Raw genomic sequence first — 54,059 nt, forward strand, 5'->3', positions numbered from 1 at the left:
GGATATCACCCGCCCGGCCTGTCCGCACATGTCGTTCGGCAAGGGCACGCATTATTGCCTGGGTGCATCGTTGGCCCGGCAGGAATTGGACATTGCGTTGAACACCTTGCTGCGGCGCTGCCCGGGTCTGCGATTGGCGGTTGATCCAAGTGCTGTGCGCTGGCGTTATGTGCCCAACTTCAGGGGACCGGATGCGTTGCCGGTGTGCTGGTCGGTGGGCTGATTCGGTGGATTGATTCGGTAGTGCTGAGCCTTTGTGGCGAGGATTCGTGGTGCCCCGTGCAAAAAATGGCATGGGTTGAATTCACGAGACGGCTCGCCCGGCAATGCCTCCGGACGAGCCGTGGACTCACGCCAGGCTGGTCTCCAGTGTTTGCACAGGCGCTGAAGCGGTAGTGGATGCCGTGTCGATGGGCATCAGGTCCAACCCATAAAGCACCACGTCCGCGCGCTTGTCAGCGAACCGGGCGATACCCGGGAAACGGCCCCATTGCGTCGCGCCCAATCCCTGCACGCCACGTTTGCTCGCCTCGTTGTGCTCGATGATCCAGGCCACCAACGTTTCGAAACCGTACCGCTTGGCCAACACCACCGCTGCCTGGCCCAGGCGAATGCCGACGCCGCTGCCAATGTGGTCGTTGCGCACGTAGATCGATACTTCGCCGGTCAGCCGGCAGGCCTGGGCGCCCCAGCAGAAGCGGTTGACGATCAACCAGGCGACCACTTCACCGCCACGTTCGAGCACGTAGATCGGATCACCTTCCTTGACGAAGCAATCGACGAAGAAAGTCATTTCCTTCAGGGAAAACGCTCTGAGCACGGGGGAACTGGTGCCGCCCAGAGCGCTTTCGTTGAAGATATCCGTCATCACCGGCAGGTCGTCGGGGGTATAGCGGCGCACGCCGCGTGGCAGGTCGGGTCGGCTGTTCAGACGATTATGGGTCATGGCCGGGCTTCTCCGTAGACGCTGCGCTTGAGTTGTTCACGGGCGCGAAACAGCCGCGAGCGTACGGTGCCGATGGGCACGCCCAGCCGTTCGGCGGCATCGCGGTAGCTGCTCTCGGTGTCCACGGCGGTCCACAGGGTTTCGCGCATGTCCTTGGGCAGCGCGTCCATGGCAGACAGCGTGCGGTCCAGCAGCCGGCGGTTATCGCACAGTTCACTCAGGTCGATGTCTTCGCTGGATTCGTTGAAATCGCTTTCGTCGAACGTGCTCAGTGGCGGTTGCGCGTAGAAGCGGCGGAAGTGATTGCGGATCAGGTTGAGGGCGATGCCGCACAGCCAGGTGTCCGGCTTGGCCAGTCCCTTGAACTTCTCCTGGTTGCGCCAGGCTTCCAGGTAAGTGAGTTGGATGATGTCGTCGGCGTCGTCCTGGTTGAGCACACGCTTTTGCACAAACAGACGGAGCTTACGTTCCTCGCCGAAACTGACGCCCGGCGTGCCTGGGCGTTTCGAGGAGGTTTGCGGGGGCAGCATGAGGTTCAGGCTGTTCATTGATAAATCCCTCTGAGTAGGTTCCATAGCGCCGATCCGTATGTCGGCGTTCCCCCTTCAGCAGGACCTGTGCCAAGCCGCTTTCATAATCTATCTAACTGATATTCAAAGTATTTTTGTTAGTGCTAAAGCTCTATTTGTGCAAGCTCGTGCACGACTTTCAAAGAATTCACTGCATGAAATTGCACCGCACGGACCGTCGAAAATCGGCATGCGGAAGGTGTCGCCGATGAGATCGAAAAAGGCCTGATCGGCCATGGAACCGAATGCGGGATCGGCGCCACCCACTGAGCGTCCGAAACCACGCTCCCGGTTTGTCATGAAAGTAGAAGCCCCGACCAATGCGCACATTGCCGTCAATCTCGCCCAGGCCGTTTCGGCAGTCGCGGGCGTTGGCAGGCCTGTGGAATCGACGCAGGTCGCGCAGTCCAATTCGATGGAGGAGGTCGGCATGACCTTCAGTCATCACGTGGAGCGCAACACCAAGGCGCTGAGCCAGCGGCGCATTCGCAACGCCCGCAGTGAGGTGGGCCGGACACGGGTCGAAACCCGCGAGCAGTTGGAAGAGTGGTACGACCAGCTTGGCCATCCAGGCAAGCAGAGCCTGAGTGCCATGGCGGCCCAGGCCGGTGTGCTGCTGATGGGCGAGCCGGTATTGGAAGAGGTGGTGCAGTCTACCGGCGGCGATCCGGCCCGGACTGACCTGATCCTCCAGCAAACGTTGCTGGACGCCGAGGCGCAAGGTCGTCTTGTCGAGGCCAAGCGCGCCCGCGACTACCTGCAACTGCTGCGCGAGCGTTACGGTGCGCAGATCCAGGCCGGCATGAACATCGCCGAGGCCCTGCGTGCCGCCGGTGGCGATCCTGAATTGCGCCAGGCGGTACGTCGCCTCTATTACGACACCGTGGTGCTCAAGCAATCGTTGCCGACCATGATGCAGGCGTTGCTTGGCCTGTTCGGCGAAACGGCATTCGTGTCCGGGCTGGACATGATGCGCCGCGCGCTGGCCGACGACATCGCCGCCCACGCGCCTTCGCGGCCTACGCCCTTGCTGCGTACGCTGCTGATCGGCCTGGCTGCCTCGACGCAACTGGGCAGCGTGCTGCAAAGCTGTCGCCGTCTGCTGGAGCAACTGGCCTACAGTTGCCCGTCCAGCCAGCTCACCGCCGTCCTGCTGCTGCAACGCATGCTCGGGTTTGTCAGCAGCGGCCTGTCTTCGGCGGAAGTGCGGCGTATCGGTCGCGAACTGGGAGGGGACGAGGAGCATGATCAACTGGTTTCCTTGAACGGCTTGTATCCCTTGCTCAAGCGCTTGCCGTTGGCGCTCTGGCGAGATGCGAAAAGCCGCCAGACCGCGCTGAAGAATCTGCTGGTGCTGCTCGATGAACGTTCCCGTGGCGAGACCCGTGGACAGACCGCCGAACCGGTCATTGGGGCGCGGTCATGATTGCCCTGCTGAACAAGGTCGCCAACGCGGCGGTGCGGCGTATCGAAGTGGCCGGGGCGTTCGTCGTGCTTGGCATCGTGTTCATGCTGATCCTGCCGTTGCCGACCTCAGTCGTCGATGCGCTGATCGCCATCAACATCTGTATTTCCTGCCTGTTGATCGTGCTCTCGCTGTACCTGCCCCGACCGCTGGCGTTTTCCTCGTTTCCAGCGGTGCTGCTGCTGACCACGTTGTTCCGCTTGGCACTGTCGGTGGCGACCACGCGGTTGATCCTGCTCCAGGGCGACGCTGGCCATATCGTCCAGGCGTTCGGCAATTTCGTGGTCGGGGGCAACCTGGCCGTCGGGCTGGTGATCTTCCTCATCCTCACGGTGGTCAACTTCCTGGTGATCACCAAGGGCTCGGAGCGGGTTGCCGAAGTGGCGGCGCGGTTCACCCTGGATGCCTTGCCGGGCAAGCAGATGTCCATCGACAGCGACCTGCGGGCCAACCTGATCGACGTCAGCGAAGCGCGCCGTCGTCGCGAGGAATTGAACAAGGAAAGCCAACTGTTCGGGGCGATGGACGGGGCGATGAAGTTCGTCAAGGGCGACGCCATCGCCGGCCTGGTGATCGTGGTGATCAACCTCATCGGCGGCTTTTCGGTCGGCATGGTCCAGCACGATATGAGCGCGTCCGAGTCGATGCACTTGTATGCCGTGTTGACCATCGGCGACGGCCTCATTGCGCAAATTCCGGCACTGCTGATTTCCCTCACCGCCGGCATGATCATCACCCGCGTATCGCCGGAAGGGCAGCCGGCGGGCAGCAGCGTCGGCAAGGAAATCGCCAAGCAATTGACCGCCGAACCCAAGGCCTGGGTCATCGCTTCGGTGGGCATGCTCGGCTTTGCCGCATTGCCCGGCATGCCGACGCTGGTGTTCATCGTCATCGCCGTGATCACCGGCACCGCGGGCATCGTCCAGCTGTATGGCCGTGCGCGACAGGCGCGGGAGGGCGAGCAGCCTCAAGCCAGCGTCACACCGGAGCAGAATGGCGCCGAGGATTTGCGCAGCTTCGACCCGACCCGTGCCTATCTCTTGCAGTTCTCCAAGTCGATGCAAGGCAACCCGGCCGCCGACGAGGTCATCCAGGCGATCCGCAAGAAACGCAACGCGCTGGTCGCCGGTTTTGGCCTGACCTTGCCGCCGTTCGAGATCGAATACAGCGCGCGCCTGGAAGACGACGAATTCCGCTTCTGCGTGCACGAGGTGCCGATGCTGCGCGCCACGTTTGGTGACCGCGTCGCCGTCGCCCGCGGGCCGCTGCCGTTCGAACCGCAGGATGCCCGGGTCGGCAGCGAAGTACGCGACGAGCATCAATGGCTCTGGCTGGCCCCCGACGACCCGTTGCTGGCGGACGAACGCGTGGAAGCGGTACCGGCGGGAGAGTTGCTGGTGGAGCGCATGAGCCGCGCCATGTTTGCCACCGGGCCGCAGTTCCTCGGCTTGCAAGAGAGCAAGTCGATTCTCAGTTGGCTCGAAGCCGGCCAGCCAGAGCTGGTGCAGGAACTGCAACGAACCATGCCCCTGGCCCGTTTCGCTGCCGTGCTGCAACGCCTGGCGGGCGAGGGCGTGCCGCTGCGGGCGGTGCGGCTGATCGCCGAGTCGTTGATCGAGCACGGCCAGCACGAGCGGGACGTCGGCGCGCTGACCGACTACGCGCGCATCGCCTTGAAGTGGCAAATCTACCACCAGTACCGCGATGAAAACGGCCTGCACGTCTGGCTGCTGACGCCAGAGACCGAAGGGTTGCTGCGCGACGCGCTGCGCCAGACCCAGACCGAAACCTTCTTTGCCCTGGAGAGCGTGCACACCCGCGCCCTGGTCCTGCAACTGCGCGAAGGTTTCCCGCTGCGGGCCAAGCGGACGGCGGTGCTGTTGGTGGCGCAGGACTTGCGCGCGCCGCTGCGGGATCTGTTGCGCGACGAGTTCAACCATGTGCCGGTGCTGGCCTTCAGCGAGTTGCACAGCAATGCCCAGGTCACCGTGCTGGGGCGCTTTGATCTGGAGCAGGAAGCCCTCCAGATCGAGGATGCCGCATGACGTGTTCTTGCGCTTGGCGCGCCAGCCGCGATGCCAGGCGTAGCGATGTGAAACCAGGCGCGTCCGATGGCCTGGCTGTGACAGTGGACGAGGGCCGCCCGTGCCCCGTCGTTCAAGCGGATTGTCGGCGCACTTCGGTCGCGCCTTGAGGAAATTGGCCATGTTCGAGCTACGCGTATTGAGTGGTCTGCACCGGGGGGCGGCATTGCCGCTGGTGGGTGAGCAATGGGTTGTCGGGGCGGCGGAAGACGCCGATCTCGCGCTCTACGACCCAGGCATCTGCGGGCGTCACGCTGCCGTCAGCCTAGTCCAGGGCCAGTGGCTGCTGGCGTCGCTGGAGGGCGTGGTTTGCAACGGACAAGGCCAGCCTTGGGCCGCGACCGAGCCTTTGCCAGGCAATACACCTTTTTCCATCGCCGGCGTCTGGTTGTGCCTGGCCCCGGCCGATCAGCCTTGGCCTGAAGAAGCGGCACTGGATGATGCTGCGCACTTGACGGCGGACCGTGACACCCAAAAAACCGCGGCACGGCCGTCGTGGCCCAAGCGCCTGGGAATCGCTGCGGCGGTGATCACCGTCGCCTCCAGCGCGTGGGCCTTTACCAGCCAACCGGCACCGACGGTAGCGCCCAGTGCGGCGCAGCAGCACAAGCCGGCCAAGGCTGCATTGGACACAGTGGAGGCGGTTCGCCTGGAGCTGGATCGCATGCTCCAGGAGCGCGACCTGGATGCCAATGTCCGGGTCGAGGTCCAGGACGGTCGGCTGGCGCTGGTGGGCGAGCTGCCGCGCCAGCGCCTGGCGGTGGTCGAGCGGCTGATGGAGCGTTTCCACGCTCGCTACGCTACGTCAGTGGAGATCACGGCCAGCGTCAAGGAACGGCTGACGCAACTGCCGTTCCAGATCGCCCAGATCGTCGGCGGCAAGCGTGGTCACGTCGTCACCTCCGATGGTCGCCGGCTGTTCCTCGGCGATCAGATCGACGGTCTGCGACTGACCGCCATCGACAGCGGCAAAGTCACTTTCGAAGGCGAGCAGCGCTACGAGGTGACGTGGTGATGCACACAGCCATCGCCCGATTGGAGACCTGGGAAGCCGGGCAGCGGGCACGCCTGCGCCGATTCGCGCCGGTGATGGTGCGCGGACGGGTGCAGCGGGTCAGCGGGATCTTGTTGCAGTGCCGGCTGCCGGGGGCGCAGATCGGTGACCTCTGCCAGGTCGAGCGTGACGGGCGTGAGCCATTGCTCGCCGAGATCGTCGGCTTCGACCAGCACGACGCCTTGCTCAGCGCCTTGGGTGGCCTGGAGGGTGTTCGCGTAGGTGCGGCGGTGGAGCCGCTGGGCATGCCGCATCGGGTGACCGTCGGCCCGCAGTTGCTGGGGCAGGTGCTGGATGGCTTTGGCCGGCCTTTGCTTGAAGATGGCGTAGGCGCGTTCGCCGGGCCTCAAGTGCCGGAGGCCTCGCAAGTGATCGGCGAAGCCCCGCCGCCGACCGCACGGCCGCGCATCCAGCGACCGTTGATGACTGGCGTACGCGCCATCGACGGCGCGCTGACGCTTGGCGAAGGCCAGCGGGTCGGGCTGTTCGCCGGCGCCGGTTGCGGCAAGACCACGTTGTTGGCGGAGATCGCCCGCAACGTTGAATGTGATGTGATCGTTTTCGGGCTGATCGGCGAGCGCGGGCGCGAGCTGCGGGAATTCCTCGACCATGAACTGGATGATGAACTGCGGGCCCGTGCAGTCCTGGTGTGCGCCACGTCCGACCGTTCCAGCATGGAACGCGCCCGCGCGGCATTCACCGCCACGGCCCTGGCCGAGGGTTTTCGTGCCCGGGGCCAGCGGGTCTTGCTGCTCATCGATTCGCTGACCCGGTTCGCCCGCGCCCAACGGGAAATTGGCCTGGCGGCGGGCGAGCCGTTGGGGCGGGGCGGCTTGCCTCCTTCGGTGTACAGCCTGTTGCCGCGCCTGGTGGAGCGGGCGGGGTTGAGCAATGACGGGGCGATCACCGCGCTCTATACCGTGCTCATCGAGCAGGACTCCATGAACGATCCGGTGGCGGACGAAGTCCGTTCGCTGCTCGACGGCCACATCGTCCTGTCGCGCAAACTCGCCGAGCGCGGTCATTACCCGGCCATCGACGTGCTTGCCAGCCTGTCGCGAACCTTGGCCAATGTGGCCGAGGCCGAGCACCTGCGCGCGGGCATCAATCTGCGCCGCTTGCTGTCGGCCTACGATCAGATCGAGCTGATGCTGCGCCTGGGCGAATACCAGGCCGGCGCCGACCCCTTGACCGACCTGGCGGTGGAGTCGCGCGGTGCCCTGGACGCATTCCTGCGCCAGGACCTGCGCGAGCCCGAGCCGTTTGCGTCGACGCTCGCCCATCTCCAGCAGTTGACCGCTTATGTCCCGGGCTGATCTGGATGCCCTGGCGCCGGTGCGTCGGCACCGCGAAGCGCAAGCCGAACGGGCCTGGCGCCAACAGCGCGACCTGTTGCGCGAGCGCGAAGCAGCGGTCGTCGCCGCGCGGGCGCGCTGGCAGGCCGCGAGCGAGCAGCAGGCGGCACAGCGCGAGGCGTTATACGGCGAGCACCGTGGCCGCGCGCTGAGCGTCTGCGAACTCAACGCCTGGAGCATCGAGGAGCGACGCTTGATCGGCGAGTTGGCCGAGCAAGCGCAGGCCTTGCAGGCGCTCGACGACGAACAGGCGCAACAGGCACGCGACACCGAAGCTGCCCTGGAGCGCCTGCAAGGGCGCAGGCGTGACCTGGAAAAGCTCAGCGCAATGATGGATTACCTGGTGGAGGTCTCCGGTGATGAATGAACGCTCTGTGCACGGTGGACCGTCGCCCCATGGCGCCCCTGCGGCGGCCCCTGTTCGTCACGCGCCGAATGCGTATGAGCAACCGCTTGCCCAAGTGAGCCGGCCCAGTCGCCCAATGGCGCGCGAGCCTTTGCCTGCCACCGGGCGCGACCCCGAGGTGACGGCAGAACGCAGCGACGGCTACTGGTTTCGCCAGTGGGTCGATGCGCCACGGGGCGGCTCCGAGGACGACATGGCGGGCACCGGCTCCCTATCGGGATTGGTGAATCTGGAGGGTGGTGAAGTGGAGGCATTTGTCGATCAGCTCTCGCCACGCCTCCAGGCCACCCTCGACCAGCAACTGGACCTGCTGCTGCACCTTCCTCATCTGGGCCGGATCAGGGTGACTGCCCAGCGGCTGGGCGGGACGTCCGGCTGGGACATCGGCCTGAGCGGCGAAAGCGAAGAGACGCGCGCGCGGCTGTCGAGTCGAACCGGGCGCCTCGAAGAGGCACTGGCCCAAAGCCTGGGCCAACCGGTGGTGGTGCGCGTGACCCACGAAGAAGAGGCGAGCGTGACATGAGCGTACAGGCTTTGGCGCTGCCACCGATGAGCGGCGATGACGCCGTCGCCCGGCAGCGATTGGGAACGGGCGTCAGCTTGTCTTTCGAGGTGGCGGGCGAGACGGGCTTGCTGGAACTGACCCTGGACAGCGGCGCCGTGGGAGGCGGGTCGTGTTTGCTCGAGTGCACCCATGGCGTCTTGGCGCTTGACGAGCCGGGGCCGCTGCTCAGCTTGTTCGGCGAATGTCCGGTGGTCCTGCCGGCCGAGCCTGGGCCGGACGATGCCTGGTTCTGGGCGCTGTTCCAGCAGACCCTGAGCGAGCCGCTGCGCCAGGCGTTCGGTTTTCTCAAGCCAACCACCGGCCCCGCGGTCCGGGGCATTCCCTGCCGGCTCGAAGCACGGCTGGGCGCGGCCCATGCGACGGGTCACCTGGAACTGGCTGGGTCGACCTTGCTGGGATTGCTTCGCGCAGGGCCTTGGCAGCGGCGGACAACACCGGTGGACGATCATTTTGCGCTGCACGTTCCATTGCCGCTGGGGCACCTGGTGCTGGCGGCCGGGCAGGTGTCGGCGTTGCGCCCCGGTGACGTGCTGGTGCCGGAAACCGCCTTGTTCGACCCATCCGGCCAAGGGCAGGTTCGCCTCGGCCGGCACTGCCTGCGGGTCGGGGTGTACAGCCGCTCCGCGCCGTTGCGCCTGACCTTGCTCGCTCTGGAGGAGACCGATATGAGTACCACCGCTGACACCGATATCCTGACCCCCGACTGGGACGATACCGCCCGCTACGAACCCGACGCCGAGGTGCCCACAGCAGCGGATTTCGCGGCGCCCGACGATGCCGATGCTCAAACCGCAGAAGCACCGATGCACGGGCCTGCCGCCACAGGCGAGCGCTTCGGCGACTTGCCCCTGGCGCTGACGATACGCTGCGGTCACTTGAGCCTGACCCTGGGCGAACTGCGCAACCTGGCGCCCGGCGCGGTGCTCCAGGTCCAGGGCGTGGCACCGGGTGCGGCGACGTTGTTCCATGGTGAACGGGCCTTGGCCCAGGGTGAACTGGTGGACGTCGAGGGTCGGCTCGGCCTGCAAGTCACTCGCGTGGATGTGGCTGGATGAGCTTCCAGGGGGTCGACCCCTTTCTGCTGGCGCTGTTCATCGGCGGGATCTCATTGGTTCCGCTGCTGCTGATCATCTGCAGCGCCTTTCTCAAGATCGCCATCGTGCTGACCATCACCCGCAACGCCATCGGCGTGCAGCAGGTGCCGCCGAACATGGCGCTCTACGCCATCGCCCTGGCCGCGACGCTGTTCATCATGGCGCCGGTCGGTCACAACATCGCCGAGCAACTGAAGGAGCAGCCGCTGGATTTCAGCAGCACCGAGGCGCTGCAGGGCTCGGCCTTGAACGCGGTCAAGCCGTTGCAAGCGTTCATGTCGCGCAATACCAACCCGGACATCCTCACCCATCTGCTGGAAAACACCCAGCGGATGTGGCCCAAGGAGCGCGCCGAGCAAGCCAGTCGCGATGACCTGATGCTGCTCATCCCGGCCTTCATGCTGTCGGAGCTCGAAGCGGGTTTCCAGATGGGGTTCCTGATCTACATCCCGTTCATCGTCATTGACCTGATTGTGTCCAACCTGCTGCTGGCGCTCGGCATGCAGATGGTCGCGCCGATGACCATCTCGTTGCCGCTCAAGCTGCTGATCTTCGTGCTCGTGCAGGGTTGGACGCAGTTGCTCGACAGCCTTTTCTATTCCTACCTTTGAGGGCCTGCGATGGACGCGCTGACATTGTTCAAGGAAGGCATGCTGTTGGTGGTGCTGCTGTCCGCGCCGCCCTTGATCGTCGCGGTGATCGTTGGCGTGCTGACCTCCCTGGTGCAGGCGTTGATGCAGATCCAGGACCAGACCTTGCCGTTCGGGATCAAGCTGGTGGCGGTGGGACTGACCTTGCTGGTCACCGGTCGCTGGATTGGCGGCGAGCTGCTGGGGCTGTTGCGCCGGGCATTTGAAATGATGGCCAGCACCTGATGACGGCCCAGGCGTTCGTCCCGTATTTCGACTTGCTGCTGTCGATCGCCCTCGGCATGGCGCGCATTTATCCGGTGGCGTACCTGGTCCCGGTGTTCTGCTTCCAGCATCTGCGAGGCTTGCCGCGCCATGCCGTGGTGTTCGCCCTGGGCATGCTGCCCGCGCCGGGTATTCGCCAGGCGTTGATCGACGCACAGGCCGACTGGCTGACCCTCGGCGGGCTGATGTTCAAGGAGGTGCTGCTGGGCTTGCTCCTGGGTGTGCTGCTGGCGATGCCGTTCTGGCTCTACGAATCGGTAGGGGCCTTGCTCGACAACCAGCGCGGCGCGCTCATCGGCGGGCAATTGAATCCGGCCCTCGGCACGGATACGACGCCCTTGGGCCATCTGTTCAAGGAAATGACCATCCTGTTGCTGGTCGCCACCTTGGGCATCGGCACGCTGACCCAGGTGATCTGGGACAGCTACCTGGTGTGGTCGCCCACGGTCTGGTTCCCGTTGCCCGGCGCGGATGGCTTTGGGGTGTTTCTCGGGCTGCTCGGCGAAATGTTCATGCACATGATGCTCTACGCCGCGCCCTTCATCGGCTTGCTGTTGCTGGTGGAGTTCGCCCTGGCCTTGCTCAGCCTGTACAGCCCGCAGTTGCAGGTGTTCGTCCTCGCCATGCCGGCCAAGAGCCTGGTCGGCCTGGGCTTCCTGCTGTTCTACCTGCCCACGTTGTGGGACGCGATGACCGGCCGTCTCAGCCGATACGGGGAAATCCGCCATCTGCTGCATCTGTTGATACCGGCGCCCTGAAGGAGGGGCTCGTTCATGAGCGAAGACAGCGGCGAAAAGACCAAGCAGGCGACACCGAAGAAAATCCGCGACGCGCGCAAGAAGGGTCAGGTCGGCCAGAGCCAGGATTTGAGCAGCCTGCTGGTGCTCACGGCAATCACCGAAGTGGCGTTGACCCAGGCCGACAGCAGCATGCAGGCGCTGGGCGACATGGTCGCGTTCCCGCTGCACCGGTTGGACGTTGACTTCGTGCGCGCCTTCGAGGAAACCCTGGCCCACGCCGGCGGGGTGTTGCTCAACTTCACCTTGATGACCGTGGGGTTGGCCATTGCCACGCGGCTGATCGCCGGTTGGGTACAGTTTGGCTTCCTGTTCGCGCCCGAGGCCCTTCAACCTGATCCGAACCGTCTGAATCCGCTGAACCAGGCCCAGCAGATGTTCTCCGCCCAGGCGCTGATCCAGTTGTTCATGGGCCTGGTCAAGGCAGTGTTCATCGCCAGCGTGCTTTACCTGGTGACGATGCCGGCCCTCGGCTCGTTGATCAGCCTGGTCAATGGCGACCTGAACGGGTATTGGCGCGGGCTGGCCGGCCTGTTCCGGCACATCATGCACATCTGCCTGGGCGTGTTGCTGGTGCTGGCGATCCTCGATTTCGGCCTGCAGAAATACTTCTTCGCCAAGCGGCTGCGCATGAGCGAAGAGGAGGTGCGCAAAGAGTTCAAGGAAATGGAAGGCGACCCCCACGTCAAGATGCACCGCCGCAGCCTGGCCCGACAGTTGATCGACCAGCCCGCCAGCCAGGAAACCAAGCCGGTGGAGGAAGCCGACATGTTGGTGGTCAACCCGACTCACTATGCCGTCGCGTTGTTCTACCGTCCCGAGCAAACACCGTTGCCGCAGTTGATCACCAAAGGTGTCGATGCCGATGCCCGCGCGCTGATCGAGCGGGCCAAGGCTACGCGCGTCCCGGTGATCCAGTGCATCTGGCTGGCGCGAACGATCTACCGCGAAGACGTTGGCGGTTATATCCCGAGGGAAACGCTCCAGGCCGTCGCGCACATCTATCGGGTCCTGCGCGAGCTGGACGACGAGGCCAAGGGCGAGGTGATCGAAATTCCGGAATTGAACCTGCGTTGAGGCCAATGGAACCGATGCGTACGCGGGCGCCACTCAGGTAGTGAGTCGGACTCGCCCGGACGATGCCGGCTTGCCAACCGTGCGCATTGCACGCCCATCGACTCGAGGAGATTTTCCATGCCTGAACCCAATCCGCTGTCCATAAGGGGCACCGGTGCCCTGCATGGCGCCGAAGGTTTGCACTCATCGCGCTCACCCTCGTTGAGCCAGCAACCTCGCGACGCCCAGCAGCGCACCGGCACCCAAAGCCTGCATGGGCTTGGACGTTCATCATCGGTCCCCCCTGCGGTGCACCAACGTGGCCGGCCCCGCACTCGGGGCGCGAACCGCACGGCGGCGTCCGACGATCGGCCGCTGGATGACACGCAAAGGTCCAGCTCCACGCCACCGTCTCGCACGCCCGACTCGTTCATGAGCGAGATGGAGACCCGTCAGAAAGCGCTGATGGAAAAGCAGTTCCAGATGCAGATGGGAATGGAGGAGCGTCAGAGCACCATGGTGCTGGTCAAAAGCTCCGCCGACATGGCCAAGTTGATGAGCGATACGGTGACGGAGGTGACCAAGGGCTTCATGGACAGCGCCAGGAAAGTCATGCAGGAGGGCGGTGAAGCGATGAAGCTTCGGTAAGGACCGCAATGGCCCAGCAGAAACACCCCGTGGCGAGGGAGCTTGCTCCCGCTTGAGGGCGAAGCCCTCACAAAAAACGGGTCTGCTGCGCAGCCCAGCGGGAGCAAGCTCCCTCGCCACGTTCGTTGTCTAGACCAGCCGGGCACGGCTCGCGTTGAGCGAGGCTGGACGTGAAGCCGTGGGTGCTGCGGATGGCATCCAGCGTGTACGCACCTCGCCGACCTGGCCGATGAAACCCACGACCCAATGGCAGAACTGCGCTTCGTCGAGCATCGACAATGGGCAGTGGGCACACAAGCGAACGGTGCCCTTATCGTCCAGGGCCAGCCAACTGCCGGCGAGCAAGTCCAATCGAAAGTTGAGCTCCAGCAAGCGCTTGTGCAGGCCGGGCATATGGGCTGGCACGTCGACCGCGCAGTGGAGGATGGCGAGATCGCCATGTTCGGGCAGCTCGATGACCACGGCTTCGCGGTTGCTCGCGTCATACAACGCACAGACGCCGCCCTCCAGCTGAAGGTCCGCATTCAAGTGTTCCGCTAGGGCCGCGATCAGGCGCTGGGCGATGGGTGGAGCGGTCATGGAAAATCTCCTCAACAAAAAATCATGAACCCTCGCCACAGGTGAGCCAGATCCGTGGCCAGGCAGCTCGTTAATAAGCCACCGAATAATCGTCGAGGTCTTCCAGGCCCAGCAGCGCCAACTGCCGGGACTGGATCTCGTCGAGCATTTGCGACGATATCGGTGATTCCGGCAGGGCCTGCCAAACCACCAATGCGCGCTGCGGATCAAGAAACAGGAACAGCTGCGCGTAGTCTCCCGGCTGGGCGAAACGTCGTTCGAGCGCGTGCTGCATCTGGTTCGCCCGCAGCGCCTGGCTGTGCACTTGCAAGGCCAGCCCCACGCTGTGGGGTTCACGTCGCAGGCAGAACTCGATGCCCGGGGCAATTTCCCAATACGTCGCGATGCCGGCGATGATGTTTTTCTGAAAAGCCTGGCGCGTGCTTACGCTGTGTACCGAAAAAGACATACCGTTTCAGTTCTCCAGTGGAACGACCGTGTGGTCGAGCGGGTGTTCAGGTGAACCCAGGCCGCCGCGCATGCCCGGCGACCACCAGATCACCAGCCGGCCGGTGTCGGGTTCGGCGCGGTCGCAGGCATCGCCCTGGCAGCCCCAGCGGCTTGCGCAGCCGGCAAACACCGGCAGGCTCAGCAATAAGATGAGTAGCTTCAGCGTGCGACTCATGGCGTGGTCCTCGCACTGGTTTGCAGGAGAGAAGAGCGTCCGCCGCCTGGCGTGCGCTTGGGTTGTTTCATGACGACGAAGACTTCCGTTTCTTCGCCCGGCTCAAGCCACACCTTCGGCCAGGCGGAAGCGGCCAGCGTCCAGCGGGTGCTGCAGCTCGCCTCGTCGAAGCGCAGCCGATGACTGCCCTCGTTGCGCACCACGCCCACGGCGATTCCGTAGTCGGGGCCGGCGAACCATTGGGCTCTCGTGGCGTCCAGGGACAAGCCAGGCTGCAACGCACACAGCGTGTCGGGTGAATAGGGGATCGAGGCGGCCTGCTTGAACGTCGCCGGGATATTGCCGTCGGCCAGTTGCGCGAGGACATCGCTGACCTCGACGCGACCGACGGGCCGCGTGCCGTTGCGCCGCTCTTCCAGGCGCGCCATGGCGCTGTCCACTTGTTCACGGTCAAGTGCGGAGATGTAGCGAGCCGGGTCGACCTGGTCACCGATCAGGCGGGGCGTGAGGATGAACACCCGTTCGCGGCGACTGGTCTCGCGCGTGGTCGAGGAGAACAGCAGCGGTCCGATCAGCGGGATACGCCCCAGCCACGGCACGCGCTCAAGGTTGTCCCCGGTTTCTTCGGTATGAAAGCCACCCACCACCAACGAGCGGCTTTCACCCATCACTGCCTGGGTGCTGACCACGCCCCGGCGCACGCTGGGGGTCTGTTGGCCGACTTCCGAGGGTTCGATGCGACCGTCCTCGATGTCCAGGGACATCTGGATCTGGTTGCGGCCACCGGTTTCGATGGCGTGAGGCACGACCTGCAGGCTGGTGCCGGCCGTGATGGGCTCGACGGTGGCCACGCGTTCGCCGATGGCGGAGATGTATTCGGTCTTGCTGAAGTCGATGACCGCCGGCTGGTTTTCCAGGGTCAACACCGATGGATTGGCCACCACCGAGGCCAGGCCGCGACCTTCCAGGGCGCGCAGTTGCGCGGAGAAATCGCCGTAGTCCTGGATGAACACCGTCGAGCTGGCGCCGGGACGAATCATCGAGGCGCCGCCAATCAGGTCGCCGCTTTCAACGTTCCAGTTCGACGCCAGCTCGGCCAGTTGGGTGCGGTCGATGTCGAGGATGATCGCGTCAATTTCCACGAGCTTGCGCGGCACGTCCACATCACGGATCAGCGGTGTGTAGATCTCCCGCCGTTTGGGTGAGTCGTAGATGAGCACCGCGTTGTTGCGCACGTCGGCTTCGACGCGGATCCGGCCGCGGCCGCCGCTGCCCCCGTTCCCGCCGGGCTGCACGCGGTTGGTGTTCGGACGCCCCATGCCGTTCAACGCCAATTGCTCGATGTTGCCCATGCTCATGGATTGCTGGGTCTGCATGTTCTGGAACGCCGCTTGGGGCGAGGCCGCCTGCATCCCGCCCGAAACGGCGCTGCGGCTTTCCAGCAAGCCTTTGAGGATGGTCGCGACCCCGGGAATCACCAGCGTATCGCCCCGGTACTTGACGCTGCGGTCGGCGGCGGTGGCGTAGCGCAGCGGGAAGCTGATCACTTCCTGCTTCTCTTCCGGTGTCTTGCGTGCTTCGGCGAACTGCGCCACCAGGCGCACGTAGCGCTCCGGGCCGGAGACCAGGACCACGCCTTCGTCGGGCAACTCGCCCCAACCGAAGCGCGGGTCCAGCAGGCCGATGTCGATCAAGGCTTGCTTCATGTCCGGTGCCGCGTCGGCGGACACTTCCAGGCGCTTGGAGTCCTGGTTCTGCAACGGGCTGACGTACAAGGTGTTGCCGTACATGAACCACTGGAAGCGATTTTCCAGGCCGAGCCGATCGAGGAACGCCTGGGGACTTTCAGCGCGCATCCGGCCATCGACGGTGCCTTTCACGGTGCCGTCGAGCACCAGTTGCACGCCGAAGGTGTTGGCAAAGTCGCCGAGTACCTTGGGCAGTGGCGTGTTCTGGGCATCGTAGGCGTACGGCGTGTTCTTCCAGTCGGTCGGTACTGCCGCCTCTGTCGGCATGCCCGCGCCCAGCGCGCCGGCCAAGGCCAGGGCGAGCAACGAGGCTTTCGTCCAACGACGCGCGATCGACCGGCGAAGAACTGCCTTGCCAGCGGACAACGAAGGGTACGGTGCAAGCCACCTGTTAGGCATGGCGGATTCCTGTTCCGAGCAAGTGAAAGTGCGAGGGACGTTGCGCGACGGCGCGTGGGCTTTTATGAAGGGCCGACTGCCAGGTGTCCCGCTGGTTGAGCAATGCTTCGAGCGTTTCGAGCAAATCGTCGAGGTGTGCGTCCTGGGCCAGGTGCGCCAGTAGCCATAACCGGTCGTCCTGGGGCGAACGGGCCAGCGCACCGGGAAACCGCGAGAGGCTCGGGTGCGCCAGCCGCAGGACGTCTTCCAGGGACGCTTCGTTGCCCAGCGCGACGTTCAACTCGACCGACACCAGCAAGCCGGCTTCGAGCGTGCTGAAAACCGCTTCGCCATCGTCGACGACAAGGGCGAAATGCTCGGGGCCATCGACGCTGGCGCGCCAGCGGGCGAGCTGTGTGCGCAGCTCATGGCATTGCATCGATGATCGCCTTGGCGAGGTTGTGGTGGGCGGTGGTCTGTTGAGTGGCCGCGTTCACCGCGACCGACATGCCGTTCATGCTGGTGAAGAACGAATGCATGTCGTCCAGTGATTGGCTCTCTGCGGCATTGATCGCCGCGTTGTTGACGTTATCGGTGGCGCGCTGGAAGTAGGTGTCGAGGCGGCGCTGCAAGGCATCGATAGAAGACATGGACGGTTCCTCCGAGATAGGCGTATTCACCGGATGAGTGGTGGTTACGCCAGTGGCGGTTCCGCGAAAAGCGAGGAAAAAGATCGGAGGGGAGGCATGAGACTCTTCAGGGGCGCGCAATCCCCGTGGCGAGGGAGCTTGCTCCCGCTGGCCTGCGAAGCAGGCCCCTATTTGTTCGGCGATAAATCGCATTAGCCGGTTTTACGACTGCTGCGCAGCCGAGCGGGAGCAAGCTCCCTCGCCACGGGATCGTGGTGCTACCGCTGCGGTTCAGGCAGGCGCAACGCGTTGACGGCTGTTTCCCAATCGAGCAGGAACGTCCCCCCCGGCGTTTCCAGCTTCAGTTGGTGGACCTCCAGGTTGGCGTCCGCGACGGGCGTCCAGGGACGTTCGCCTGCCGCGCCCAGGTTTTGCGCCAGGCGCGCCAGGTCATCGGGATGGCAGCGAAGGGTGGCCTCGATCGGGTCGTCCTGGCGGGTCGCAAGCTGACGCACGAGCGCATCGATCCGTGCCTGCTCCGGGACATCGTCCAGTAGCGTCCCCAGGGCCTCGTTGACCAATTGCGCGGCGCTGGTCTCGATTCGTTCCCACATGGCCTGGCGCTGGCTTTCCCAAGCGGCAAGCACGGTTTCGGCGTTCTCCCAGAATCGGACTTGAGCCTCGATCACTGCCGCGTCGGCCTGCTCGGCGGCGTGTGCGATCAACTGCGCGGCCTGTGCCTGGGCGTGTTCGAGTACGGCCTGGGCACGGCCACAATCCACCAGGGTTTCGTAAGGGATGTAAGGCTGTTGCAAGCCTCGACCTTCGGGGCGTAATTCAAGCGAGCGCCGGGCGAGCATCGTGCATCTCCGTTTGGGTGGTCGCTGGCGCCAGGCTTTGCTCGGCTTTCCAGCAGGCGGACTGCCAGAGCGTGTTGAGCTTGGCGACGGGCGGCTGTGGGGTGGGCTGCGATTCGAGGGCGACGATCCGGCTGCGAGGAAAGGCCAGGCGCACCCGCTCCCAGGTCCGCTCCTCCAGCCAGGCGCGCAGCAGTGCGAGCGAATCCAGGCCCTGTTCGAGCCAATGGCCAGGACGCAGTGCCTTGGCGGTGCGTTCGCACCAGGCCTGATCCTGTGGGGAAAGCTCGTCGGATACCGTTAGCGGCGAGCACGTGTTCGCCACCAATTGACAAGCAAGGTGCAGGGTTCGGGGCGTGCCGCAACACAGCGAAAGCACCGAAGGATCGGGCGGGGGTGGCGTGCAGGGCGTGATGCCAAAACGGCGCGCCAGTGCGGCATGATGCCCTCGCGCCAAGGCGTCCAGTTGGGGGGCGGTCAACAGGCGAAGGGCTGGCGGATACCAGTCCCGATCGGCCTCGCGCCACGCAAGACTCCACCAGCGAACCCAATCGAGCGTCGCGTTCATGCCGCCGTCCCGTTGTTGTCAGGCTTGGCCCCCGGGGATTTCACTGCGAACAGGGACGGTGTCGCGCCGCTCGGTTGCGGCGCCGGCGTTCCAGCCTTGCGATCGAGAAAACGCGGCAACACCAGCACGCCGTTGCGCCACAACCGATAGACGCCATACAAGACGCCCGCCAAGAGCGCGAGCAAGGTGACGCTGGCCGCAACGGTCACGGCGCGCCAATAACCGACGTCTTCGGCCTGCATGAGGAACGGTCCGAAATACGCCATCTTGCGCCGCTCCTGATAAGCCGCGGCGGGCACGAAGACCACCGACAGCTTGGCCGGGTTCTGGGCCGCGTCGGCCATGCCGGGGATCCCGCTGGCGACCAGGTTGCGCACGCGCGGCGTGATGCTGTCGGGATCCAGGGCGCTGGTGTGCTTGATGAACACCGAGGCCGATGCCGGTTGGACCGGCTCGCCTGGCGCGACCCGTTCCGGCAGGACCACATGGACCCGGGCGAGCACCACGCCATCGATTTGCGACAGCGTCGATTCGAGCTCCTGGGACAGTGCGTAGATGTAGCGGGCGCGCTCTTCCATCGGCGTTGAAATAACCCCTTCCTTGCGGAAGATCTCCCCCAGGCTGGAGCGCGATCGGCGAGGCAGGCCGGCCGCTTCCAGCACCTGCACGGCGCTGTTCATGTCGGCCGGCTCGACCAGTACGGTCAGCCCGTCCTTGTCGACCTGCTTGCTGGCCTCGACATTCTTGTTCGCCAGTTCGGCGATCACTTCATTGGCATCCTGCTCGGAGAGATGACTGTGCAGCGCGGTCCTTTCGTCGCAACCGGCGAGCAACAGGCACAGCACTAGAGATGAGAATGCGCGCATGAACATGACCGGCTTCCCTTTACTGGAGATTGGTGAGCTTCTCGATGGCCTGGGAGCCCTTGCTGACGATCTTCGCGGTCATCAGGCTCTCCAGGTGGAAGGACGACAGCGACCGGTTCGACTGCAACATGTCTTGCGGATCGGCGGTGCGGATGGCCTTGAGCATGTCGCGGTTGGCGCGATCATCCAGCCGCTGCAATTCGCCGGAGCGGCTGGACAGCGAATCGATGATCCTCGCCGCGACGTTGTTTTCGCTGTCGGGGACTGGCGGTTTTTCGTGCATCTGTGCGTTGAACCAGCTGACATCGCTGGTCTCGGCTCGCGCGTGGGGGCTGCCGCCGGGCTTGGCAGCGGTGGAGGCAACGCTGGTCGTGTCGAGGGCTTGGATGGTCATGGATTTTCTCCAAATTTCAGGGTGGGCTTCAGGCGTACATCAGCTTCAAGACGTTGCGAGCGCTACCGGTGACGCTCAGGTGGAACTCAATTTCTTCCCGGCTGCGTCGGCCGCGCCGCATCATCGGGGTGTGCTGGCCGGACAGGCGGGCGAGGGCGAGGTCCAATTCTTCCAGGGCAAGTTGGACCAACCGGGTTTCGCGAGCATCCAGGGACGCACCGCAGGCAACGCGTTCGGTCCATGTCCACTGCCCTGCATCGGGGCCTGTTGGTGATGGATAGCGCGTCGGGTGCTGGTCCATGAATCGTGCGACTTCGAACAGCAGGTCCAGGTCCTCTGGTTCATAGCGCGCCTGCCGTTCCTCTTCGTCGATGTCCAGCAGCGTCAGCAATTTCCTCCGGCCCAGGACCGCGATGATCTGCAGCAGCAGCGACAGGCTCGTGTCATGACGACTGCGCCGCGTGGCGTGGTCGCCCTCCATCTCCCAGGCGCCGAACAGCGCGCCACAGAACGGGTTATTGGCGTTGCCGAAATCGCTCTGGCTGTCGACATCGTTGTCGCCGATGGGCTGCCGGCGATGGGCGAGCATCTGCGCCAGGTCGTTGAACAAGTCTTCGTTGGAATAGGCGTCATCGATGTCGACGTCGAGTGTGGAGCCGGTGCCACCGTTGATCTCTTCAAGAATGTCTTCGAGCACCAGGTGCAGAGGCGCTTCGGTCTCTGCCGCCAGTCTGTCCTGCGGGCTGGGCAGGCCTGGCCGGGACTGGCCGCCTGTCGAGCCGTGCTCACTGCCCCATTGCACGAGCGATTCGCGCAGCCGGTTGCCCGCACCCGGCTGTGCCAGATGTTCGGCGAGCAGATTCGCCAGGCCCGCCGAGGTCGAGGTGGGGCGCTGCGTCGTGTCGTCGCGGGGCAAGTCCCTGGGAGCGTGAAGGCTGTCGGGCGTATGGATCTGCATAGGGCCTCCTCTCATCGCACGTGAGGTTCCCCGCCGGAGCGGGGCTGGAGCGAGAGGGTCAGAATCGTATGTTTTTCGACGCCTCCCCCATGGCGGTGATGGCCTTGGTCGCGCTGTCCATCGACTCCGCTGAAATGGCATTCATGGTGTCGGCGACCAGTTTTTTCTGGTCGAATTGGGATTTCATGGTCGTCATCGCCGCCGACGTGGCGTCCATCTGCTGCATGGCAGCCATGGAGGCGGCGAGAGAAGCTCCACCGAAACTCATAGTCGTATCTCCGGATTGTGGAATGGCGAGACGATCGTGAACGTCTCGACGGTTAAGTGGCGACCGCTACGCAAACGGTTCCACCGATCCACTCAACTCGAGGAGATTTGCAGGCACTTCATCCGGTAATACAGCGTGCGCCGGGCGATGCCCAGTTCAGCGATGACTTTGTCGATGCAGTGATGGTGACGGCGCATGCAGTCTTCGATGAGGATCTTTTCGAACTGCTGCAAGTGTTCCTTCAGCTTGAGCGTCGAGCTGTTGTGCTCCAGCTGCTCGGCGCGGGGCAGTGCCGGGAGGCCGAGCACGTAGCGCTTGGCGGCCGATTGCAACTCGCGAATGTTTCCGGGCCAGGCGTAGCCGAGCAACTGGCGCAGCAGCGCCGGCGACGGTGCGACATAGGGGCGGTCCAGCGCCTGGGCTTCGCGCCGCACGAGGGTCTGGAACAGCGGCACGATGCGCTCCTTGCGGCTGCGCAGCGGCGGCAACTTGAGGCTGATGATGTTCAGGCGAAAATAGAGATCCCGGCGAAATTCGCCACGTTCGACCATGTCCGCCAATGGGCTTTGGGCCGAGGCGATCACCCGCATGTCCACCGGGATGTTCTGGGTCGAGCCCAGCCGCTGCACCGTCCTCGACTCCAGGACACGCAGCAGCTTGGCTTGCAGCCCCAGCGGCATGCTGTCGATTTCATCCAGGTACAGGGTGCCGTTGTGCGCGGCTTCGACGAACCCCGCGCGATTCTGGCTGGCCCCGGTGAATGCCCCGGTGTTGGCCCCGAAGAGCTGGCTCTCCGCCAGGGATTCGGGAATGGCGGCGCAGTTGATGGCGACGAATTTACCGGGACGGCCGGACATGCTGTGGATCTTTTCCGCCAGGGTGTCCTTGCCAGTGCCGGTTTCGCCGCGCAACAGCACATCGACCCCTAGCGGGGCCACGCACTGGGCAAACGCCTCAAGGTTGAGAGCATCCTCTTTGGTGGGAGTGGAAAGTGCAGCGCATAGCAACTTTTGCATCACTGACGATTCCATTTTTTGTTTGGTTTAGGAGGGTCGACAAGTAAAACGATGAAAAGGCGTGTACAACTTCCTCGATATATAGCGCCGCCGCGCAACCGAATAGGTGATCAACATCTGCTGTACGGGTTTAGAGAAGCGATTAAAGAAAAGTTCACGTAGGGGCGGCGGTTGTTAATCGATTCAGCTCGACGGTCGAAGCGCCTCGAAAACCGCTGAGCAACCCGGCTGGCCTGGGGCTTGAAGGCAAAAAAGAGGCGTATCGGGCGCGCTTGGGAAAATTGGATCCGACAAACGGTTCAGCTAAAACGGTCACTTTGAGCAAGAGCTCTAGAAAAGAGCAAGTGCTCAACTTCGCGCGGCTAGGCTGGGCATCTTGCCAATACGTATCGTAGTTTGATTAGATCAATTCGAAGTCGACCATGTGCAATAACAGCCCACCGCGAGCGTATGGGTCGCGTTAACTTCCCGGTTAACACTTAGTGCTTCGAGAATCGGTTCGATAAAGCTGTTGCTCGAGTTGCACGTCAAGCCCTCGCTGTAAGGCCCGAAATACGCCAGCTTGCCAGCGCGGTCCCAGATCGCCACCGCGGGACTGGCAGGAATCTGCCCCGAGCCGGGCAACGCGGCCAGGGGCTTGAGGTGGGTCAGGTTGGTGGGTAGGTGGCCTTGGCTGCCGGTTTTCTGAACCGCATAGAACTCGACCCCTTGGGCTGAGTATTTGTCGATCAGCTCGGAAAGGTGCTGCTGGTTGCCGACGTTGCACGGGCAGGCCGGATCCCAGAAATGCACCAGGCGGATCGCGCCGGGGCCGGCCAGGTCGGGAGGCAGGCGCAGAGGATCGCCGGAAAACACCGCGGTATGCTGGCTGAACGCCCGAAGGAAGCGCCCCTGGAACCAGTCATAGGCGAACCACAGCACGGCGGCGCACCCGAGGGCGATAAGGCTGGCAAGCAAGGTCGTGCGGTGGGACGAGCGCATGGAGTCGATCCTCTGAAGCGGCGTAGCTTGCCATGCCTGGCGCGACAGATGAATATCGCAGGCTCATAAAGCCTGTTTCGCGCGATGCGCTTTTGCCTGGACTCTTGATGCCTGCCTCTTTCGACCCCGATCAACTGCGCGCCAGCCTGCAACCGCTGGCGCAATGGCAGCCCCTTTCTGCGCAAGCGCAGGCTTATCAGCGCTTCTATGGGCTGGATTTCCCGACACGTACCTTGCGCCGAGGCCTGGGACGGTTCGAGCGCGCCGGGTATGAGTTGGTAGGCCAGGTGTGGTGGCCGGAAAAAGCCGTGGCGACCTTGTTCCTCTTTCACGGTTATTACGACCATATGGGGTTGTATCGGCATCTGATCGAGTGGGCTCTGGACCAGCAATTCGTGGTCATCAGTTGCGATCTGCCGGGCCATGGCCTGTCGGGTGGAGAGCGCGCCAGCATTGGCGATTTCGCCGACTATCAGGCAACGCTGCAAGGCCTGCTGGCTGAGGCCGGAACGGCGGATTTGCCGCAACCCTGGCACCTGTGCGGACAAAGCACCGGCGGGGCGATCGTGGTGGACCATGTGCTCAACCAGGGCGCGCAAAGTCCGGCCCAGGGCCAGGTCATCCTGTTGTCGCCCTTGGTGCGACCTCGGGCCTGGGGCTGGTCACGCCTCAGTTATTACCTGCTCAAGCCGTTCGTGACCGGCATTGCCCGGCGCTTCAGCGAGAACTCCACCGATCCGGATTTCCTGCCATTCCTGCAAGCCGACCCACTGCAACCGCTGCGCCTGCCCACCGCGTGGGTCGGCGCGCTGGCGCAATGGATCAAGCGTATCGAGGCGGCGCCGAGCAGCTCGCGCCAGCCGCTGATCGTGCAGGGGCAGGCGGACATGACCGTGGATTGGCGGCATAACCTGCAGGTGTTGCGCGGTAAGTTCGACCGGCCGCAAGTGTTGATGCTGCCCGAAGGACGGCATCACTTGGCGAACGAGGCGCTGGAGATTCGGCAGGAGATGTTTGGGTTCTTGACCAAGCGGATGAGCCGGGATCGGCGGTGACTGGGCTACCGTCAATCGCGAGCAAGCTCGCTCCCACAATGGAACTGTGCATTCAGTCCCTGTGGGAGCGAGCTTGCTCGCGATAGCGGTGCTGAACTACTGCCCCAGGTTCTGCCCCACCGCCAACCCCGCCCGAATCGCCGCCAAGGCGGCTTGGTAATACGCCTGCCCCTCGGCCGACTCGGCGAAGGTGGCGAACTCTTCCAGCTCGGTGTCGCTCAGGTCGCGGTAGACGTACAGCAGCGTGTTGCTCAGGTCTGCGCCGATCTGGTCCATCAGGCGCTGGCGCTGGCCGTTCAGCATGCCTTGGGCCTGGCCGCCGCCCAGCAGGCCGGGAATCATCGAGCTCAGGCTGTCGGCGGCCACGCCGGCGATCGCCAGGCTGACTTCGGCACCCGCTTCACGGGCGGGCAGCGCCTGGGCCAGGTGGCCGATGATCAGCAGGCGGTTGTCGCTGGCTTGCATCTTCGGCAGGCCCTTGGCGTTCTTCGCCAATTGATCGCGGCGAGTGGCAAGCAGTTCGGCAGCGACGACTTTACGGCCCAGCGGCGTCTGGAAAAAGCTCAGGGCTGGGTTCGGGTCGGCCAGTTTCTTGCGCAGTTGGGCCTCGGCCCGTTGATCCATGGCCTGGGGCGCGAAACGCTGATTGCTGTTGTTCACCAGCGCCTGGAACACCGCCGGCGGCAGGCTGCTCTGGTAACGCTGCTGCGCGGCGCTCAAGGCGTCATTGAAATGCGCCCGCTGTTCCGGCCAGCCGGCGACCTTGTACAACTGGTCGTAGCTGTCTGCCCAGGCGGGCAAAACGCAGAACATCAACAGTGAGAAAAGCAAACGGCGCATAGGGACTCCTGTCAGCAGCGGACTATTCTCCGTGGGGTACGGGAACTTGTCGAGAATTCGTATCAAGTTCGTACGGCGGTGCTACCTGGGCGTGGCTGATCTGCTGCGCGGCGCTGTCGGTTTTGCAGGCACAGGAATACTATGCGCGCCATGCAAATACCTTCTGATCATCCGTTGCTGTTACGTATCGTCGACGACCTGGCCGAGCGCGGCTGGTCGCAGCAGAACATCTTCCTGCCGGATGCGCTGACGCGTGCCTTGGCGGCTGAATGCCGCCAGCGCGCCGTTGAAGGCGAACTGGCCCCGGCCGCCGTCGGGCGCGGGCCGTTTTCCGAGATTCGAGAGGGTATTCGGGGTGATCGCATCCAGTGGATCGAGCCTGGCCAGGTCGACGCCTGCGATCGTTACCTGGCGCTGATGGACAGCCTGCGCGAGGCCTTGAACCGTGGGCTGTTCCTGGGCCTGGAGGATTTCGAAAGCCACTTTGCCCTGTATCCGCCGGGTGCGTTCTATCTCAAGCACGTCGACCGATTCCGGGATGATGACCGGCGCATGGTCTCGGCGGTGCTCTATCTCAACGACGCCTGGTTGCCGGAACACGGTGGTCAATTGCGCATGTACCTGGATGACGGCGTGGAGCATGACGTGGTGCCCACGGGCGGCTGCCTGGTGGTGTTTCTCTCCGGGGACATTCCCCATGAAGTCCTGCCGGCCACCCGTGATCGCCTGTCGTTGACCGGTTGGTTCCGGCGTCGCGGCAACGAGTTGTTCTGAACATGGAAAAAATCCTCGTCAGCCGCTGCTTGCTCGGTCACCGCGTACGCTACGACGGTGGCGCCAGTGGCCCGTTCGATCAGCTCCAGCAATGGCTCGACGAGGGTCGGGTCGTGCCGCTGTGCCCGGAAGTCGCCGGCGGCTTGCCCACGCCTCGGGCGGCTGCGGAGATTCCCGGTGGGCAGGGTGCGCAGGTGCTCGATGGCGACGCGGCGGTGATTACCACCGACGGCGAGGACGTGACCGTGCAGTTTCTGTCCGGTGCGCATCAGGCATTGGACCTGGTGCGTGAACACGGCATCCGGATCGCTGTGCTCAAGGCCAACAGCCCGTCTTGCGGCAACCTGCTGACCTATGACGGCACGTTCAGTGGTGTGAAAGTCAGTGGCGAAGGCGTGACGGCGGCGTTGCTCAAGCGGCATGGCGTACGGGTGTTCAATGAACTTGAATTGGCGGAAGCGGCTTCGACGCTAAAAGCGTTGGCCGCAGAATAATTGCGGCGAATCGCTTTTTTGTGGCGAGGGGATTTATCCCCGCTGGGGTGCGAAGCGCCCCCAAAAAATATCGGCCGCAGCAGCGCATCCAATGGAAAGCCGGGGCCGCTACGCGACCCAGCGGGGATAAATCCCCTCGCCACAGAGGAAGGCTTAGGCTGGTGGGCTAGAGCTGCTCGGCCAATTGCTCGATCTGCTCTTGTCGCTCGGCCTGGCTCAATCGCGGGTTGGCATTGAGCGACGACCACTGCGGATACGCCCGCGCCTTGCCCAACGCCTCGGGCAGCTTGCCCTCGCGCCAGGTCTTGTCCTGGGGGGTGGCGATGCGGATGCTGTCCATCGCCGCATGGCCGCGCTGGTTGATCGCTTGCAGCAATTGCCGTTGGCGCAAGGCCAGCAGGCGCAGCACGCCGTCGTCCACGGTCAGTTCACGCTGGCCCTTGAGCTTGCCCATCAACCGGTTGCCATAACTGCGGGCTGTTTGCAGCGCACCGCCAGCAATCGCCCCGGCCAGGGCGGCCGCGCCAAGGGTCAGCCCGCCCACCAGCAAATCCACGCCTGCACCAGCCGCTGCACCCGCCGCGATCCCGCCGCCGACGCGTACACCGAGTTGCTTGAGGGTATCGGGATTGAACAAGTCGTCGCCCCAGCGGCCATCCAGCAGCGGCAAGTCGCCAGTCGCGGCGTCCTCGGGGCGGAAGGCGTAGAGCTTGAGCAGGGCTTCGACGCAGCGCTGCTCACGCTGGCGAACGGCGTCGCGCAATTGGCTGATGGCTTGGTGCTCCAGATCGGCATCGCTGGCAACGCTGCGTCGGCAGGCGGCGCAGTCGATCAGCAGTTCAGCGATCAGGCGCTTTGCACTCTGCTGGCGCGCCTGGCGCTGGGCCTGTTGATCGGTGATCAGCCGCTCCAGTTGTTCGCGCGCGCTTTCCAGCAACAGCGCCAGGCTTTCATACAGGCGTCGTTCGCCATCTTCCGGTGGGGCGACGCTGTCGAAGCGCACCAACGCATGCAGCCCCAATCGCGCCAGGGCTTCGCGCCACTCAGGCTCGCGATGCTGGGCGCTGCTGACGAAGTTGAGCACTGGCAGCAACGGTTTGCCGCAACTGGCGAGGACTTCCAATTCATCACGGTACTTGGTCAGCACGGGCTCGCGGGCATCGATGACATACAGCCCGGCATCGCTGGCGAGCAATTGCCGCAGCACCTTGGCTTCCTGTTCGAAGCGTTGCCGAGCCTCGCTGCCGTCGAGGAAGCGTGCAAGCCGCGCCGGGCCGTCCAGGCGCTCACCGGGACGTTCGAGACGTTCGAGGTAATCGAGCAGGGCGATGGCGTCTTCCAGCCCCGGTGTGTCGTACAGTTCCAACAGCGCCTGGCCATCCACCGACAGGCGAGCGCCTTCAACATGACGGGTGGTGCTCGGGCGGTGGGAGACTTCGCCGAAGCCGACGTCGCGGGTCAAGGTGCGCAGCAAGGAGGTCTTGCCGACATTGGTGTGGCCGACCACCGCGAGCTTCAGAGGTTTGAAGGATTCAGTCATGGCCGGTCTCCAGCCAGTTCATCGGGGCGCAGTCGGCAAACGGCAGTTGCAGCTGTTGCAGCGCGTTATGCCAGTCTCCCAGGCGCTCGCCGTCCAGCGCTTCGCCGGGCGGCGCCTGCAGCAGCCAGACACGGGTGGCGCTGGCGCTGCGGGCCAGCTCGGCAATCAACGCGAGGCTGCCGCGGTCCGGCGAGCGCCGTGGATCACAGGCAATCGCCAGGCGCGCGGGTGGAAAGCGCGACAGTTGTTCCAGGAGTTTGTGGCGAGACTCGCGGCTGTCGAGGATGCCGGCGTTTTTAACGGAATCGGGCAGCTTCGGCGGCCAGGGCCGTTCGTCCAGCTCGATCGCCACCAGCAACGCGCCGTCACTTTCCATTGCGCCGATGGTGCTGTCGATTCGGTGCAGTTGCGCGGGCGCGGCATCGTTGACCCCCAGGCGTTCGCTGCTGGGCATCAACCGCTCGCGCAACTGCGCGTAGCCAGGCAGGTTCAAGTCCAGGCGAAGGCTGGCGCGGCCACGACGCCAACGCCACAGGCACAGCAGCGCCAGGCATAGGCGCGGCAGCACGCCGTAGACCAACAGGACGCCGACCAACCAGCCGGCCCAGGCCTGGCGGGCGCTCTCGATATTCAACGCGGCGTCGCCGCTGGCGCGGATCATCTCGACGGTCGGCACGCTGAAGCCCAGCAGGGCCGGCAGCGCGCCAAGGGCCTGGGTCATGGCGACAAAGGTCTCGCCACCGAGAATCGTGGTTTCCCAGACGAAGCCATAGCGCCGGGTCGCCATCAGCAGCAAGACGATGACCAACGCGCTGAGCATCGCCAACAGCCATAAACCGTTGGCCAGCATACCGAGGGCCCAGCGATTGAGCCGGTGCCGTTGCAGCAACAGCAACAGGGCTGGCGCCAGTTGGGCGGCCTTGGCATCGCGGGCGAGTTTTTCGCTGAGCCACAGCCAAAGGCGTCCCAGCGTGGCGCCTTGTTCCCCGGCGAATATCAAGCCCAGGGCCCAGCCGATGAGCAGGAGCACGTTCAGCCCCAACAGACTGCCCAAGGCCCAGAAGACATTGACCGGCGCACGCCCATCGCCGAGCGCGGCAAACCCCAGGCCGGCGCCGCTGATGATGGCGAGCACCGCCAATACCACCAGTGCCAGGCGCGCCCCTTGCAGCCAATGGCGCAGGGCTTGGGTAAGGCCATCGCGGTCGGCCAGCCAGCGGGCGCGGTGGCGGATGCGGGTGGTTAAATCGCCTCCTGCCGCACGGGCCAGGCGATTGGCTTCCTGGTCCTCGAGCGGGCCGGCGTGTTCTTCACGCAGGCGTATCGTCTCGGTCAGCCAGAGGTTCTGCAGTTCTGTCACGGGTGCTTCCGTTGCTCGAATGAGCAAAGAGCATAACCGCTGTGGCGCCGGTCAGGGCCTCTGGTATCCTCGCGTCATGAAAAAAACACTTCCCTTAAGCCTGATCGCAGCCCTCGGTGAAAACCGTGTGATCGGCATCGATAACAGCATGCCCTGGCACCTGCCGGGGGATTTCAAATACTTCAAGGCCACCACCCTGGGCAAGCCGATCATCATGGGGCGCAAGACCTGGGACTCCCTGGGTCGGCCGTTACCGGGTCGCTTGAACATCGTGGTCAGCCGCCAGCCGGACCTGGTCTTGGAAGGCGCGGAGGTTTATTCCACGCTTGAGGCCGCCGTTGAGCGGGCCGAAGCCTGGGCGTTGGAACAGGGGGTGGACGAGCTGATGCTGATCGGCGGGGCCCAGCTCTATGCGCAGGCGCTGGACCAGGCTGATCGGCTGTACCTGACCCGCGTGGCGCTGAGCCCGGAAGGGGACGCGTGGTTCCCGGCGTTTGATTCGAGCCTATGGACGCTGGTGTCGAACCAGCCGAATCCGGCTGAAGGGGACAAGCCGGCCTACAGTTTCGAAGTCTGGGAAAAGCGCTAAAAGCATCGCGAGCAAGCTCGCTCCCACATTGGATTTTTGGCGAACATGAAATTTGTGTTCAGTGCTGATCCCTGTGGGAGCGAGCTTGCTCGCGAAGGCAATCTATCTGGCGCCGCCGAGTCAAGCGTGCACCAGCTCCCCATGCTCCTCGGCATCCAGCAGCGCCTTGTCAGTCTGCTGCATCACCTGGCTGGTGATCGCCCCCGCGGTGATCGAGCCGCTGACGTTCAACGCGGTGCGGCCCATGTCGATCAGCGGCTCCACAGAGATCAGCAGCGCCACCAGCGAGACCGGCAACCCCATCGCCGGAAGCACGATCAGCGCGGCAAATGTCGCGCCGCCACCGACACCGGCCACCCCGGCCGAGCTCAAGGTCACGATGGCGACCAGCGTGGCGATCCACACGGGGTCCAGCGGGTTGATGCCCACGGTCGGCGCGACCATCACCGCCAGCATCGCCGGATATAGCCCGGCGCAACCGTTCTGGCCGATGGTGGCGCCGAACGAGGCGCTGAAGCTGGCGATCGCACGGGGAATGCCGAGGCGGCTGGTCTGGGCTTCGATGCTCAACGGGATGGTTGCAGCGCTCGAGCGGCTGGTGAAGGCGAACGTCAGCACCGGCCAGATCTTGCGGAAGAAGCGCAACGGATTGATCCCGGCCGCCGATACAAGCAGGCCATGGACCACGAACATCAAGCCCAGCCCCAGGTACGACACCACCACGAAACTGCCGAGCTTGATGATGTCCTGCAGGTTGGAGCCGGCGACTACCTTGGTCATCAATGCCAATACGCCGTACGGCGTCAGTTTCATCACCAGGCGCACCAGACGCGTCACCCAGCCTTGCAAGGTGTCGATGGCATTGATCACTTTCTGGCCTTTCTCGGCGTCATCCTTGAGCAACTGCAACGCCGCGACACCCAGGAATGCGGCGAAGATCACCACGCTGATGATCGACGTCGGCTTCGCCCGTGCCAGGTCGGCAAACGGGTTCTGCGGAATGAACGAAAGCAACAGTTGCGGGATATTCAGGTCGGCGACCTTGCCAGCATAATCGTTCTGGATCACTTGCAGGCGCGCCAGCTCCTGGGTACCGGCCACCAGGCCCTCGGCGGTCAGGCCGAACAGGTTGGTCAGGCCGATGCCGATCAGTGCCGCGATGGCGGTGGTGAACAGCAGCGTGCCGATGGTCAGGAAGCTGATCTTGCCCAGGGACGAGGCGTTATGCAGGCGCGCCACGGCGCTGAGGATCGAGGCGAAGACCAGCGGGATCACGATCATCTGCAACAACTGCACATAGCCATTGCCGACCAGGTCGAACCAGCCGATCGAGGCTTTGAGCACCGGGTTGCCTGCGCCGTAAATCGTATGCAGGGCGATGCCGAACACCACGCCCAGCACCAGCGCCAGCAATACCTTTTTCGCCAGGCTCCAAGTGCCGTGGCGGGTTTGCGCCAGGCCGAACAGCAGCCCGATGAACACCAACAGATTGAGTATCAGCGGCACATTCATGAAATAGCTCCGATAAGACTTTGCCAGCCGCCAAGCGCCGCGACTGTGAGCCGGAAAGCCTAACAGTCTGAAATCTAAAGAATTAATACTAAAAAAGAATGTTTACTGTCGCTTTTGGAATAAGCCGCTGGCGCCCAGGGACATGTCGCTGCCGTTATCGAGACGCAAGCGGTCGCCCACAGGCGAGATCTGTCACAGGCATTTGTTAGCGTCGAACTCTTATCAAATGGGAGTAATGCCGATGAAGCTCGTACCTCACTTGCTCGCTGTCGCTTTAGGCCTGAGCCTCGCCGGCCAAGCGCTCGCCACCGATCTCAAGCACTGGCCGGCGGAACAGGCCAAGGCCTTGGAGGCCATGATTGCGGCCAATGCCAACAAGGGTAACTACGCGGTGTTCGACATGGACAACACCAGTTACCGCTATGACCTCGAAGAGTCGTTGTTGCCATTCATGGAGAACAAGGGGCTCATTACTCGGGAAAAACTCGATCCGTCCTTGAAGTTGATGCCGTTCAAGGACACGGCGGATCACAAGGAAAGCCTGTTCAGCTATTACTATCGCCTGTGCGAAGTGGACGACATGGTCTGCTACCCGTGGGTGGCCCAGGTATTCTCCGGGTTCACGCTCGAGGAATTGAAGGGGTATGTCGACGAATTGATGGCTTCCGGCAAGCCGGTGCCGACCACCTATTACGATGGCGACAAGGTAGTCCAATACAACGTCAACCCACCGAAAGTCTTCACCGGCCAGGCCGAGCTGTACAACAAGCTGATGGAAAACGGCATCGAGGTCTATGTCATGACCGCCGCTTCCGAAGAACTGGTGCGCATGGTCGCCTCGGACCCGAAGTACGGCTACAACCTCAAGCCACAGAACGTGATCGGCGTGACCACGCTGCTCAAGGACCGCAAGACCGGTGAACTGACCACGGCACGCAAGCAGATCACTGCCGGCAAGTATGACGAAAAGGCCAACCTGGGCTTGGAATACACGCCCTATCTATGGACCCCGGCAACCTGGATGGCTGGCAAGCATGCCGCGATCCTGACCTACATCGACGAATGGAAAAAACCGGTTCTGGTGGCTGGCGATACGCCGAGCAGCGACGGCTACATGCTGTTCCACGATGTGGACGTGGCCAAGGGCGGCATTCACCTGTGGGTCAACCGCAAGGACAAATACATGACCCAGATCAACGGCATGATGGCCAAGCACGCGGCTGCCCAAGCCAAGGAAGGACTGCCGGTGACGGCGGACAAGAACTGGGTGATCGTCAAGCCGGAAGATATCCAATAAACCCTGTCCCCACAGTAATACCAAGGAACCCTGTGGCGAGGGAGCTTGCTCCCGCTGGGCTGCGCAGCAGCCCCAAGGTCGTCAGCTCATACATTGAGGTGAGGGGCGAATTTTGGGGCCGCTTCGCGACCCAGCGGGAGCAAGCTCCCTCGCCACGAAGATCACTTGGCTCAACGGGCCGAGCTGAAGCCCAAAAAAATGCCCCGCACTTGGCGGGGCATTTTTGTTTGCGGCTCGGGGCGCTTACAACCCGTCCAGCATCGCCTTGTTGCGCACCGCGCCCTTGTCGGCGCTGGTGGCGAGCAGGGCGTAGGCCTTCAGGGCCGTGGTGACTTTGCGCGGACGCACTTCCACCGGTTTCCAGCCTTTCTTGTCCTGTTCGATGCGGCGCTCGGCCAGTTCCTCGTCGCTGATCAACAGGTTGATCGAGCGGTTTGGAATGTCGATCAGGACCTTGTCGCCATCGCGTACCAAGCCAATGGCGCCGCCAGCCGCTGCTTCCGGCGAGGCGTGGCCGATGGACAAGCCTGAAGTGCCGCCGGAGAAACGACCGTCGGTCAGCAGGGCGCAGGCTTTGCCCAGTCCCTTGGACTTCAGGTAGGAGGTTGGGTAGAGCATTTCCTGCATGCCCGGACCGCCCTTCGGACCTTCATAGCGGATGATCACGATATCGCCGGCCTTCACTTCATCGGCCAAGATGCCGCGTACGGCGCTGTCCTGGCTTTCGAAGATCTTGGCGTTGCCTTCGAATACGTGGATCGACTCGTCGACGCCGGCGGTTTTCACCACGCAGCCATCCAGGGCGATGTTGCCGTACAGCACGGCCAGGCCGCCTTCCTTGGAGTACGCGTGCTCGACACTGCGGATACAGCCGTTTTCACGGTCGTCGTCCAGGGTTTCCCAGCGGGTCGACTGGCTGAACGCGGTTTGCGTCGGGATACCCGCCGGGCCGGCCTTGAAGAAGTGATGCACGGCCTCGTCGGTGGTCTGGGTGATGTCCCACTGGGCGATGGCCTCGGCCATGCTCTTGCTGTGCACGGTCGGCAGGTCGGTGTGCAGCAGGCCGCCACGGGCCAGGGAGCCGAGGATGCTGAAGATCCCGCCGGCACGGTGCACGTCTTCCATGTGGTACTTCTGGATGTTCGGCGCGACCTTGCACAGTTGTGGTACGTGACGGGACAGGCGGTCGATGTCACGCAGGTCGAAATCGATCTCGGCTTCCTGGGCAGCGGCCAGCAAGTGCAGGATCGTGTTGGTGGAACCGCCCATGGCGATGTCCAGGGTCATGGCGTTTTCGAACGCCTTGAAGTTGGCGATGTTGCGTGGCAATACCGATTCATCGTTTTCGCCGTAGTAGCGCTTGCACAGCTCGACGATGGTCCGGCCAGCCTGCAGGAACAATTGTTCGCGATCGCTGTGGGTGGCGAGGGTCGAACCGTTGCCCGGCAGGGCCAGGCCCAGGGCTTCGGTCAGGCAGTTCATCGAGTTGGCGGTGAACATGCCGGAGCACGAGCCGCAGGTCGGGCAGGCGCTGCGCTCGTACTCGGCGACCTTCTCGTCAGAGGCGCTGGAGTCGGCGGCGATCACCATGGCATCGACCAGGTCCAGGCCGTGGCTGGCGAGCTTGGTCTTGCCGGCTTCCATCGGGCCGCCGGAGACGAAGATCACCGGGATGTTCAGGCGCAGGGCGGCCATGAGCATGCCGGGGGTGATCTTGTCGCAGTTGGAAATGCACACGATGGCGTCGGCGCAGTGGGCGTTGACCATGTATTCGACGGAGTCGGCGATGATCTCCCGGCTCGGCAGCGAATAGAGCATGCCGTCGTGGCCCATGGCGATGCCGTCGTCCACGGCGATGGTATTGAATTCCTTGGCAACGCCGCCGACGCGCTCGATTTCACGGGCAACCAGTTGGCCCAGGTCCTTGAGGTGGACGTGGCCCGGTACGAACTGGGTGAAGGAGTTGGCAATGGCGATGATCGGCTTCTTGAAGTCGTCATCCTTCATCCCCGTGGCGCGCCACAAGGCACGGGCGCCGGCCATGTTGCGGCCATGGGTGGATGTTTTCGAGCGGTAATCAGGCATGGAGCACTCCGGGCGGCTAATCAAATATCAAAGGGGAAGTGAGCTTCTGTCGACCTCTGGAACACTCGGGATTGGCCGTGTGCCTGGAAGTGGCCGATGACTTTGCAGGATCGCTGCGCGCCTCGGCATGAGCTCATAAACCCGCCGGGGATGAATGGCGATGAATGCCACGATTCTACACCGCTGGCGTCAGGATGAAATGACGCAAAGCGCTGATCGGGCGCCAATGTCGTGCGCGGGATGACGACTGGCGGGGTTCAGCCGGGCAACAAGCCCTTGCCACGCTGCCGGACCAGGGCATTGAGTACCAGCCCCAGCAGGCTGAGCAGGATCAGGCAGAGGGCCAGGGCCAGCTGTAAGTCCAGCGGGGTGAGGCTGATCACGGCACTGGTTATCCCGCCGACAATAAAGATCAGTACGCTACCGGCCGAGGCGGACGTGCCAGCCTGCGCCGGAAATATCGTCATGGCTTGGTTGTTGGCTGCCGCCCTGGCAATGGTCGTTCCGGCGGTGCAAACGATCATGGGCGCTAACAGAGTAGTGATCGACAAGCCTAGGTAATTGGCGAGCCCCAGCATCAGGAGGCCTGCGGCAAGGATCAGGCCCAGCCCCGTGACGATTTGCGCCTGTGGATCGACTCGATTGCTCAGCACGGACGCCACCGCGCCCCCACCGATATAGGCCAGCCCATAGCCCAGCAGTACCAGCGAAAAAGCCTCGGGTGATAAGTGCAACTGGTCGATCAGCACCAGGGGGGAAATGACGATGAACGAAAAATGGCAGGAAAAAGCCAGCGCCGAGGTTAACCAATAAGCGATGAAACTGAAGTCACCGAAGACCTTTCGATAGGATGCGATGATATTGAAACGCCTGGATTGACTGCCGAACGGGGAGCGTTCAAGCAAATGACAGGCGCTTGCGAATACGCCAATTGCCAGGGCAATGAACACCAGGAAGCTGCCGCGCCAGCCCATCCAGCTTTGCAGCCCGGTGCCAGCCAGGGGCGAAACGGAAATAAAAATCCCGCCGCAGGTGACCAGCAAGACTCGCAATCGCTGCTGTTCCTGTCCGGTGAACAGGTCTTGGATCAGCGCTTGGGACAGCACGAAACAACCGCACCCCAAGGCCTGGACGACACGGAAGAAGAGAAAGGACCAGTAACTGTCGGCGAGTACGCAACCTGTTGCTCCACCCGCTGAAATGGTGATCCCGATCAACAGCAGGTTTTTTCGTCCCATAACGTCGGAAAGCGGACCGATCAGCAGTTGCGAAAGGGCGATGCCCACCGCGAACAGGCTGACAGACAGGGCGATATCGGATGATGGGCTCTGAAAGTGTTCGGACAGTGCAGGGAACGAGGGCAGCACCACATCTATCGGAAACACGCCAAGCAAGGTCAGCGTCAGTAGCAAACCGACGGCAGCAGGTTTGCGGGTCTGCATAAGGATCTTGGTGTCAGCCATCGATAAACCCCGCTTGAGAAAAAAGCTGTCGGTTGTGTTCGTTGTCGAAGAAGCGCGCCTTCTTCATGGCTGCGAACGTCGATACCGTGCCGGAGCGAAGCCGTTGTATATGGGCGTCTGGTTGCAAGAGATCTGCGATGATCAGTCGGGATGACTGCTCGTCGAAGCCTACGCTGGCAAGGCTACTCATTAGCCAGGACGCGTCTGGTTCGAAATAAAGCCCTATGATCTCCAGTAACATCCTTGCGGCCTGATCGCGCTGTGGTGGGGCCAGGACGGCCCACAGAAACTGGAACACTTCGCTAAAGTAGCGACTGTGGCGTGCTTCGTCCTCAAGATGATTCCTGAGCATTCGGTACACCGTGGAAACCAAGCTTTCGCGGGTGATGGCCAGCAGCTCTTTGGCGATTATTGTTTCAGAGACGAATCCCATCAGGAACCATGCCAGGGGACGATGCTTCGAATGGATTTTATCGATCATGCCCAGCAGCCGTTCAATGCGTCTCGGCGTTTGACGATCACCGATGCCATACATGGCGGCGACCTGCTCGGCTACTTCATTGGAGAACAGCGCGTGATAGCCTTCATCGGTATAGAGCTGCAGCGCGGCAGTTTTCATCATGTTCGGAATCGTCACGTCAAGTTCGCCATGAACGATGGTCTCCACGGAACGGTTGACGACCCGGTGTTCCAGCAACGTGGTGTAGTCTAAGAAATACACTAGGTGATTAGCCTCAAGACGCTGGACGATGGAACGTCCAGCTGCCTTGATCAGCGGGTGTTCGATATAGGGGACGAAGGCCGGCGGGAACCAGTCCCTGACCCACAACTGTTGCTCCAGATCCTCGGGAAGGCGGTAGTCGTCCTTGCGCACGCGCACCGCTGCCTTGTTGTCCCAGTCGCCTAGGGTGTAGCAAGGCGTTTGCGTAAAGGTTGAGCCAGTCATGGGGTAATGTCCTGAGTATTGGCCAATGCCCTCAGTGCTTCGCAATGCACTTGCCCGTCGCCCCGGCCACAACCGACAAAAAACAATGGTTGCTCGGGACTTTCTTTAAGGCCCAGCAGTTGTTCCACCTTGCAATCAGTTAGCGCTCCGGTCAGCCACGTATCGAGTCCAAGACCGGTCGCGACCATCAGAAATACCTGAGACACGTGTCCCACTTCGATGAAAGCCATCCGATAGGTGCGGGAGTGTTCGTATTTCCACCAGAGTTTGTCGAATCGGGAGGTGAGGAATAGCCCGAATGGCAGCGCATTGATGAAATGTTGTCCGCTTAACAACAGGCCCAAAGGTTCAGCCGGTAGCGGGCCGATCAGGCTCAAGACATGTTTATCCGGGTAATAAGCGTAGACACCGGCTTTCAACCCCTCGACGTTGCGCACGTAAAGGTAGCCATCGCAGGCATTCAAACCTCCACCAGAGGGACTGCTGCGTCGCGCGCCCAAGGCTTCCGGCTGGTCAGCTCCGGGAACGAAAGGTCGTTCGTTCAGGTAACCTAGCGTCAGATAAAGCAGGGTGCTGACCTGCTTTAGCGAAATGGACTCTTCGCTGAATGAGCGAGACGTGCGGCGGTCGACAAGCGTCTGCGCCAGAGAAACGTCCTGAAGGTCCTCCCACGAGCAGGGCGAAAGGAAAATAAGCTTGCTCAAGTCCGGTTTTATCTTGGCCGGAGGTGCTGGCGACTCGAGGACTTCGTTGCAATGTTCCAGATAAAGCTTTGCCCATTCGGTCACGTTTTGAGGAACAGTTTCGCAAGGAATATTTTTTGTGCCGATATGGAATATCTTAGACAATGAATCCCATTTCCAATCTAAAGGTTTTTTGGGCTCTGCTATAAGTATCCCAGCTTCTAATAGATCGATATCAATGGGATTGTGCTTGTCGAATAAAGTTGGGTCGCTAGTGAGTTGAGCTAGACGTGTAGAATAGTCGAGTTCGAGTTCATGCTGGGTGTGGTTTTCATAGTTCCAGACAATCTGGCATGGCGGGTGCGCAAGTATAAAGAGGCTCGGATTTATATGCATCGATTTTGACCCCGCAGTGGCTCATAAGTTGAATGGGGCTGAGTTGCCGGCACTCCTCGGCCCCACTTATTACTTACTTAGCGGCTTTTGGAATAATCAGGCTCGCCAGGTTTGCAATTTTATTAGCTTCTAGATGGATTGTTTTCATTGTTAAACTCCTTTGCTTTGTTGATGTGTTTTTTTGTATGGATTGTCACTTGCGTCGTGACAGGTTGATCATAGTTATTAGTGAGACATTGGCAAATAAATTTTGAGTAGGAAAGTTCTAATAATGTCGTGGGGAGCTTCTTACAGAAACTTCAATGCAGTACTTTCCAGACGCGCAAAAAAATCGCAGCCAAGGCCGCGATCAGCATGGAATTCGAATGTGCGGGGCACAGCGCTACGGCACTGGCCCCGCCCGGCCTCAGCTATTAGGCAACAACCGGCAAGTGATGCTCTTGATGTAGCGGGTTTCGGCGATGGCCGGGTGCACCGGATGGTCTGGTCCCTGGCCGCCGCGTTCGAGCAGTTGGATGTTGCGGTCCAGATGCCGGGCGCTGGTCAGCAGGATGTTCTGCAGATCGTCTTCGGGCAGGTGCATCGAGCACGAGGCGCTGACCAGGATGCCGTCCTTGGTGAGCAGGCGCATGGCTTGCTCGTTCAGGCGGCGGTAGGCGCCTTCGCCGTTCTTCATGTCTTTCTTGCGTTTGATGAACGCCGGCGGGTCGGCCACGATCACATCGAAGCGTTCTTCGCTGGCCTTCAGTTCCTTGAGGGCTTCGAACACGTCGCCTTCGATGCAGGTCATTTTTTCGGCGACACCATTCAGTGCGGCGTTGCGCTCGACACCGTCGAGGGCAAAGGCCGAAGCATCGACGCAGAACACTTCACTGGCGCCGAACGCCGCGGCTTGCACGCCCCAGCCGCCGATGTAGCTGTACAGGTCCAGTACACGTTTGCCTTTGACGTACGGCGCCAGGCGTGCGCGGTTCATGCGGTGGTCGTAGAACCAGCCGGTTTTCTGGCCTTGGATGACTGGCGCTTCGAATTTCACGCCGTTCTCTTCGAGGGCGACCCATTCCGGCACCAGGCCGAACACGGTCTCGACGTAGCGTTCCAGGCCTTCGGCGTCACGAGCAGCGGAGTCGTTCTTGAACAGGATGCCGCTGGGCTTGAGCACTTGGGTCAGCGCGGCGATCACGTCGTCTTTATGGGCTTCCATGGTGGCGGAGGCGATCTGCACCACCAGGATATCGCCGAAACGGTCGACCACCAGGCCCGGCAGAAGATCGGAGTCACCGTAGACCAGGCGATAGAAAGGCTTGTCGAACAGCCGCTCGCGCAACGACAACGCCACATTGAGGCGATGCACCAGCAGGGACTTGTCCAGTGGCAGCTTCGCATCGCGGGACAGCAGGCGCGCGCAGATCAGGTTGTTGGGGCTCATCGCGACGATGCCCAGCGGCTTGCCACCCGCGGCCTCGAGGATTGCCTGGTCGCCGGCCTTGAAGCCGTGCAACGGGGTGGCGGCTACATCGATTTCGTTACTGTAGACCCACAAGTGGCCGGCGCGCAGGCGACGGTCGGCGTTGGCTTTGAGGCGCAGGCTAGGCAGGGACATGACGTCGCTCCGGAAAAAAGAGCGGGAGTATACCGTGTTGCAACCATCGCGGGGCTTGTGGTGGACATGCGGCGAGGGAGCTTTGCTCGCCTCGCCACCATGGGTCACGCGGACAATGCGCTGATCAGCTCGCGATTGAACGCCGGAATGTCGTCGGGTTGACGGCTGCTGATCCAGGTTCCGTCCTTGACCACTTCCTGGTCGACCCAATTCGCTCCGGCGTTGACCAGGTCGTCCTTGAGGGTTTTGTAGCTGGTCATGGTCTTGCCCTTGACCAATCCGCTCGACACCAGCAACCAGCCGCCGTGGCAGATTACCGCGATGGGTTTGCCCGCCGCGTCGAAGCCCTTGACCAGGTTCTGGGCGTCGGTGTCGATGCGGATGGTGTCGGAGTTCTGTACGCCGCCGGGCAGCACCACGGCATCGTATTGGTCGATATTGGCGGCCTTGAAGGTCAGGTCGACCTTGAAGTCGTCGGCCGGTTTGTCATGGTTCCAGCCTTTGACCTGGCCTTCGCTGGCCGAGACAATCTCCACCTTGGCCCCGGCCTGCTCCAGCGCATGCTTGGGGCCGGTCAGTTCGGCCTGTTCGAAACCGTTTGTCACCAGGATGGCCACGCGTTTGTCATTCAGGGAGCCAGGCATGAAAAATCTCCTCAAGCTGAGTAGGTAGGCTGCCGACCTAAGCCTGTATGCAGGCTTGGCTGTCGGCTCTACAAAATCCGAAGCCGAGGCTTTAATGAAAGTTCCGCCGAGCTACCCGGCGGTGTATCGGATTGCGCTTTAAGCGTTAGAATCCCCGCCTGGCCCAGAGTGCGTACCCATGTCCAAAGAGCTTTCCGCCGAACAGATCCAACAATCCCTGCAAGGCATCAGTGTCCCGCCCCAGCCGCAAATCATGGTGGATTTGCAGATGGAGCAGTACATGCCCGACCCGGACCTTGAGACCATCGCCAAGCTGATTTCCCAGGACCCAGGGCTCTCGGGCGCGTTGCTCAAGATCGTCAATTCGCCGTATTACGGCTTGAGCAACAAAATCACTTCGATCCAGCGCGCGGTGAACCTGCTGGGCAGCCGTTCGATCATCAACCTGATCAATGCGCAGTCCATCAAGGGCGAATTGCACGATGACACGATCGTCACCTTGAATCGTTTCTGGGATACCGCCCAGGATGTGGCGATGACCTGCCTGACCCTCGCCAAGCGCGTCGGCCTGCAGAACGGTGACGAAGCCTATGCCCTGGGCTTGTTCCATGATTGCGGCATACCGCTGATGCTCAAGCAATTCCCCACTTACATGAGCGTGTTGGAGGAGGCCTACGCCAATGCCAGCGCCGAGTGCCGGGTGGTCGACACCGAGAACCGCGTGTTCAACACCAACCATGCGGTGGTCGGTTATTACACATCCAAATCCTGGCGCCTGCCGGATCACGTCAGCCAGGCCATCGCCAATCACCACAACGCCCTGGCGATCTTCAGTGACGAAACGTCGCGCAATAACAGCCCGCTGAAGAACCTGCTGGCGATCCTCAAGATGTCGGAGAACATTTGCGCCTCCCATCGTGTGCTGGGCAATCAGGCCGACGATCACGAGTGGGACAGCGTCGGGCCGCTGGTGCTCGATTACATCGGGTTGTCGGAATATGACTTCCAGACCCAGAAACAGGAAATTCGCGACCTGGCCACTCGTTGAGTGCCGACGTTCGCCTGATTCGAGAACCCCATGCCAGAACTGCCGGAAGTCGAAACCACCCGTCGAGGCATCGCGCCCCATCTTGAAGGCCAACGGGTCAGTCGTGTGGTGGTCCGTGACCGCCGCCTGCGCTGGCCGATCCCGGAGGATCTCGACGTGCGGCTCTCGGGCCAGCGCATCGTGCAGGTGGAGCGCCGTGCCAAGTACCTGTTGATCAACGCCGAGGTCGGCACGTTGATCAGCCACCTGGGTATGTCCGGCAACTTGCGCCTGGTTGAAATCGGCATGCCAGCCGCCAAGCATGAGCATGTCGACATCGAGCTGGAGTCCGGCCTGGCCTTGCGCTACACCGATCCTCGCCGTTTCGGCGCGATGCTCTGGAGCCTGGATCCGCTCAATCATGAGCTGTTGATTCGCCTCGGCCCCGAGCCCTTGACCGACCTGTTCGATGGCGAACGGCTTTTCCAGCTGTCGCGCGGGCGTTCGATGGCGGTCAAGCCGTTCATCATGGACAACGCGGTGGTGGTGGGCGTGGGCAATATCTACGCGACCGAAGCGCTGTTTGCCGCCGGGATCGACCCGCGGCGTGAAGCGGGAGGCATCTCGCGGGCGCGCTATTTGAAACTGGCGATCGAGATCAAGCGCATCCTTGCCCATGCCATCGAGCGCGGCGGCACCACGCTACGGGACTTCATCGGCGGGGATGGCCAGCCGGGCTATTTCCAGCAGGAACTGTTCGTCTACGGTCGGGGCGGGGAGTTGTGCAAAGCCTGTGGCACGGGGCTGCGGGAAATCCGCCTGGGCCAGCGCGCCAGCGTCTGGTGTCCACGCTGCCAGAGATGATTTGTCCTACGGTCTATAGTCAGTTATCAGACTGCTTAGCCGAAGGATGGCCTCATGAATCTGCTTCGACCTATCGTTCTGGCGCTCTCGTTGGGTGCCAGTTTGCCTGCCTTTGCGAACACCGAGAGCGGTGACCCGCGCTACACCATCCAGAATCCGCCGGCCTACGCCATGATCGGCGATTTGCTGATTGCACGGCCGTTGCTGCTGGCTGCCACCGTGATTGGCGCCGGGGCGTTTGTCGTGTCGTTGCCCTTTACCGCGCTGGGCGGTGGGGTTGGCGATGCGGGGAAGGCGCTGGTGGTGGATCCGGCGAAGGCTACCTTCGTGCGTTGCCTGGGGTGTATCGGGGAGGGGTTTGAGCGGCAGGATTGAGCATTGGGCGCGGCTGACGCCCTCATCGCGAGCAAGCTCGCTCCCACAAGTAGTTTGCGTCAGCCGCCAATAATGTAAGCAGAGCAATCCCTGTGGGGGCGAGCTTGCTCGCGATGAGGCCAGTAGGGCCCCTGAAAATTCAAGCCTTGCCAGTAATCTTGCGATACTTCGCCATCAACTGTTCTTCAGTCTCCGGGTGCGCTTCGTCCAACGGGATGCAATCCACCGGGCAGACTTGCTGGCACTGGGGTTCGTCGTAATGGCCGACGCATTGGGTGCACAGGTTCGGGTCGATGACGTAGATCTCTTCGCCTTGGGAAATGGCTTCGTTCGGGCATTCGGGTTCGCAGACGTCGCAATTGATGCAGTCGTCGGTGATGATCAGGGACATGCAGGCTCCTGCCGGGGCATTGGGCCCGGGCATCTGAAAACGTATGGGCGCAATTGTGCCGCATTGGCGAGCGCAGTGCACGCGGGCGCGATGGACTGCGCCGTGCTGCGAGGCGACTCGCAGCACCGGCAGGTTATTTCTTGAAACGCAGGGTCAGCGCGTCGGCCACGGCCGGATGGACAAACTTGGTGATGTCGCCACCCAACGCTGCGATTTCCCGAACCAGGGTCGAGGAAATGAAGGAATAGCGTTCCGACGGCGTCAGGAACAGGCTTTCGACGTCCGGTGCCAGTTGCCGGTTCATGTTCGCCAGCTGGAATTCGTATTCGAAGTCCGAGACCGCGCGCAGGCCGCGCAGGAACACGTTGGCGTTCTTTTCCTTGGCGAAGTGCGCCAGCAGCGTCGAGAAGCCGACCACCTCCACGTTGGGCAGGTGCTTGGTGACCTCACGGGCCAGTTCCACACGTTGTTCCAGCGGGAACAGCGGGTTTTTCTTCGGGCTGGCGGCGACGGCGATGATCACATGGTCGAACAGGCGCGAGGCGCGTTCGACCAGATCGCCATGGCCCTTGGTAATAGGGTCGAAGGTACCTGGGTACAACACTCGGTTCATCGCGTCGTCCTGGCGGGAGTGCGTTGGGGAGTCGGATGGTATCGCAGCCTTCTCGGTCGGCCAAGTCGGCTGTTGCGTAGAAAAGAACTATAGACGCTGCGAATGGTGCATATTTTCATGAATTTTTCAGGCGTTCGGCCAGATTCGACGCCAGTTTCGCCGTCAGCCCATACACCGACAACTGTGGGTTGGCGCCGATGCTGGTGGGGAACAGCGAGCCGTCGTGGATCGACAGGTTGCCCAATTGGTGGTGGCGGCCAAGGCTGTCGGCCACGGCTGAGCCTGGATCTTCGCCCATGGCACAGCCGCCCATGACATGGGCGCTGCCCAGGCGCGTGCGGTAGAGGGCGAGGTCGAGCCCGTCGATCATCACCCGTGCCTCGGCCAGGGTTTTCACATAATGGGCATCGCTGTGCATCGGCATGACCGCCCTGGCCCCGCCGGCAAACTGAATCTCGGCCATGCTGTGGAACGCTCGGCGCAGACCGTCCCACGCATAGGGCGAAACCTGATAGTCGAGCACCGGCGTGCCGTCGCTGCGTAACTCGACGGTACCGCCGGGGCTGTCGGGGTGAAAGCCATCACGCAACAACGCCAGCATGGCGTGGGTATGGGGCAGGTGCGCCATGTGCCTGGCATTTTCCTCGCCGAAGCCTCCCAGCAGCGTGGCGGCCAATGCGGGATGCAAGGGCGGCACCTCAAGCTTGTAGGACATTTTTCCGGTGATACCGTCCTGCCATTGGAAGTGATCCGAGTAGATCGATTGCGGCGCGCCGTAGAACGGATTGATGACTTCATCGAACTGGCCGGCCGACATGTTCACCAAATGCAGGAACGTACGCTTGCCCAGGCGCTCGTGAGGGTCTGGCGCATCGGAGCGCAGCAACAGGGCGGGACTGTTGATGCCGCCACCGGCAAGCACGTAATGCCGCGCCTTGACGGTGATGCGTCGCCCGGTCGTCGCCACGCAACGCTCGTCCATGGCTTGGCATTCGAGGCCGTCGACGGTGTCGTTCTTGATCGTCAGACGCTCGGCTCGCGCCAGGTAAAGCAGCGCGCCACCCTTGTCCAGCGTGGCAGGTATCGTGGTGACGAGCATCGACTGCTTGGCGTTGGTCGGGCAGCCCATGCCGCAATAACCCAGGTTCCAGCAACCGCGCACGTTGCGCGGGATGACGTGCCAGCTGTAGCCCAGTTGCTCGCAGCCCTTGCGAATCACGTCGTTGTTGGCGTTGGGTGGTATCAGCCAGGGCGCTACACCGAGGCGCTGCTCCATGCGTTCGAACCAAGGCGCCATTTCGGCGGCACTGTGACCTTTGACGTTGTGCTCGGCGGCCCAGTGCTCAAGGGTTTGCGTAGGCGTGCGAAAGCTCGATGTCCAGTTGATCAAGGTCGTGCCGCCCACCGCCCGCCCTTGGAGAATGGTAATGGCGCCGTCCTTGCTCATGCGCCCGAGGCCCTCCTGGTACAGGCTGGTATAGGCCTGGTCCTCGCGCAGCGTGAAGTCATGGCTGGTCTTGAGCGGGCCTTCCTCGATCAGCAGCACCTTGTAGCCGGCGGCGCTGAGAATCTCCGCCGTGGTACCACCGCCGGCGCCGCTGCCGATGATCGCCACATCGGCTTCCAGCGTCAGGTCCTCGGCCAGTTGCGCGCCGTTGTAGGTGGTCCAGCCACGGGCGAGGCCTTCGCGGAACGGGTCGGGTACGGGCATGTTCGGGGCCTCTTGTTGTGAGTAGGTTGCGACAGGCTCTTGTGGGAGCGGGCTTGCTCGCGAAGGCGGTGGATCAGCTTGCACAGGGGAGAATGTATAACTGCATTCGCGGGCAAGCCCGCTCCCACAGGGATTGGATCTTGCTTCAAACCACTGGCGGCCCTGGGTATCCGCAATGGCCCCAGGATTCGGGGCAGCTGTACCAAGCCATCATCACCATTTGCAGCAACGATCCGTGGCCTTGGCGCAACAAACTCAGCGAGCTGTTTTCCCACCGTGCCAGAAACGCTTGGACGTTCTCGGTGCTGGCGTTTTCCCACGCACCCCAGATCCCGGTCAGTGGCCCGCGAGTGATACCCAGCGTGAGCACATCGAAGAGCTGGCGTGTGAGCTTGAGCATGGACGGGGACAGATGCGCCAGGCCGCGATCCAGGCTCTGCAACGTGGCGTTGGTGGCGGCGTCGAGCGTTTGCGCCGTCACGGCGCCGTTCAGCATCACCGCAATGACCGCACGCAAAAATGGCAGGTCACTGTCACGCAATGCTACTAGGCCGCTGGCCGGCTGGCTGGTGGAGCAACCGCTCAACGTGGCTCCCAATCCGACCGTGGCGAGAAACACGCCGGCGCCGAGGCTCAAGTGCAGCAAGCCCCGCCGCGACAGGGTGGGCGTATCGGTCAGGCTCGGGTTCATTATTGTTATTCCCCTGGGAAGCACTGTCAGCGGATGAACAGCTTCTGGATCAATTTCTGCAAAGGCTTGCCATAGGGCGGATAGATCAGTTTCGCGGCGTTGAACCGCTGCTTCACCAGCACGCCCTTGGCCTTGCTGAAGGTCAGGAAACCCTCGTGTCCGTGATAGTGCCCCATCCCTGAGGCACCAATGCCACCGAACGGCATGTCGTCCTGGGCCACGTGCAAGAGCGTGTCGTTCAGGCAGACGCCACCGGAATGGGTTTCATTGAGTACGCGATTCTGCTCGGCCTTGTTGTAGCCGAAATAGTAGAGCGCCAGCGGGCGAGGTCGCTGATTGATGTAGGCAAACGCCTGGTTCAAATCTGTATAAGGCACGATCGGCAGCAGCGGGCCGAAGATCTCGTCCTGCATGACGGTCATGTCATCCGTTACGTTGAGCAGCAGACTATGGGCCATGCGTCGGCCCTGGCCCTGGTCGAACAGCTCGATCAGCAAGGCGCCTTTACTGGTGGCATCACTGATGTAGCCGTTGAGCCGTGCCAGCTGTCGCTCATTGATGATTGCGGTGTAGTCCGGGTTGTCAGCCAGCGTCGGATAAAAACCACGGACCGCCTCACGATACGCCTCGACGAACGCCCCGACGCGGTTCTGCGGCACCAGCACGTAGTCGGGCGCGACGCAGGTCTGTCCGGCATTGAGGGTCTTGCCGAAGGCGATGCGCTCGGCGGCGTCCTTGAGTGGGACATCCTCGGACACGATGGCGGGGGACTTGCCGCCCAGCTCAAGGGTAACGGGGGTGAGGTTTTCAGCAGCGGCACGCATCACATGCTTGCCGATGCTGGTGGCGCCGGTAAACAACAGGTGGTCGAAGGGCAGCCGGGAGAACGCAACGCCGACGTCCGCTTCGCCCAGCACGACGCACACCAGGTCCTGGGGAAAGACCCGGGCCAGCAATTGCTTGAGCAGCAAGCCGGTGGCAGGCGTCGACTCGCTGAGCTTGAGCATCACTCGGTTGCCCGCCGACAGCGCCCCCACCAACGGCCCGATGGCCAGGAACAGTGGATAGTTCCAAGGCACGATGACTCCGACAACGCCCAGCGGCTGGTAGACGACCTTGGCCGACGCCGGCTGGAACGCCACGCCGACCTTGCGTCGGGAGGGTTTCATCCAGCCCTTCAGGTGCCGGCTGGCGTAATGGATGCCATGCAGGCTCGGCATCAGCTCGGCGAGTAGCGTTTCGTCTGGACTGCGGTGGCTGAAGTCCTGGCTGATCGCATTGATCAACGCCTGCCGATCATTGCTCAACAGTTCGCGCAATGCCTTGAGCCATTGCAGGCGCTGTTCAGCCGGTGGCATCGGATGGGCTGTGTAGGCCAGGCGCTGGGCATCGAACAATGCTCGGAGCTCTTCCAGTTGCTGTTGGGACTCGTGCAGGTAAGCAACGTCGGCGGGCATGGTGGGCACCGGATTTATTATTGGAGTCGGTGCTTTCTAGAGCTAATACTCTAGAAAGTCAAATGAGGACCTGTAAAATTGCTTGGGTTTTATCCCGTGACCGATAGGTCGTAAGATGCCTCCCACTGACTTTTGAATTAAAGCCCAAGCCATGGCCCCACGAATAAAAACCAGCGAGCGCATCGTGCAGAACAGCCTGGAGTTGTTCAATCGGCAGGGCGAGCGCAGTGTCAGCACCAATCACATTGCTGCCCACATGGACATGTCCCCGGGCAACCTCTATTACCATTTCCCCAACAAGCAGGCGATCATCGCCGTGCTGTTCAGCGAATACGAAAACCTGGTGGACAGCTTCCTGCGCCCGCCCCAGGGCCGCGCGGCCACGGTGGACGACAAGCGCTTCTATCTGCAGGAACTGCTGTCAGCGATGTGGCGCTACCGTTTCCTGCATCGGGACCTGGAGCATCTGCTCGACAGCGACGCGGAGCTGGCGGCTCGCTATCGACGTTTCTCCCAGCGCTGCCTGATCCATGGCACCGCGATCTACGAAGGCTTCGTCGCTGCCGGCATCCTGAAGATGGACCGGGTGCAGATCGAATCCCTGACCCTCAATGCCTGGATTATCCTCACCTCGTGGGTACGTTTCCTCTGCACGACCCGGGAAAACTCCAGCCATCTGAGCGAGCAGGCGATCAAGCGCGGTGTCTATCAAGTGCTGGTGCTGGAGGCGGGTTTTGTGACCGACGGAGCCCGTGAAGCGGTGGATGATCTGTTCAAAGAGTTTTACGTCCCGCTGGCCCAGACCCTTGAGGAGGGGCAGTAGGTTCGGCCCTCCCTTGTTTCAATCTCAGGAGCTCACCATGCCCATCGCGCAACTTATCAGCCCCCAGGCCCTTGAAGAGAGGCGGTCGCAACCCGGGTTGGTCATCCTTGATTGTCGTTTTGCCCTGGATGATCCGGACTATGGCCAGCGCAGTTACGCCGAGGGCCATATCGCCGGTGCGTCGTTCGCGGACCTGGAGCGGGATTTGAGCGGGCAGGTTCTAAAGGGTGTGACCGGGCGCCACCCTTTGCCCGGTCCTGGCGCCTTGATCGCGCGCCTCCAGAGCTGGGGCATCAACAACGACAGCGACATCGTGCTGTATGACGATGGCCCCGGTGCCTATGCCGCCCGGGCCTGGTGGCTGCTGGCCTGGCTGGGCAAGCGGGACGGCGTGTATCTCCTCGACGGAGGGCTCAAGGCCTGGCACGCGGCCGGCTTGCCCCTGAGCCTGGATCCGCCTGCCACGTCGGCCGGGACCTTCAGTGGTTCGCCGGATGCGGATTTGCTGGTCGATGCCGACACGCTGCAGCAACGCCTTGGCCAGCCGGACATGACCTTGCTGGACGCACGAGCGCTGCCGCGCTTCAAGGGCGAAGTCGAGCCGATCGACCCGGTGGCCGGACACATCCCGGGAGCGCAATGCGCGGCCTTCACCGATAACCTCGGCGCGGATGGCCGGTTCCTGCCGGCCGACCAGCTCAAGCAGCGCTTCGCCGAAAAACTGGGCGATCGCTCGCCGACTGGGCTGGTGGCCTACTGCGGCTCTGGCGTGACGGCGTGCCATAACCTGTTTGCCTTGAGCCTGGCCGGGTATCCCTTGGGGCGGCTGTACGCTGGCTCGTGGAGTGAGTGGATCAATGATCCTCAGCGCGGTGTGGCGAAGGGCGAGTAACAGCTGCTCAGGGGCAATGTGGGAGGGTCAATGTGGGAGCGAGCTTGCTCGCGATGACGGTGCGTCAGTCAAATTCAATGCGGCTGACCACCGCTATCGCGAGCAAGCTCGCTCCCACATGGGCTTTGGGCAGATTCGTGTCTTAGTCACCCGCGACCCAGGCTGGCCAGCCAATCCGGAATGCGCCGTTCCAGGTAATACCCTGGACACCGCAAGGTTCCATCGACAAACCCCACATGCCCACCCCTGGCGTGCAGCTCGAATTGGGTCGAGGTTGATAACTCGCCGGGTTCGGGCAGGCTGTGGGGGAACACGAACGGATCGTCGGCGGCCTGGATGACCAGGGTCGGCGTGCTGATATCCGCCAGGAAGTAACGGCTGGAGGCACGACGGTAATAATCCGCTGCGTCGGAAAACCCATGCAGCGGCGCCGTTACCCGGCCATCGAAATCCCAGAAGGTGCGCATGTTCTCCAGCGGGCCAAGCGCCGCCAGGGTTGCCAGGCCCTCATGACGTCCGTCGTGCAGGAACTGGCGTTGCTTGTTGCGCACATAGGCCACCAGTTGCCGCATGAAGTGCGCCTGGTAGAACTTGGAAAATCCCTGGCCGATGCGATCGGCGCACTGGTCGAGGCGAAACGGCACCGAGACCGCCACCGCGCCTTGCAACTGGCTGTTGCTGCCGGTTTCCCCCAAGTGCTTGAGCAACACATTGCCGCCCAGTGAATAACCCACTGCAAACAATGGCGCCAAGGGTCGCCGGGCTCGTAGATGAGCAAGGGCGGCTGCCAAATCTTCGCTGACGCCAGAGTGATAGCTGCGGGGCAACAGGTTCGGCTCGCCCGAGCAACCGCGCCAGTTCAAGGCTGCACTGGCCCAGCCCTGGCGATCGAGAGCCTGCTGCAAACCGGCCACGTAAGGGGAGTTGGAAGAGCCCGTCAACCCATGAAGCACCAGTACCAATGGCGCTTCGGCGCTGTGGGGGCCGTACCAGTCGAGATCGAGGAAATCGCCATCCTCGAGCCACAAGCGCTCGCGTTGACGAGCGATGTGCGTGGTCTTGCGCCACAAGGGGCCCCACAAGGTTTGCAGGTGTGGATTGCCGAGCCCCGGAGCCGGGGCGAAACGTTCGGATGCGGCGGACATCATTATTATTCTCGATGCACTGGTCAGCCGTTCAGCCAATGTCCTTTGTCAGACGCTGCCACAAGGCGTAATACACCCGTCCGGATTTCTGCTCGCGGTGCAAGCGCCAGTTGCCCGGCAAGCCCAGGGTGGACGGGGCGGTTTCGCTTTCAGTGTAGACCCAGGCATCCTCGGCCAGCCACTGACGTTCCTCGAGCAAGGCGCAGACCGCCGGCAACAGGTTCTGGTTGAAAGGCGGGTCGAGAAACACCAGGTCGAAGGCCGTCGCCGGTTGGCTGTCGAGGTAGCGCAACGCATCGGCGGTTTGCACCTGGCCAACGGTGCAACGCAGGGTCCCCAGGTGTTCCTTCAGGCTGGAAACCGCCACGTTGCTGGCGTCCAGCGCCTGGCCCATGGCGGCGCCACGGGACAGCGCCTCGAGAAACAGCGCGCCGCTGCCGGCAAACGGATCGAGGACCTTGGCGCCCGCCACGTAAGGGGCGAGCCAGTTGAATAGGGTTTCGCGCACCCGGTCCGGGGTCGGCCGCAGGCCAGGGGCATCGGGGAAGCTCAGGCGCCTGCTGCGCCATTCGCCGCCAATGATGCGCAACTGGTTCACGCCGTTGTGCGCGGGTTTCTTGCTGGGATTGGATGGGCGGGCCATTAATGCTCCGGGACCCCGAGCGGCTGCTCGGCAGGTTTGTCAGTGGGGGCCGGCAACGGCTTTTGCGGTACGCTCGGGCCAGCGGTGACGATGACCATTTTGTCGGTGCTCAAATGTTTGTTCAGTGCGGTCTTCACCTGCTCAACCGTCAGTTCCTGGGTTTGACGCATGAAGTCTTCCAGGTAGCTCAGCGGCAAGTCATAGAAACCCATGGCGCCGAGCTGGCCGACGATGTCGGCATTGCTGGCGGTGGACAGTGGGAAGCTGCCGGCCAGTTCGCGCTTGGCGTCTTCGAGTTCCTTTTGGGTCGGGCCGTTCCTGAGGTAATCGGCGAACACGTCCTGAACCAGCTTCAAGGTGCCCTCGCTCATCTCCGCGCGGGTTTGCAGGTTGATCATGAACGGGCCACGGGCTTGCATCGCCGTGAAACCTGAATAGATACCATAGGTCAGGCCGCGCTTCTCGCGCACTTCCGTCATCAACCGCGTACCGAAACCACCGCCACCGAGGATCTGGTTGCCGAGGGTAACGGCCGCATAATCCGGGTCGTCGCGATCGATGCCCAATTGCGCGAGCATCAGGTTGGTCTGCTTGGACGGGAATTCGATATGGCCGATGCTTGCCTTCGGCTCCGCCGGTGCCGGAGTTTTCGCCAGGGCCGGACCTTTGGGCAGCGCGGCGGAGACCTGGCTGGCAACGGCTTCGGCCTCGGCGCGGGACAAATCACCCACCAGCGCAATCACGGCGTTACCGGCGGCGTAGGCCTTGGCGTGGAAGGCCCGGGCCTGGGCCAGGGTGATCGGCGGAATGCTGTCGGCGGTGCCATCGCTGGAATGGGCATACGGATGCTCGCCGTACAGGCGCTTCATCAGCTCCAGGCCCGCCAATTTGCCGGGATTCTGCTTCTGGTACTCGAAGCCGTCGAGCATCTGGTTCTTGATCCGGGCGAAGGAGTCGGCGGGGAAGGTCGGTTTGCCGACCACTTCGGCGAACAGCTTCAACGCCGGCTCACGCTTGTCCGCTGCGCTGAGGCTGCGCAGGGACGCCACGGCCATGTCACGGTAGGCGCCGTTGCCGAAGTCCGCGCCGAGGCTTTCGAAGCCTTGGGCAATCGCGCTGACGTCCTTGCCGGCTACGCCTTCGTTGAGCATGGCGTTGGTCAGCAGGGCGAGGCCGGGGGCGTCGCCGTCCTGGCTGCTGCCGGCGGCGAAGGTCAGGCGCAGGTCGAACATCGGCAGCTCGCGGGCTTCGACGAACAGCACCTTGGCGCCGTCGGCGGTTTTCCAGGTCTGCACGTCTAGCTGGCGCCGACTGGGCGCCTTGTCGTTCAGTTCGGCCAGGGATTGCAGTTTGCTGCTGGACTTGGCTTTGTCCAATGCCTGGCTGGCCTTGGGGGCGCTTGAAGGTGCCAGGTAAAAGGCCAGGGCGCCGACCAGGGCGATCAAGACCAGGCCGATCAGCACCAGGCGCGATGATTTGCGCTCACTCATGAGCTTTCTCCTCGGGCAGGACGTGCGCAACGCTCAGGCGCGAGCGGGTGAAATACAGCTGGGCTGCCTTCTGGATATCCTGCGGGGTCACGCTTTGCAGTTCGGCGAGTTCGCTGTCCATCAGTTTCCAGGACAAGCCGACGGTTTCCAGCTGGCCGATGGCGGTGGCCTGGCTGGTGATCGAGTCGCGCTCATACACCAGGCCTGCGATGACCTGGGCGCGGACGCGTTCCAGCTCCTCGGCGGTCGGTGCGGTGGTTTTCAGCTGTTCAAGCAAGCGCCACAAGCCCGCTTCGGCCTGGGCGAGGGTCTTGTTTTTCTGCGTGTTGGGCGTTGCCGACAAGGTGAACAGCGTGTCGCCGCGGGTAAAGGCGTCGTAGTTCGACGAGCCGCCGGACACCAACTCTTCGCCGCGCTCCAGTTGGGTCGGGATCCGGCCGCTGTAGCCGCCATCCAGCAGGGCCGAGATCAGCCGCAGCGCGTTGACCGACGCCTTGTCCGTCGCGGTGGCGATGCTTGGCACATTGAAGGCCAGCATCACGCTGGGCAGTTGGGTCTGCACATGCAGGGTAATCTGGCGCTCGCCGGGTTCGGCCAGCTCCAGCGGGATTTTCGCGACCGGCACCGGGCGCCGGGCAATCGGACCGAAATAACGCTGGGCCAGGGACTTGACCTCGTCTGGCGTCACGTCGCCGACCACCACCAGCGTGGCGTTGTTCGGGGTGTACCAGGACTCGTACCAGTGGCGCAGCTCCTCGACAGTCATCCGATCCAGGTCGGCCATCCAGCCGATCGTCGGCGTGTGGTAGCCGCTGGCCGGGTACGCCATGGCCTTGAAGCGTTCGAAGGCCTTGGACATCGGCTTGTCATCGGTGCGCATGCGGCGCTCTTCCTTGATGACTTCGATCTCGCGGCTGAATTCTTCTGGCGGCAGGCGCAGGCTGGCCATGCGATCGGCTTCCAGTTCGAAGGCCACGCCCAGGCGATCGCGCGCCAGTACTTGGTAGTAGGCGGTGAAATCGTCGCTGGTGAAGGCATTTTCTTCGGCACCGAGGTCGCGCAGGATCAGCGACGCCTCGCCGGGGCCGACTTTCTCGCTGCCCTTGAACATCATGTGTTCCAGGGCATGGGACAAACCGGTCTGGCCCGGTGTTTCGTAGCTGGAACCGACCTTGTACCAGACCTGGGATACCACCACCGGCGCGCGATGGTCTTCGCGAACGACGACCTTCAGGCCGTTGTCGAGGGTAAATTCGTGGGTGGGTTGTGGATCGGCAGCAAGGGCTGAAAAAGGCAGGCAGACCGTGCCGAGCAGCAGGCCAGCGGCGCAGCGGGCAAGAGCATTCATTCGTGTTTAAACCTGTTGGGCTGCCTGCCGGGTCTTAGCCGCAGCAGGCGAGGAGGTGCTAGGATAACGGTCCGTTTTACTGGCGGCCACGCCTATCGGGTCTTTTATCGGCCCAAGGTTGTCTGGGTTCTGGGCATTAACGTTGGGTTTTTTCGTGGATCCCCGCGTTTTCGCCGATGATGCCGTACCAGTCCTTCGAAAAAATCGACCAAGAGGTGTCCTGGCGACATTTCGACAATCTGTTGCGCGTGAACAAGCTGGATGAAACGCAGTCTGTTCAGCATCGAATATTTATCACCGAGGCGCCCTCGTGGCGCGTCGCTACCGTGAGATAGCCGTCCTCCATGTTTGGTTCCAACGACGACAAGAAGACCCCAGCTGCGGCTGGCGAGAAGAAAAGCCTGTTCGGATGGCTGCGCAAGAAGCCGCAGGAAACCGTTGCCGAACAG

The 54,059-nt window shown here is 62.7% G+C and carries 59 protein-coding genes (2 of these 59 cut by a window edge); 24 read left to right on the top strand and 35 right to left on the bottom strand.

The window, feature by feature from the left end; translation table 11 throughout:
* Positions 1 to 223, top strand: the end of a protein-coding gene (locus tag JMN22_RS02070; protein ID WP_030138416.1) for a cytochrome P450 family protein. 992 nt of this gene lie to the left of the window's left edge; the window shows 223 of its 1,215 coding nt (coding positions 993-1,215); its start codon lies off the left edge, out of view; its stop codon occupies positions 221 to 223.
* A gap of 126 nt (positions 224 to 349) precedes the next feature.
* On the opposite strand, the gene JMN22_RS02075 is transcribed toward JMN22_RS02070, so the two are convergent.
* Positions 350 to 946 carry a GNAT family N-acetyltransferase gene (locus JMN22_RS02075; RefSeq protein ID WP_030138415.1) on the bottom strand — a complete coding sequence of 199 codons (597 nt, stop codon included), beginning with the start codon at positions 944 to 946 and terminating at the stop codon, positions 350 to 352.
* Positions 943 to 1,494, bottom strand: coding sequence for an RNA polymerase sigma factor (locus JMN22_RS02080; RefSeq protein ID WP_030138414.1), 552 nt, complete (start codon positions 1,492 to 1,494; stop codon positions 943 to 945). Before JMN22_RS02080 ends, JMN22_RS02075 begins: the two co-directional genes overlap by 4 nt.
* A gap of 319 nt (positions 1,495 to 1,813) precedes the next feature.
* On the opposite strand from JMN22_RS02080, the gene JMN22_RS02085 reads away from it, so the two are divergent.
* From JMN22_RS02085 to JMN22_RS02140, 12 genes are all read left to right on the top strand, one after another.
* On the top strand, positions 1,814 to 2,941 hold the full coding sequence (locus JMN22_RS02085; protein WP_198796917.1) for a TyeA family type III secretion system gatekeeper subunit: 1,128 nt from the start codon (positions 1,814 to 1,816) through the stop codon (positions 2,939 to 2,941).
* Positions 2,938 to 5,025, top strand: a complete 2,088-nt coding sequence (gene sctV, locus JMN22_RS02090) for a type III secretion system export apparatus subunit SctV (RefSeq protein ID WP_198796916.1) — start codon at positions 2,938 to 2,940, stop codon at positions 5,023 to 5,025. The genes JMN22_RS02085 and sctV overlap by 4 nt, the downstream gene beginning before the upstream one ends.
* Before the next feature lie 160 nt (positions 5,026 to 5,185).
* Entirely contained in the window at positions 5,186 to 6,079 is an 894-nt protein-coding gene (locus JMN22_RS26635; protein WP_198796915.1) for an FHA domain-containing protein, read from the top strand.
* On the top strand, positions 6,079 to 7,434 hold the full coding sequence (locus tag JMN22_RS02100) for a FliI/YscN family ATPase (RefSeq protein WP_198796914.1): 1,356 nt from the start codon (positions 6,079 to 6,081) through the stop codon (positions 7,432 to 7,434). The genes JMN22_RS26635 and JMN22_RS02100 overlap by 1 nt, the downstream gene beginning before the upstream one ends.
* Positions 7,421 to 7,840, top strand: coding sequence for a hypothetical protein (locus tag JMN22_RS02105; RefSeq protein ID WP_198796913.1), 420 nt, complete (start codon positions 7,421 to 7,423; stop codon positions 7,838 to 7,840). Before JMN22_RS02100 ends, JMN22_RS02105 begins: the two co-directional genes overlap by 14 nt.
* Positions 7,833 to 8,402, top strand: a complete 570-nt coding sequence (locus JMN22_RS02110; RefSeq protein ID WP_206768528.1) for a type III secretion system HrpP C-terminal domain-containing protein — start codon at positions 7,833 to 7,835, stop codon at positions 8,400 to 8,402. Before JMN22_RS02105 ends, JMN22_RS02110 begins: the two co-directional genes overlap by 8 nt.
* Positions 8,399 to 9,499, top strand: coding sequence for a type III secretion system cytoplasmic ring protein SctQ (sctQ, locus tag JMN22_RS02115; RefSeq protein ID WP_198796912.1), 1,101 nt, complete (start codon positions 8,399 to 8,401; stop codon positions 9,497 to 9,499). The genes JMN22_RS02110 and sctQ overlap by 4 nt, the downstream gene beginning before the upstream one ends.
* Complete coding sequence (gene sctR, locus JMN22_RS02120) at positions 9,496 to 10,149, top strand: type III secretion system export apparatus subunit SctR (RefSeq protein WP_030138406.1); 654 nt, start codon at positions 9,496 to 9,498, stop codon at positions 10,147 to 10,149. Before sctQ ends, sctR begins: the two co-directional genes overlap by 4 nt.
* Positions 10,150 to 10,158: 9 nt before the next feature.
* Positions 10,159 to 10,413 (top strand): type III secretion system export apparatus subunit SctS, encoded by a 255-nt coding sequence (gene sctS, locus JMN22_RS02125; RefSeq protein ID WP_030138405.1) that lies wholly within the window; start codon positions 10,159 to 10,161, stop codon positions 10,411 to 10,413.
* Positions 10,413 to 11,210, top strand: coding sequence for a type III secretion system export apparatus subunit SctT (gene sctT, locus JMN22_RS02130; protein ID WP_030138404.1), 798 nt, complete (start codon positions 10,413 to 10,415; stop codon positions 11,208 to 11,210). Before sctS ends, sctT begins: the two co-directional genes overlap by 1 nt.
* A gap of 15 nt (positions 11,211 to 11,225) precedes the next feature.
* Positions 11,226 to 12,326, top strand: a complete 1,101-nt coding sequence (gene sctU, locus JMN22_RS02135) for a type III secretion system export apparatus subunit SctU (protein WP_198796911.1) — start codon at positions 11,226 to 11,228, stop codon at positions 12,324 to 12,326.
* Between the two features lie 117 nt (positions 12,327 to 12,443).
* Positions 12,444 to 12,953: a type III effector gene (locus JMN22_RS02140; RefSeq protein ID WP_198796910.1), complete on the top strand. Its 510-nt coding sequence runs from the start codon at positions 12,444 to 12,446 to the stop codon at positions 12,951 to 12,953.
* Between the two features lie 129 nt (positions 12,954 to 13,082).
* Here JMN22_RS02140 and JMN22_RS02145 read toward each other — a convergent pair whose 3' ends face one another.
* The 14 genes from JMN22_RS02145 to JMN22_RS02210 form a co-directional block, all read right to left on the bottom strand.
* On the bottom strand, positions 13,083 to 13,532 hold the full coding sequence (locus JMN22_RS02145) for a type III secretion system chaperone (RefSeq protein WP_030138401.1): 450 nt from the start codon (positions 13,530 to 13,532) through the stop codon (positions 13,083 to 13,085).
* Between the two features lie 70 nt (positions 13,533 to 13,602).
* A complete protein-coding gene (locus JMN22_RS02150; RefSeq protein ID WP_030138400.1) occupies positions 13,603 to 13,980 on the bottom strand; it encodes a hypothetical protein in 378 nt (125 codons plus the stop codon).
* A 6-nt stretch (positions 13,981 to 13,986) separates the two neighbouring features.
* Positions 13,987 to 14,196, bottom strand: a complete 210-nt coding sequence (hrpT, locus tag JMN22_RS02155) for an HrpT family type III secretion system protein (protein WP_198796909.1) — start codon at positions 14,194 to 14,196, stop codon at positions 13,987 to 13,989.
* Positions 14,193 to 16,343, bottom strand: a complete 2,151-nt coding sequence (sctC, locus tag JMN22_RS02160; protein ID WP_033864418.1) for a type III secretion system outer membrane ring subunit SctC — start codon at positions 16,341 to 16,343, stop codon at positions 14,193 to 14,195. The genes hrpT and sctC overlap by 4 nt, the downstream gene beginning before the upstream one ends.
* A complete protein-coding gene (locus JMN22_RS02165; RefSeq protein ID WP_198796908.1) occupies positions 16,336 to 16,761 on the bottom strand; it encodes a type III secretion system chaperone in 426 nt (141 codons plus the stop codon). Before JMN22_RS02165 ends, sctC begins: the two co-directional genes overlap by 8 nt.
* Entirely contained in the window at positions 16,748 to 16,972 is a 225-nt protein-coding gene (locus JMN22_RS02170) for a type III secretion protein (protein WP_030138396.1), read from the bottom strand. Before JMN22_RS02170 ends, JMN22_RS02165 begins: the two co-directional genes overlap by 14 nt.
* A gap of 257 nt (positions 16,973 to 17,229) precedes the next feature.
* Entirely contained in the window at positions 17,230 to 17,811 is a 582-nt protein-coding gene (sctL, locus tag JMN22_RS02175) for a type III secretion system stator protein SctL (RefSeq protein ID WP_198796907.1), read from the bottom strand.
* Positions 17,789 to 18,376: a hypothetical protein gene (locus JMN22_RS02180; protein ID WP_198796906.1), complete on the bottom strand. Its 588-nt coding sequence runs from the start codon at positions 18,374 to 18,376 to the stop codon at positions 17,789 to 17,791. Before JMN22_RS02180 ends, sctL begins: the two co-directional genes overlap by 23 nt.
* Complete coding sequence (sctJ, locus tag JMN22_RS02185) at positions 18,373 to 19,248, bottom strand: type III secretion system inner membrane ring lipoprotein SctJ (RefSeq protein WP_198796905.1); 876 nt, start codon at positions 19,246 to 19,248, stop codon at positions 18,373 to 18,375. The genes JMN22_RS02180 and sctJ overlap by 4 nt, the downstream gene beginning before the upstream one ends.
* 13 nt (positions 19,249 to 19,261) lie before the next feature.
* The gene (gene sctI, locus JMN22_RS02190; protein ID WP_030138392.1) at positions 19,262 to 19,636 is read right to left on the bottom strand and encodes a type III secretion system inner rod subunit SctI; all 375 of its coding nucleotides are present in this window, start codon (positions 19,634 to 19,636) and stop codon (positions 19,262 to 19,264) included.
* A gap of 28 nt (positions 19,637 to 19,664) precedes the next feature.
* On the bottom strand, positions 19,665 to 20,594 hold the full coding sequence (locus JMN22_RS02195) for a type III secretion protein (protein ID WP_030138391.1): 930 nt from the start codon (positions 20,592 to 20,594) through the stop codon (positions 19,665 to 19,667).
* A gap of 58 nt (positions 20,595 to 20,652) precedes the next feature.
* Positions 20,653 to 20,862, bottom strand: coding sequence for a hypothetical protein (locus tag JMN22_RS02200; protein WP_030138390.1), 210 nt, complete (start codon positions 20,860 to 20,862; stop codon positions 20,653 to 20,655).
* A 92-nt stretch (positions 20,863 to 20,954) separates the two neighbouring features.
* Entirely contained in the window at positions 20,955 to 21,878 is a 924-nt protein-coding gene (locus JMN22_RS02205; protein ID WP_198796904.1) for a sigma 54-interacting transcriptional regulator, read from the bottom strand.
* A gap of 405 nt (positions 21,879 to 22,283) precedes the next feature.
* Positions 22,284 to 22,859 carry a DUF6436 domain-containing protein gene (locus JMN22_RS02210; RefSeq protein WP_198796903.1) on the bottom strand — a complete coding sequence of 192 codons (576 nt, stop codon included), beginning with the start codon at positions 22,857 to 22,859 and terminating at the stop codon, positions 22,284 to 22,286.
* A gap of 107 nt (positions 22,860 to 22,966) precedes the next feature.
* Here JMN22_RS02210 and JMN22_RS02215 point away from each other — a divergent pair, with 107 nt between their 5' ends.
* Complete coding sequence (locus tag JMN22_RS02215; protein WP_198796902.1) at positions 22,967 to 23,914, top strand: alpha/beta hydrolase; 948 nt, start codon at positions 22,967 to 22,969, stop codon at positions 23,912 to 23,914.
* Between the two features lie 96 nt (positions 23,915 to 24,010).
* Here the strand turns inward: JMN22_RS02215 and JMN22_RS02220 are convergent, their stop codons facing one another.
* A complete protein-coding gene (locus JMN22_RS02220) occupies positions 24,011 to 24,754 on the bottom strand; it encodes a DUF2059 domain-containing protein (protein WP_198796901.1) in 744 nt (247 codons plus the stop codon).
* A gap of 141 nt (positions 24,755 to 24,895) precedes the next feature.
* Between JMN22_RS02220 and JMN22_RS02225 the strand changes: the two genes are divergently transcribed.
* Both JMN22_RS02225 and JMN22_RS02230 read left to right on the top strand, forming a co-directional pair.
* Positions 24,896 to 25,528, top strand: coding sequence for a 2OG-Fe(II) oxygenase (locus JMN22_RS02225; RefSeq protein WP_030138385.1), 633 nt, complete (start codon positions 24,896 to 24,898; stop codon positions 25,526 to 25,528).
* 2 nt (positions 25,529 to 25,530) lie between these two features.
* A complete protein-coding gene (locus tag JMN22_RS02230; RefSeq protein WP_198796900.1) occupies positions 25,531 to 26,022 on the top strand; it encodes a DUF523 domain-containing protein in 492 nt (163 codons plus the stop codon).
* A gap of 166 nt (positions 26,023 to 26,188) precedes the next feature.
* Here the strand turns inward: JMN22_RS02230 and JMN22_RS02235 are convergent, their stop codons facing one another.
* Positions 26,189 to 27,562, bottom strand: coding sequence for a DUF3482 domain-containing protein (locus JMN22_RS02235; protein ID WP_198796899.1), 1,374 nt, complete (start codon positions 27,560 to 27,562; stop codon positions 26,189 to 26,191).
* A complete protein-coding gene (locus JMN22_RS02240) occupies positions 27,555 to 28,922 on the bottom strand; it encodes a DUF2868 domain-containing protein (protein ID WP_030138382.1) in 1,368 nt (455 codons plus the stop codon). The genes JMN22_RS02235 and JMN22_RS02240 overlap by 8 nt, the downstream gene beginning before the upstream one ends.
* A gap of 76 nt (positions 28,923 to 28,998) precedes the next feature.
* On the opposite strand from JMN22_RS02240, the gene JMN22_RS02245 reads away from it, so the two are divergent.
* Positions 28,999 to 29,511: a dihydrofolate reductase gene (locus JMN22_RS02245; RefSeq protein WP_198796898.1), complete on the top strand. Its 513-nt coding sequence runs from the start codon at positions 28,999 to 29,001 to the stop codon at positions 29,509 to 29,511.
* Between the two features lie 120 nt (positions 29,512 to 29,631).
* Here JMN22_RS02245 and JMN22_RS02250 read toward each other — a convergent pair whose 3' ends face one another.
* Entirely contained in the window at positions 29,632 to 31,023 is a 1,392-nt protein-coding gene (locus tag JMN22_RS02250; RefSeq protein WP_198796897.1) for an L-cystine transporter, read from the bottom strand.
* A gap of 241 nt (positions 31,024 to 31,264) precedes the next feature.
* Here JMN22_RS02250 and JMN22_RS02255 point away from each other — a divergent pair, with 241 nt between their 5' ends.
* Positions 31,265 to 32,320 (top strand): phosphorylcholine phosphatase, encoded by a 1,056-nt coding sequence (locus tag JMN22_RS02255; RefSeq protein ID WP_030138379.1) that lies wholly within the window; start codon positions 31,265 to 31,267, stop codon positions 32,318 to 32,320.
* A 243-nt stretch (positions 32,321 to 32,563) separates the two neighbouring features.
* On the opposite strand, the gene ilvD is transcribed toward JMN22_RS02255, so the two are convergent.
* From ilvD to JMN22_RS02285, 6 genes are all read right to left on the bottom strand, one after another.
* Positions 32,564 to 34,405: a dihydroxy-acid dehydratase gene (ilvD, locus tag JMN22_RS02260; RefSeq protein WP_198796896.1), complete on the bottom strand. Its 1,842-nt coding sequence runs from the start codon at positions 34,403 to 34,405 to the stop codon at positions 32,564 to 32,566.
* 257 nt (positions 34,406 to 34,662) lie between these two features.
* On the bottom strand, positions 34,663 to 35,868 hold the full coding sequence (locus JMN22_RS02265; RefSeq protein WP_198796895.1) for an MFS transporter: 1,206 nt from the start codon (positions 35,866 to 35,868) through the stop codon (positions 34,663 to 34,665).
* A complete protein-coding gene (locus tag JMN22_RS02270; protein WP_198796894.1) occupies positions 35,861 to 36,814 on the bottom strand; it encodes a diiron oxygenase in 954 nt (317 codons plus the stop codon). Before JMN22_RS02270 ends, JMN22_RS02265 begins: the two co-directional genes overlap by 8 nt.
* Positions 36,811 to 37,893, bottom strand: coding sequence for a SagB/ThcOx family dehydrogenase (locus tag JMN22_RS02275; RefSeq protein WP_198796893.1), 1,083 nt, complete (start codon positions 37,891 to 37,893; stop codon positions 36,811 to 36,813). The genes JMN22_RS02270 and JMN22_RS02275 overlap by 4 nt, the downstream gene beginning before the upstream one ends.
* A 406-nt stretch (positions 37,894 to 38,299) precedes the next feature.
* Positions 38,300 to 39,496, bottom strand: coding sequence for a class I SAM-dependent rRNA methyltransferase (locus tag JMN22_RS02280; RefSeq protein WP_030138377.1), 1,197 nt, complete (start codon positions 39,494 to 39,496; stop codon positions 38,300 to 38,302).
* A gap of 104 nt (positions 39,497 to 39,600) precedes the next feature.
* Positions 39,601 to 40,140, bottom strand: a complete 540-nt coding sequence (locus tag JMN22_RS02285) for a type 1 glutamine amidotransferase domain-containing protein (protein ID WP_198796892.1) — start codon at positions 40,138 to 40,140, stop codon at positions 39,601 to 39,603.
* Positions 40,141 to 40,318: 178 nt separating this feature from the next.
* Here JMN22_RS02285 and JMN22_RS02290 point away from each other — a divergent pair, with 178 nt between their 5' ends.
* Genes JMN22_RS02290 through JMN22_RS02300 form a run of 3 tightly spaced genes read left to right on the top strand, consistent with a single transcriptional unit; the run spans position 40,319 to position 42,406 of the window.
* Entirely contained in the window at positions 40,319 to 41,188 is an 870-nt protein-coding gene (locus JMN22_RS02290) for an HDOD domain-containing protein (RefSeq protein WP_198796891.1), read from the top strand.
* Positions 41,189 to 41,218: 30 nt separating this feature from the next.
* On the top strand, positions 41,219 to 42,031 hold the full coding sequence (mutM, locus tag JMN22_RS02295) for a bifunctional DNA-formamidopyrimidine glycosylase/DNA-(apurinic or apyrimidinic site) lyase (protein WP_030138374.1): 813 nt from the start codon (positions 41,219 to 41,221) through the stop codon (positions 42,029 to 42,031).
* A gap of 54 nt (positions 42,032 to 42,085) precedes the next feature.
* On the top strand, positions 42,086 to 42,406 hold the full coding sequence (locus tag JMN22_RS02300) for a multidrug transporter (protein WP_198796890.1): 321 nt from the start codon (positions 42,086 to 42,088) through the stop codon (positions 42,404 to 42,406).
* A gap of 139 nt (positions 42,407 to 42,545) precedes the next feature.
* On the opposite strand, the gene JMN22_RS02305 is transcribed toward JMN22_RS02300, so the two are convergent.
* The 5 genes from JMN22_RS02305 to JMN22_RS02325 form a co-directional block, all read right to left on the bottom strand.
* Positions 42,546 to 42,797 (bottom strand): YfhL family 4Fe-4S dicluster ferredoxin, encoded by a 252-nt coding sequence (locus tag JMN22_RS02305; RefSeq protein WP_003206534.1) that lies wholly within the window; start codon positions 42,795 to 42,797, stop codon positions 42,546 to 42,548.
* 133 nt (positions 42,798 to 42,930) lie between these two features.
* Positions 42,931 to 43,410 (bottom strand): pantetheine-phosphate adenylyltransferase, encoded by a 480-nt coding sequence (gene coaD, locus JMN22_RS02310; protein WP_007897855.1) that lies wholly within the window; start codon positions 43,408 to 43,410, stop codon positions 42,931 to 42,933.
* A gap of 115 nt (positions 43,411 to 43,525) precedes the next feature.
* Complete coding sequence (locus tag JMN22_RS02315; protein WP_198796889.1) at positions 43,526 to 45,121, bottom strand: GMC family oxidoreductase; 1,596 nt, start codon at positions 45,119 to 45,121, stop codon at positions 43,526 to 43,528.
* A 145-nt stretch (positions 45,122 to 45,266) separates the two neighbouring features.
* Positions 45,267 to 45,812, bottom strand: a complete 546-nt coding sequence (locus JMN22_RS02320; protein WP_198796888.1) for a twin-arginine translocation pathway signal protein — start codon at positions 45,810 to 45,812, stop codon at positions 45,267 to 45,269.
* 26 nt (positions 45,813 to 45,838) lie between these two features.
* A complete protein-coding gene (locus JMN22_RS02325; RefSeq protein WP_198796887.1) occupies positions 45,839 to 47,269 on the bottom strand; it encodes a coniferyl aldehyde dehydrogenase in 1,431 nt (476 codons plus the stop codon).
* Positions 47,270 to 47,420: 151 nt separating this feature from the next.
* Here JMN22_RS02325 and JMN22_RS02330 point away from each other — a divergent pair, with 151 nt between their 5' ends.
* Positions 47,421 to 48,092, top strand: coding sequence for a TetR/AcrR family transcriptional regulator (locus JMN22_RS02330; RefSeq protein ID WP_198796886.1), 672 nt, complete (start codon positions 47,421 to 47,423; stop codon positions 48,090 to 48,092).
* A 37-nt stretch (positions 48,093 to 48,129) separates the two neighbouring features.
* Positions 48,130 to 48,984, top strand: coding sequence for a sulfurtransferase (locus tag JMN22_RS02335; protein WP_198796885.1), 855 nt, complete (start codon positions 48,130 to 48,132; stop codon positions 48,982 to 48,984).
* Between the two features lie 146 nt (positions 48,985 to 49,130).
* Here the strand turns inward: JMN22_RS02335 and JMN22_RS02340 are convergent, their stop codons facing one another.
* The 4 genes from JMN22_RS02340 to JMN22_RS02355 are packed head-to-tail and all read right to left on the bottom strand — an operon-like array spanning position 49,131 to position 53,610.
* Positions 49,131 to 50,129, bottom strand: a complete 999-nt coding sequence (locus JMN22_RS02340; protein ID WP_030137928.1) for a hydrolase — start codon at positions 50,127 to 50,129, stop codon at positions 49,131 to 49,133.
* 31 nt (positions 50,130 to 50,160) lie between these two features.
* Positions 50,161 to 50,772, bottom strand: coding sequence for a 16S rRNA (guanine(966)-N(2))-methyltransferase RsmD (gene rsmD, locus JMN22_RS02345; protein ID WP_030137927.1), 612 nt, complete (start codon positions 50,770 to 50,772; stop codon positions 50,161 to 50,163).
* Positions 50,772 to 52,262, bottom strand: a complete 1,491-nt coding sequence (locus JMN22_RS02350) for a M16 family metallopeptidase (protein ID WP_198796884.1) — start codon at positions 52,260 to 52,262, stop codon at positions 50,772 to 50,774. Before JMN22_RS02350 ends, rsmD begins: the two co-directional genes overlap by 1 nt.
* Positions 52,255 to 53,610 (bottom strand): M16 family metallopeptidase, encoded by a 1,356-nt coding sequence (locus tag JMN22_RS02355; protein WP_030137925.1) that lies wholly within the window; start codon positions 53,608 to 53,610, stop codon positions 52,255 to 52,257. Before JMN22_RS02355 ends, JMN22_RS02350 begins: the two co-directional genes overlap by 8 nt.
* Positions 53,611 to 53,954: 344 nt before the next feature.
* Between JMN22_RS02355 and ftsY the strand changes: the two genes are divergently transcribed.
* A protein-coding gene (ftsY, locus tag JMN22_RS02360) for a signal recognition particle-docking protein FtsY (RefSeq protein WP_030137924.1) crosses the window boundary here: on the top strand, positions 53,955 to 54,059 show its 5' end (the start). 1,287 nt of this gene lie beyond the right edge of the window; the window shows 105 of its 1,392 coding nt (coding positions 1-105); the start codon lies at positions 53,955 to 53,957; its stop codon lies beyond the right edge, outside the window.

This window comes from Pseudomonas sp. HB05, assembly GCF_016756915.1.
GTDB classification, from domain to species: domain Bacteria; phylum Pseudomonadota; class Gammaproteobacteria; order Pseudomonadales; family Pseudomonadaceae; genus Aquipseudomonas; species Aquipseudomonas alvandae.

Bases quoted from the DNA above. Each gene is read 5' to 3' on its own strand.
- JMN22_RS02075 (WP_030138415.1), bottom strand. From the start codon at position 946: ATGACCCATAATCGTCTGAACAGCCGACCCGACCTGCCACGCGGCGTG.
- JMN22_RS02080 (WP_030138414.1), bottom strand. From the start codon at position 1,494: ATGAACAGCCTGAACCTCATGCTGCCCCCGCAAACCTCCTCGAAACGC.
- JMN22_RS02085 (WP_198796917.1), top strand. From the start codon at position 1,814: ATGAAAGTAGAAGCCCCGACCAATGCGCACATTGCCGTCAATCTCGCC.
- sctV (WP_198796916.1), top strand. From the start codon at position 2,938: ATGATTGCCCTGCTGAACAAGGTCGCCAACGCGGCGGTGCGGCGTATC.
- JMN22_RS26635 (WP_198796915.1), top strand. From the start codon at position 5,186: ATGTTCGAGCTACGCGTATTGAGTGGTCTGCACCGGGGGGCGGCATTG.
- JMN22_RS02100 (WP_198796914.1), top strand. From the start codon at position 6,079: ATGCACACAGCCATCGCCCGATTGGAGACCTGGGAAGCCGGGCAGCGG.
- JMN22_RS02105 (WP_198796913.1), top strand. From the start codon at position 7,421: ATGTCCCGGGCTGATCTGGATGCCCTGGCGCCGGTGCGTCGGCACCGC.
- JMN22_RS02110 (WP_206768528.1), top strand. From the start codon at position 7,833: ATGAATGAACGCTCTGTGCACGGTGGACCGTCGCCCCATGGCGCCCCT.
- sctQ (WP_198796912.1), top strand. From the start codon at position 8,399: ATGAGCGTACAGGCTTTGGCGCTGCCACCGATGAGCGGCGATGACGCC.
- sctR (WP_030138406.1), top strand. From the start codon at position 9,496: ATGAGCTTCCAGGGGGTCGACCCCTTTCTGCTGGCGCTGTTCATCGGC.
- sctS (WP_030138405.1), top strand. From the start codon at position 10,159: ATGGACGCGCTGACATTGTTCAAGGAAGGCATGCTGTTGGTGGTGCTG.
- sctT (WP_030138404.1), top strand. From the start codon at position 10,413: ATGACGGCCCAGGCGTTCGTCCCGTATTTCGACTTGCTGCTGTCGATC.
- sctU (WP_198796911.1), top strand. From the start codon at position 11,226: ATGAGCGAAGACAGCGGCGAAAAGACCAAGCAGGCGACACCGAAGAAA.
- JMN22_RS02140 (WP_198796910.1), top strand. From the start codon at position 12,444: ATGCCTGAACCCAATCCGCTGTCCATAAGGGGCACCGGTGCCCTGCAT.
- JMN22_RS02145 (WP_030138401.1), bottom strand. From the start codon at position 13,532: ATGACCGCTCCACCCATCGCCCAGCGCCTGATCGCGGCCCTAGCGGAA.
- JMN22_RS02150 (WP_030138400.1), bottom strand. From the start codon at position 13,980: ATGTCTTTTTCGGTACACAGCGTAAGCACGCGCCAGGCTTTTCAGAAA.
- hrpT (WP_198796909.1), bottom strand. From the start codon at position 14,196: ATGAGTCGCACGCTGAAGCTACTCATCTTATTGCTGAGCCTGCCGGTG.
- sctC (WP_033864418.1), bottom strand. From the start codon at position 16,343: ATGCCTAACAGGTGGCTTGCACCGTACCCTTCGTTGTCCGCTGGCAAG.
- JMN22_RS02165 (WP_198796908.1), bottom strand. From the start codon at position 16,761: ATGCAATGCCATGAGCTGCGCACACAGCTCGCCCGCTGGCGCGCCAGC.
- JMN22_RS02170 (WP_030138396.1), bottom strand. From the start codon at position 16,972: ATGTCTTCTATCGATGCCTTGCAGCGCCGCCTCGACACCTACTTCCAG.
- sctL (WP_198796907.1), bottom strand. From the start codon at position 17,811: ATGCTCGCCCGGCGCTCGCTTGAATTACGCCCCGAAGGTCGAGGCTTG.
- JMN22_RS02180 (WP_198796906.1), bottom strand. From the start codon at position 18,376: ATGAACGCGACGCTCGATTGGGTTCGCTGGTGGAGTCTTGCGTGGCGC.
- sctJ (WP_198796905.1), bottom strand. From the start codon at position 19,248: ATGTTCATGCGCGCATTCTCATCTCTAGTGCTGTGCCTGTTGCTCGCC.
- sctI (WP_030138392.1), bottom strand. From the start codon at position 19,636: ATGACCATCCAAGCCCTCGACACGACCAGCGTTGCCTCCACCGCTGCC.
- JMN22_RS02195 (WP_030138391.1), bottom strand. From the start codon at position 20,594: ATGCAGATCCATACGCCCGACAGCCTTCACGCTCCCAGGGACTTGCCC.
- JMN22_RS02200 (WP_030138390.1), bottom strand. From the start codon at position 20,862: ATGAGTTTCGGTGGAGCTTCTCTCGCCGCCTCCATGGCTGCCATGCAG.
- JMN22_RS02205 (WP_198796904.1), bottom strand. From the start codon at position 21,878: ATGCAAAAGTTGCTATGCGCTGCACTTTCCACTCCCACCAAAGAGGAT.
- JMN22_RS02210 (WP_198796903.1), bottom strand. From the start codon at position 22,859: ATGCGCTCGTCCCACCGCACGACCTTGCTTGCCAGCCTTATCGCCCTC.
- JMN22_RS02215 (WP_198796902.1), top strand. From the start codon at position 22,967: ATGCCTGCCTCTTTCGACCCCGATCAACTGCGCGCCAGCCTGCAACCG.
- JMN22_RS02220 (WP_198796901.1), bottom strand. From the start codon at position 24,754: ATGCGCCGTTTGCTTTTCTCACTGTTGATGTTCTGCGTTTTGCCCGCC.
- JMN22_RS02225 (WP_030138385.1), top strand. From the start codon at position 24,896: ATGCGCGCCATGCAAATACCTTCTGATCATCCGTTGCTGTTACGTATC.
- JMN22_RS02230 (WP_198796900.1), top strand. From the start codon at position 25,531: ATGGAAAAAATCCTCGTCAGCCGCTGCTTGCTCGGTCACCGCGTACGC.
- JMN22_RS02235 (WP_198796899.1), bottom strand. From the start codon at position 27,562: ATGACTGAATCCTTCAAACCTCTGAAGCTCGCGGTGGTCGGCCACACC.
- JMN22_RS02245 (WP_198796898.1), top strand. From the start codon at position 28,999: ATGAAAAAAACACTTCCCTTAAGCCTGATCGCAGCCCTCGGTGAAAAC.
- JMN22_RS02250 (WP_198796897.1), bottom strand. From the start codon at position 31,023: ATGAATGTGCCGCTGATACTCAATCTGTTGGTGTTCATCGGGCTGCTG.
- JMN22_RS02255 (WP_030138379.1), top strand. From the start codon at position 31,265: ATGAAGCTCGTACCTCACTTGCTCGCTGTCGCTTTAGGCCTGAGCCTC.
- ilvD (WP_198796896.1), bottom strand. From the start codon at position 34,405: ATGCCTGATTACCGCTCGAAAACATCCACCCATGGCCGCAACATGGCC.
- JMN22_RS02265 (WP_198796895.1), bottom strand. From the start codon at position 35,868: ATGGCTGACACCAAGATCCTTATGCAGACCCGCAAACCTGCTGCCGTC.
- JMN22_RS02270 (WP_198796894.1), bottom strand. From the start codon at position 36,814: ATGACTGGCTCAACCTTTACGCAAACGCCTTGCTACACCCTAGGCGAC.
- JMN22_RS02275 (WP_198796893.1), bottom strand. From the start codon at position 37,893: ATGCATATAAATCCGAGCCTCTTTATACTTGCGCACCCGCCATGCCAG.
- JMN22_RS02280 (WP_030138377.1), bottom strand. From the start codon at position 39,496: ATGTCCCTGCCTAGCCTGCGCCTCAAAGCCAACGCCGACCGTCGCCTG.
- JMN22_RS02285 (WP_198796892.1), bottom strand. From the start codon at position 40,140: ATGCCTGGCTCCCTGAATGACAAACGCGTGGCCATCCTGGTGACAAAC.
- JMN22_RS02290 (WP_198796891.1), top strand. From the start codon at position 40,319: ATGTCCAAAGAGCTTTCCGCCGAACAGATCCAACAATCCCTGCAAGGC.
- mutM (WP_030138374.1), top strand. From the start codon at position 41,219: ATGCCAGAACTGCCGGAAGTCGAAACCACCCGTCGAGGCATCGCGCCC.
- JMN22_RS02300 (WP_198796890.1), top strand. From the start codon at position 42,086: ATGAATCTGCTTCGACCTATCGTTCTGGCGCTCTCGTTGGGTGCCAGT.
- JMN22_RS02305 (WP_003206534.1), bottom strand. From the start codon at position 42,797: ATGTCCCTGATCATCACCGACGACTGCATCAATTGCGACGTCTGCGAA.
- coaD (WP_007897855.1), bottom strand. From the start codon at position 43,410: ATGAACCGAGTGTTGTACCCAGGTACCTTCGACCCTATTACCAAGGGC.
- JMN22_RS02315 (WP_198796889.1), bottom strand. From the start codon at position 45,121: ATGCCCGTACCCGACCCGTTCCGCGAAGGCCTCGCCCGTGGCTGGACC.
- JMN22_RS02320 (WP_198796888.1), bottom strand. From the start codon at position 45,812: ATGAACCCGAGCCTGACCGATACGCCCACCCTGTCGCGGCGGGGCTTG.
- JMN22_RS02325 (WP_198796887.1), bottom strand. From the start codon at position 47,269: ATGCCCGCCGACGTTGCTTACCTGCACGAGTCCCAACAGCAACTGGAA.
- JMN22_RS02330 (WP_198796886.1), top strand. From the start codon at position 47,421: ATGGCCCCACGAATAAAAACCAGCGAGCGCATCGTGCAGAACAGCCTG.
- JMN22_RS02335 (WP_198796885.1), top strand. From the start codon at position 48,130: ATGCCCATCGCGCAACTTATCAGCCCCCAGGCCCTTGAAGAGAGGCGG.
- JMN22_RS02340 (WP_030137928.1), bottom strand. From the start codon at position 50,129: ATGTCCGCCGCATCCGAACGTTTCGCCCCGGCTCCGGGGCTCGGCAAT.
- rsmD (WP_030137927.1), bottom strand. From the start codon at position 50,772: ATGGCCCGCCCATCCAATCCCAGCAAGAAACCCGCGCACAACGGCGTG.
- JMN22_RS02350 (WP_198796884.1), bottom strand. From the start codon at position 52,262: ATGAGTGAGCGCAAATCATCGCGCCTGGTGCTGATCGGCCTGGTCTTG.
- JMN22_RS02355 (WP_030137925.1), bottom strand. From the start codon at position 53,610: ATGAATGCTCTTGCCCGCTGCGCCGCTGGCCTGCTGCTCGGCACGGTC.